The following is a 57671-nucleotide window of genomic DNA, read 5'->3' on the forward strand; positions in this document are numbered from 1 at the left end:
GAAGTGCTTCTGCATCCGCTTTCGCTTTAGCATCTGCTGCTAATTTCGCCTGACGTGCTTCTTCTGCTTGTTTTACTTTTAAGGCTTCCGCATCTGCTTTCGCTTTGGCTTCTGCAGCCAGTCTTGCCTGAAGTGCTTCTGCATCCGCTTTCGCTTTAGCATCTGCTGCTAATTTCGCCTGACGGTCCTCTTCTTCAGCTTTCACTTTAGCCTCTTCAGCCTGTTTAACTTTAAGGGCCTCAGCATCCGCCTTCGCTTTAGCATCAGCAGCTAATTTCGCCTGAAGTGCTTCTGCATCCGCTTTTGCTTTAGCTTCAGCATCTAATTTCGCCTGAGCCTCTGCTGCAGCTTTGGCTTTAGCTTCTTCGGCTTGTTTTATTTTTAATGCTTCCGCATCTGCTTTCGCTTTCGCTTCGGCCGCAATAATTGCTTGTCTTGCTTCAGCATCCGCTTTCGCTTTGGCATCTGCGGCTAATTTTTCTTTTAATGCAGCCTCAGCAGCCAATTTTTCTTTTAATGCCGCTGCCGCTTTTGCTTTATTAGCAGCGTCAATAGCCGCTTTAGTTTTGGCTTCAGATGCCGCTTTGGCTTTGGCTTCTGCTGCCAGTCGTGCCTGAAGTGCATCAGAATCAGCTTTGGCTTTAGCATCAGCCGCCAATATAGATTCCATATCTGCTGCTTCGGCTTTGGCTTTAGCATCGGCTTTACGTTTAGCCTCAGCTGCATCTGCTTTGGCTTTGGCATCTGCCACTAATTTTAATCTTGCCGCTTCTGCGTCAGCTTTCGCTTTTTCTGCAGCCGCCAATCTTGCCTGTCTTGCGGCTTCTGCATCGGCTTTTACTTTATCTGCAGCAGCAAGTCTTGCTTTTTCAGCAGCCTCAGCGTCTGCTTTTGCTTTCTCTGCTGCTAACTGAGCTTGTGTTTTTTGCGGAGCTGGTGCCGGTACTGCAGCAGCTTCCTGTTTCGCTTTTGCTTCTGCGTCGGCTTTGGCTTTGGCATCAGCTGCCAATTGTATTCTTAACGCTTCTGCATCTGCTTTTGCTTTGGCATCGGCCGCTAATTGCGCTTGTGTTTTTTGTGCTGCAGATGCTGCTGGTTTGTTTGCAGCTGCCTGAGCTCTGGCCGCTGCTGCTGCATCTACTCTGGCTTTGTTGTCTGCCGCTAGTTTTATTCTGCGTGCTTCTGCATCAGCTCTTGCTTTATCAGCGGCTAATTGAGCCTGCGTTTTTTTCTGTTCTGCAACTGCACGGTTGGCAGTAGCTGTTTGTGCTCTCACAGCAGCTGCGGCATCGGCTTTCGCTTTGGCTTCCGCTGCTAATTTTATTTTAAGGGCCTCGGCATCTGCTTTAGCTTTATTGTCTGCTTCCAGTTTTGCTTTCGCTGCAGCTTCTGCATCGGCTTTCGTTTTTTCTGCTGCTGCCAATCTTGCCTGTTTTGCTTCAGCATCGGCTTTTGCTTTTGCTTCGGCTGCCAGTCTCGCCTTTTCAGTTCCGTCAACTCTCGTAACTTGTGTTGCCGCTGATTTTGGCTTTGCCGGTACAGGTTTTGGTTTTGACGGATCAATTAATGATCCTTCCTCTTCATCTCCGTAATAATAATTTCTATTTTTAAACTTATAGGCAATTGCAAATTCATGAGAACCTCCCATGTTCGTAAAATTGCCCATCCCTCTTTCATAATTGTATTCAATGGCAATACTTGGTGAAATATTTACACCTAAACCTGCCGAAATTCCATATAAAGTATTGTATCCGGCCTGTGCCCACACTCCCTGCTGTAAAGCCAGCATAGCAAGTCCTGAAATAACTGTTTTATCTTTTTTTACTTCTGTTTTAACAATTCCCGAAAATTTACTTCTGTCAAAGAAACCATAGGTATCAATATACCCGGTATACATAGCATGCAGTTCAATAGCTCTTTCCGGATCTTCTTTTACCATTCCCGAACCAAAATTGTAAAGCACCAAATTGTTAATCGATAATCCAAAATCAAGAAAAGCAGTACCGTAATTAATTCCCGGATTTACCGTAAGCAGTGTATTGGAAGGATAATCCCCGTTTAAAATTGAAGGATCATCAGAGATTATTTTTCCTTTGTCCAGTCCGCTTTGATAAGCTCCTACATTCAAACCAAAAGTTAAATTACTGTCTTCCTGCAGTACAATGTTATGAGCAAAATTAACCACTCCGCCAAATACAGTCATTAGACCATAATTTTGTTGAAATAAGCCTACTGCGAAAGCTTCATTCTCTCTGAATCGGCCTGAATATCCGGCTAAATAAGTCTGTGGTGCATTATCAAACTGAATCCATTGTCTTTTGTTATAAAAACTGGCATAAGGATTTGATTCACGAACAAAACTAAAAGTCGGGTTAATTAAGTATCTGTTAAACTTTAACGAATTTCTGATAGGTAATGAAAACGAAACAACTCCATTCTCATTTTGATCCTGAGAATAGAGTACACTTGAAAAACCGTAAAATAAAGTTATGAATAGTAAAATTTTCTTCATATTATTTAATCACAGTTATTGATCCTTTTTTTTCACCTGTGTCGGATTGAATGACATAGTAATAAACTGGATTTACATTTTTAAAATCTTTGATAAAAGAATTAAGTTCAGGATCATAATTACTGCCCACATCATCAAACATAACGTCTCCGTTTGAACTTAAAATTATCAGTTTGGTTGATGCCGTTTTATAGGCATCCGGAATATTCCAATAAGGGTAATTACCGCTTAATTTTACAATATTCGGTATAACTGTGGTTACTGCATCGGTTTCTGATGTTACTCTGAAAGTAAACTCTTTAGAAGCAACACAACCAGATTCCTGAGAAACGATTACTTTATAAAGTCCTCTTACAGCAACTTCGTAAGTGTCGCCATTTGCACCTTGTATAGCTATGTTATTTAAAAACCATTCGAATTTTGGTGCTCCGGCATCTGTTGTAACTGATACACTTAGTTTTTCACCTTCTTTAAGTTCATAGCTGTCCGGTGCGTCAATACTTGCGTTAAAACTATTGGCTTTTAAATCTATTGATCCTGAAGCTGTACAACCTCCAAAATCAACCTCAACACTATAAACTCCGGACTCCGCTGCAGTAATACTGCGGGTTGAAGCCCCTGCAATTACTTCACCGTCTTTTTTCCAGATATAACTGTTTCCTGCCGTTGCTGTTAAAACAGTTCCGGCTGCATCGCTGGCACAAAACGGATTTCCTAAACTTGAAGAAACTGAAACAGCCGAACCGCCGCTTACAGAAGAAACCGTTACACGGTTAGAACTAAAGTTTTCATCTAAACATCCTCCGTAATCAATTTGTACATAATAAACCCCTGCAGCATTAGCCGTTAACGTTGTACCGCTTTGTCCTGCAACGACAACATCATCTTTGAACCATTTGTATTTCAAATTTGGATAATTTGCCGGTGATGACGGATGATCTGCCGGAGTAGGATTGTCTATAGAAAGTGTGAAATTCCCTCCTGCACAAAAAGTAGCTGTACCATTTCTGTTATTGATATAAAAAGACTCCACAAAAGTTCTGTAATATACCGGAAAACTGGTTACGTTTTGAGAATTTCTAAACTTTGTACTGTAGACTGGAGTAGCGGTAACACTCTTAATACGCAGACTATGCGTATCAGATCCTGTTATGTTCGTTGGAATAGCAAACTTAATCGTCTGCTGCTGTAAAGCTGCATTATCGGTTACCGAAATTTTTGTAGTAGCTACCGGAGATGTAAAGTTTCCTGCATCATCTGAAAGTTCTACTTCGAAAGATGTACCTGCAGGAAAATCTACATAACTAAAGGTTGCATTGTATTCATTAAAAGGCTGCCCATCAACAATAAGTCCGGCGCAAATTCTAGGAAAACCTAATTGCTGGGGAACAATTGTCTGGGCATAGGTATTCGATTTAGTACCCAATAAAATACTAAACAAAATAAAAACTTTAAAAAAAGATAAAGTAGTTTTTTGAATCATATAGTGCGGGTTCTTGCTAAGTCGATACGCTCAAAAAACAAGATATCAATGAATGTTTCTGAAAAATCATATTTATAGTTCTCAATAATATCTTTTGCAAGAATAGAGGTTGAACCAATTAATACGTTTTCTTCACAATCTGATGACTGATTATCCTTCTCAGCGGCCATAGTAAGGCTGTCCTTGGGGGTGGACAGCCCTACTATTAACTGATTAGAATTATCTAATTTGCCGATGTTGTCAGCTGATTCGTTCTTTTGATTTGTCTCAATTACAGAAGCCGGTTTACACTCAGACACAACAGAAACAGTAGGTGTTTCTGAAGCCGATTGTGCATAAAGACTTAACGAAATAGGAGAAACCAAAAATATTATATATACAAAATATTTTTTCGTTGCTAGAGCCATTATTTTGATCTTTATTTAGTCCTTTAAAGACGAAACATAAATTGTGTCTGGGGACTTTATTAATAAAATTTACGCTAAAATAAAAATCGAAATTATTTATCTATTACCGCTTGAAGCTGTGATTTTTCCTAACTGTAATCTGTAGTCTGGTTTTTTAGGGTTAAAAATATCAATGAATGTTTCTTTGTTATCACTTTGTGAGTAAACGTTAAAGAAAACACTGTTTCCATACCAGCTCTCTAAATCTTCGTTGTTTGAATTGTATTCAGTAAAGATGTTTCCTTTACATAAGTTGAAATACATTTCCTCAAATTTGATTTTTTTAAGGTTGGCATCATTGATTTCTGTTTTGCTGTCCAACAATACCGCAGGGTTAAATCCTGAGATCACACTTCTTTTCATTTCAAGTGAAGCGTTTTCAGCAATGTATACGGCTTCTTTTACTAAACCAGCCTGAATATCTGCATTGATATTTTCACTGTCGTTAAGCATTGTAATATTGGAAGCCACAACTAAAGTTTGTTTTTTAGTAAAGTCTGTTTCGCTCTTTTTCTCGTATGATTTCACTTCCATACAACGAGATCCGTCTTTTGTACTGGAGAAATAAGAAGATCTTACTGCTAAAGAGTTATAGAAACGACATTGTACACCTTGTGTAAATTTGTAGTCATCATTGATTGATTTATAAGAAACAAATTTTGTAGCGTTTACATCGCCTCCTAAGAAACCAAATGAATCACCACCAGCGTAGCTTACCATGATATTCTCAAGGATGGTTTTGTTTCCAACACCAGCCAGTGTTAAACCGTTGAAAGTATCAACTCCTTTTACTTTTTTACCGGCAAACTCGATTCTAACGAATCTTAAGATACCAGAATTTGAAGCAACATTGTCACCTCCGTAAGTAGTTAATGACGGGTCAAGGTCCATGTTGTAAGAACCAACATTTCCGAACTTGTTAATTGGGGCATCTCCAAGAACTACAATTCCACCCCAGTCTCCAGCTTTTTTCTGACTGCGGTTTGAAGTAAACACAATTGGATCCGTTTCTAAACCGTCTGCAATAAGCTGTGCTCCTTTTGTAATTACCAATGCTCCTTTTGTTTCAAAATCACCAATAATCAAAGTTCCCGGCTCAATTGTTAAAACTGCATTGTTAGTAACATAAACGTTACCTTGCAAAACATAAATATTCCTTTTAAGCAATTTGGTATTAACAGAAATGTTTCCTGCTAAAATTTGATTTGCTTCTCCATACTCTACTTTGTTAGGCTTGAATTCGGTCCAGTTATTCAACCAGTTTGTATAGCCCATAATTCCTTTCTCTTGTTGAGCACTCATACTTGTTACTGTCAAAAGAACGCAGATCATTTGAGTAATTTTTTTCATGATAAAGGTGTGTATTAGGTTAATAATAAATTTGGGTATGCGTAAATGCAAAAACTCATCTCGAATTTTCTAATAAAATTTCAGAATAAACGAGAACGAGTTGTTGTTGTTTTCTTTTTAAAAATGTTTACCTGCTTTCGCATTTACGTAAACACCTCTAAAAAGGTTTTAAAATATTTTTCTAAATATTACATTTCATTCAATTCATTGAACTCATGTAATGATTTTAATGTGTTTTCGTAAAATAAAATAGCGGCAATCAAATTCCCTTTATCAGAGTAAGGCATCATTTTTCTCTGAAACTCTACTGTAGTATCCAGGAAAGTAGAGGTACCAACTGCCTGAGCATCTAAGATTTTTTTGTGATCACTATCGTCCGGAATACCTAAGTCCGCCATCGTAACACCCGGTTTAGTAACCAAAGCAATGTAAGGAAGAGTTTTTACTAATACTTTAATTCGTTCGATGTACAATTCCAAAAGTTCCCCTTTCTGCATACCACTCAATTCTTTTTGATCGTGATATTTACGAATAAGAGCTGTTGTACTAATAATACTTCTTGGAGCGTTTTTTGCCTGAGCAGAAACTGCTGCAGTTGTCATGATAAAAAATGCACTAAATAAAATAATTTTCCCTTTCATAAATTCTGAATTATATAATTGGTTGTTGATGAAAACAAAAATATAGAAATTAACTTAAATTGCAACTTTATTGATTTTTTTTTTCAAAAAAAAAGCTTAAAAAAACCTTAAAAACCAGTGTTATGTCGAGAAAATGTGCGTTTTAACGAGCTTTTTGTTAAATTTGTTAAAGCAGGAACCGTAGGATATTCGCCATAAAAAAAGAGCTTTTTTTGACAGTAAATAGCCAAAAAAAACGTACGTTTATCGTTTTCAGCAAAAAAATATTAACAAAAAAGTCTTGATATATGCTGAGACGGAATAATTTATTAACAAAATCCGGTTAATAGAGATCATTATTTTTTAGCAAAAATCAATCATCTTCCTTTAAATAAAATGCTGCAGATAATCTTTTAATCTAAAGTTTTTGACTCGCCCATTTTCTTCTATCTTTGTCTCATGCAATTTTCTCAAATTTTAGGTCAGGATTATATCAAGAGCCATTTAATAAAAAGTGCTTCTTCCGGTCGAATTCCGCATGCACAATTATTCATCGGACCCGAAGGAAGCGGTACATTAATTACAGCAATTGCCTATGCGCAATATATCCTGTGCAGTAATACCGGTAATGAAAATGAAAACGGAAATGATTCCTGTAATTTGAAATTTCAGAATATATCACATCCGGATCTGCATTTTATTTATCCTACCGTAACCACCGAAGACGTAAAAACCAAACCCAAAAGTTTAGACTTTATTCAGGACTGGCGAACCTTTATCCAGGAAATGCCTTACGGAGGTTTGTTTGACTGGTACAAAATACTGGGTGTTCAGAACAAACAGGGAGAAATAAGAGTTGAAGATGCACAGGAAGTTTTAAAGTCGCTTTCGCTCAAGTCTTACGAAGGAGGTTATAAAATCATGATTATCTGGATGGCAGATAAAATGAACATTGCCGCTTCGAATAAACTTTTAAAACTGCTTGAAGAACCTTCAGATAAAACCATTTTTATACTAATTTCTGAAAATGAAGAAGACATTATCCAAACCATCCGTTCGCGCTGTCAGGTAATCCATTTCAACGGACTTCCCGAAAAAGTAATTGCCGAAGCTTTGGTTTCAAGAGAAAATATTGATTCTAATTCTGCCAAAAAATTAGCCCATCAGGCCCAGGGTAATTTTAATAAAGCCCTGCATTTGTTAAAAGAAGACGACTCCGAATATCCTTTTGAACAATGGTTTGTTAATTGGGTCCGGGCCGCTTTTCGGGCAAAAGGAAACGCAGCCGCTATTCAGGATTTAATTGCCTGGAGCGAAGAAATTGCAGGACTTGGACGTGAAAGCCAGAAGAAATTTATTCAGTTTTGTATCGAAATGTTCAGACAGGCCCTTATGCTAAATTATCAGGCACCAGATCTGGTTTATATCGAACCTAAAGTGGATAAATTTAAACTCGAAAATTTTGCTCCTTTTGTAAACGGTAATAACATACATGAAATTTTCAAAGAACTTTCAGATGCGATGTATCATATTGAAAGAAATGGTAATGCCAAAATAATCCTGACTGATTTGTCTATCAAACTAACTCGTTTAATTCATAAAAAATAGTCTTCAAAATGAATAATATAGCTTCTGTTTTACTGCTTGCTTTTTTAGCTTTAACATTTTTACAATCAGGTTACGAGAAAATATTTTACTGGAAAGACAATGTTACCTGGCTTAAAGAACATTTTGCCAAAACACCATTAAAAAACCAGGTACCGCTGGCTTTACTGCATTTATTAATTTTAGAATTAATTTCGGGAATTTTAAGTGTTGTGGGAGCCATACAATTGCTAACCAACAGCGGTCGTGAATATGGTTTTTATGCCGGAATTTTTTCCTGTATCTCTTTGTTAATGATGCTTTTTGGCCAGCGATTAGCCAAAGATTACGATGGGGCGAGAACCATCGTTATTTACTTTATACCTGCTGTAATGGCAGTTTACTGGTTGAACTAAAACAACCGCAATTATTTAAATTTTCACATTAAAAAAATGAATCCAAAACATCCATCAGAATCCCTGACAATATTAACTGACTTAGTTTTACCGAGCGAAACTAATCCTTTAAACAATCTCTTCGGCGGTGAATTACTGGCCCGAATGGATCGTGCAGCAAGTATTGCGGCACGCAGACATTCACGCCGGATTGTAGTGACAGCTTCTGTAAATCATGTTGCTTTTAACAGAGCCATTTCGCTGGGAAGCGTAGTTACTGTTGAAGCAAAAGTTTCACGATCTTTCAAAAGTTCTATGGAAGTTTTCATAGATGTCTGGGTAGAAGACCGTGAATCCGGAAACCGAACCAAAGCCAACGAGGCTATTTACACTTTTGTTGCCGTAGATGATACCGGAAGACCTGTTGAAGTCCCGCCGATTGTACCGGAAACCGAACTTGAAATTCAGCGTTTCGACGCTGCTTTACGCCGTAAACAGCTAAGTTTACTACTGGCCGGGAAAATAAAACCCGCTGATGCCACAGAATTAAAGGCGTTGTTTTTGTAAACACATTTTGTGACAATTTGGAACAATTGGAAACAATGAAACTTCAAAAAAAGAAGTAATTTTACAAATTACAAAACTGACCTGTAGATTTAAGAAAGAATTTTCTTAATTTTATCCGGAAAGACCAAATAAAAATTTAGATAATTTAAGAAAAATATGAGTTCAGACAAAGAAGCCAAATTAAAAGCGTTACAGTTAACACTGGATAAACTTGACAAAACCTACGGAAAAGGAACCGTAATGAAAATGGGCGACAGAGCCATTGTGGAGGTAGAAACCATTTCTTCAGGTTCACTTGGCGTTGATTTAGCTCTTGGAGTAAACGGATATCCAAAAGGAAGAATTATTGAAATATACGGACCTGAATCATCTGGTAAGACGACATTAACTTTACATGCCATTGCTGAAGCTCAAAAAGCCGGCGGAATTGCAGCCTTTATTGATGCCGAACATGCTTTTGACAGAAACTATGCCGAAAAATTAAACGTTGATATTGAAAACCTGATTATCTCACAGCCGGATAATGGGGAACAGGCACTGGAAATTGCCGAGAACCTGATTCGCTCAGGAGCTATCGATATTGTGGTTATTGACTCGGTAGCCGCTTTAACGCCAAAAAGCGAAATTGAAGGCGAAATGGGAGATTCAAAAATGGGTCTTCATGCACGTTTAATGTCTCAGGCTTTAAGAAAATTAACCGGAACTATTAGTAAAACAAACTGTACGGTATTCTTTATCAACCAGCTGCGTGAAAAAATTGGTGTTATGTTTGGTAATCCTGAAACTACTACCGGTGGTAATGCATTAAAATTCTATGCTTCTGTACGTTTGGATATTCGCCGTTCTGCACAAATTAAAGATGGTGAAAATGTAATTGGAAACAGAACCAAAGTTAAAATTGTTAAAAACAAAGTGGCACCTCCTTTTAAAACGGCCGAATTTGACATCATGTATGGAGAAGGAGTTTCTAAAACAGGTGAAATTCTGGATCTTGCTGTTGAATTTGATATCGTTAAAAAAGCCGGATCATGGTTCAGCTACGGCGATACCAAATTAGGTCAGGGACGTGATGCCGTTAAAGCTTTAATCAAAGATAATCCTGAATTAGCAGAAGAGCTGGAAGAAAAAATTAAAGCTCATATGAAAGAATTAGCTGATGCTTAGAATTAATTAAAAATATCAAAATCAGCACTTTATATATAAAACCGGAAGCCTTTTTCTTCCGGTTTTTTTATTTTAAAAAAAATATTTTTTTTAACGCAACCTTTTTAAAACTATTGCATCTATATAAATGACATAATGTTTTATTTAGTATTAGCCATAAATACTAGGCAGCATTTTTTTATAATAAATTTGGTTGGTTGATTCGATAAAAGTCCGTTAGTTTCCTGAGATACTAACGGGTTTTTATGATTCTTTTTTAAAATTTTAATGATCTGATATAACCTTTTATGTTTTTTCTGATCTAAGCTCTTATGTTGTTAACCTGAGTTTCTATAAACTCTTCATTATCAAAACATAATAGAAAGAATGAAACAAAAGAAAGAAGTACTGCCCATTAAAAACCGAAAAAAAGTGCGCCTGAAATTTAAAAAAATAATACGCTTTATATCAGAGAAAATCATTCACAGATAAGCTTTTGGAATATAAACGGGGGTTTTTAGTTCAAAAGGAAAACCCGGCGAAATTTAAAAATCGCCGGGTTTGTTATTTTAAGTCAGTTCTTTACCTTCTCTTCTGAAAATCCAGTAAACCAGTATAAATTAGATGTCTGACTTTATCTTTAAGTTCCTTTCTATGATCCGGTGTCAGTCCTTCAGTTGCTACAAAAGGCAGAATTTTTCCACGCATTTTACCCGGGCTTCCGCTTAAAAAAGTATACGAAAAACGTTCTTTATTATCAGCAAAAACAACAGGAACAATTGGAATCTGATGATCAATTGCCAGCCTGAAAGCGCCGTCCTTAAACTCATCCAGTAAAATAGATTCATCGTCCGGAACACCTCCTTCGGGAAAAATACAAATGCTTAATCCCTGATTTAAGCGATTCTGCGCTCTTTTAAAAACTTCATTTTTACTTTTAGATGAATTTCTGTCAACCAAAATACAGGTTCTTTTATAGAAAAAACCAAAGAGCGGAATTTTAACCAGTTCTTTTTTACCTACAAAAACAAAAGGATTTTTAATAATGGCCAGCATCAGCATGATATCGGTCATTGAAGTATGATTGGCCACAATCATATAACTTTTGCCCTTAATAAGCTTTTGTTCCTTCTTTATTTTATAATAAAAACCCATTCCAAAAAGGATAAATTTAGCCCAGATACGAGCCATTTTAAAGAAATATGGATATCCTTTCTCTGAGATAATAGAAATAAGCAGTAAGGGCAGCATAATTAATATTGGAACCGCCATTAAAACGTAAAACCAAATGCGCCAGATAATCCAAAAAGCAATTTTTAATAGTTTCATAGATTCAAATGTAAGAAAACCGAAATGAATTTTATAAAAGAATTTATATTCTAACAAACTTTGCGAACTTTGCGGTTAAATTAAAAATAAACTTTGCGAACTTTGCGGTTACAATTAAACCTGCAATATTTGCGGCTACGAAAAAAAACAGAATGGCAAAAATACTTACTGGTGTTCAGAGTACTGGAACGCCGCATTTAGGAAATCTATTGGGAGCTATCATTCCTGCAATTGAGTTATCGAATAATCCGGAAAACGAATCCTTTTTGTTTATTGCTGATTTACATTCGATTACGCAAATTAAAGATGGTAAAACATTAAGAGAAAATACCTTTAGTGTGGCAGCAGCGTGGCTGGCTTTTGGACTCGATATTGACCGTGTTACTTTTTACAGACAGTCAGATGTAGTTCAAACTACTCAACTAACCTGGTATTTAAGCTGTTTTTTTCCGTTTCAGCGTTTAACTTTAGCACATTCTTTTAAAGATAAAGCAGATCGTTTAGATGATGTAAACGCCGGACTTTTTACTTATCCGATGTTAATGGCTGCTGATATTCTGCTTTATGATGCCGAATTTGTTCCGGTAGGAAAAGACCAGTTACAGCACCTGGAAATTACCCGTGATGTAGCGTCAAGGTTTAATCATCAAATGGGGGAAACTTTTGTCCTTCCCGAAGCTAAAATTCAGGAAGACAGCATGCTGATCCCGGGAACAAATGGCGGTAAAATGAGTAAATCTGCCAATAATTATATCAATATTTTCCTGGATGATAAAGCTTTACGCAAACAAATCATGAGTATTGAAACCGACAGTACGCCTCTTGAAGCTCCAAAAAATCCGGACACCTGCAACGCTTTTGCAATCTATTCGCTGTTAGCTGATGAAATACAAACTGCCGAAATGAGAGCAAATTATCTCGCAGGTAATTATGGTTACGGCCATGCGAAACAGGCTATATTTGAATTAATTACAGAAAAATTTAAAACACAGCGGGAAAAATACAACTACTATATCAACAATCTTGATGAAGTAGATACTTTGTTGAAAAAAGGTGCTGCAAAAGCTTCTATCGTTGCGGACGGAGTACTGGAAAGAGTTCGTGAAAAACTGGGTTTTGGTAAGTAAATCATGTTATTAATTGCGGTTTATGACTGTTGAAGAGGCTATAGAAGAACTTTTATATCAGAGCAGCGGACATCAGGACATTTACAATAAAAGGTGGGAGAATGGCTTTCTGGGTCAGTTAAGGCCTTTCAAAAGTGTTTTGCATGAGGAGAATTATCATTTGATTATGAAGGCTTTAAAAACACTTGCTCCGGAAATGGAAAAAGATTTTATCGACCGAAGAATCATTAGTTCAGTTTGGGCAATATGTCATTTAGCCCGGGCATGGGCTGTATATCCTGAAGGTATGCTGCAGAGTAATAAACTCATCAAACAGGAACAGATCACCCAAATTGAGGAATGGATAGACGATATCTCTTATGCCGCCTTATGCCTTCTTGACGGTGCCGGTGCAGAAGAAGCATTTTGGAATTATACAGAAGAATAAGCATTCCATTTGAAAATACTATTTTAAAAGGCCTTCTTAACGAAGGTCTTTTTTTTAGATAACTAATTTATAATTTAATATAAGATTTTACTCGTTAAAATTATAAATATAAAATTTGATTCTCTCTATAAATACTCAGCTTATACGGAGAATCTATCTTTATATTTTTCATAATTGCTTTTATAGCTTCTGCCAATCGGTAAAGAATACGTATCAATAATCAATTCATTTGTTCCATAAGCAGTTACGGCCTTTAAATTAACCAAAAATGATCTGTGAATACGTACGAAATCAAATGAGCTTAAATCCTCTTCCAGGTCACTTATTCTAAACTTACCAATTACTGACTTTCCTTCTTTTAAAACAGCTTTAATATCATTTCCCTGGCTTTCTATAAACAAAATGTTACTAAGAGCAATTTTATACTGGAATCCGCCAGATTTTAAAATAATAAATTCCTCTTCACTACTAAGTTTTTCATTTCTCAAGATTCTCTCAACTGCCTTAAAAAAACGTTCAAAAGTAATGGGCTTCAAAATATAATCAACCGCTTCAAGTTCAAATCCTTCTACAGCAAATTCTCTGTAAGCTGTTGTAAAAATTGTTTTAGGTCGTATATTGAGTGATTTTAAAAAATCAATTCCATTCAAACTAGGCATCTCGATATCCAGAAAAATCAAATCGACCTTCAGCTGTTTTATGAGTTTATAAGCTTCTAAAGCATTCGCTGCTTTTCCAGCCAGGACTAAATCATCAATTTTAGAAATATGACTTTCTAAAAGCTGGACTGCCAATGGTTCATCATCGACTATGATACAATTTACCTTCATCTGCCGGCAGTATTAATTGAACTTTAAACTGATTGTCTTTATTTGTTACTAAAAATGTGCTTTTGTTTCCGTAAATAAGCCTTAACTGTTCCTGAATTAAGGGTAATCCCAAACCTGTTTTGACGTTTTCCCGTGGAACAAAAGAATTCTCGACCCTGAAAACCGTCTTTTCTGAATCTGTTTTTACAAAAATAGAAATGAAAACTTTACCTACATTGTTCTCACCGGCATGTTTAAACGCATTCTCTGTCAAAGTCAAAAACAAAAGAGGCGGAACCACATTGCAAGTATTTACTTCCTCAAGTATTTCAAGTTCCAAACGTGAGTCATACCTCAGCTTCTCAAGCTCCGCATAATCGTTTATAACTTTCATTTCTTCTTTTACTGAAATCAATCTATGCGCGGTTTTATATAAAATATAATCCAGAATGTTTGAAAGCCGGCTTATGGATTCTGAAGTTTTCTCAGAATCAAAAACAGACAATGCGTAAATGTTATTGAGTGTATTGAATAAGAAATGAGGATTCAGCTGCGTTTTAAGCGATTTTAATTCGAGTTCTGCCTTTTCTTTGAGTAATTGTACCGAAAATTGTTTTTCGTTTCTTAAATCGAACATAAATGCTACGGAAACAAAAACAAAAGAGGCTGTCACAATTGGAATCACATAATAACAGAACAAATAATCCAAATCTGTCAGAATACTTAACAAATCGTCCTGAGGTTCATCGCTAAAAAAAGGCTCGGCTCCGTAAATTGCAAACACTCTGTTTAAAACAGAAAACAAATAAATACCAGCAGTTAAAGAAACAACAAATAGAAAATAGTGCTTTTTATAAAATATCTTTTTTATTAAAATGAAATAAATGAAATTGGCACATAAGACCTGAAAAATCAAATGACACAAATCATACGGGAAATTCATCGAAAAAAGCGGCTGTCTGTATTCAGCATAGATTTTGGCTTCTCCGATTAAGAAAAACAAAAGCCAAAAATAAAACTGAAAAACAACATTCTGCCTCAAGTCATTGTTTAAGTTACTTTTTATCATAATCCAAAAATAAAAATTCAGACAGTACATTTCCCATTTTACTGACCAACAACCTAAATTGATGATGAACGACATAAAGTGCATTTTAAACACGCTGCTAAGTCATTCATAAATAAAAAACAGCTGTCTGAACACTTCATAAAAACGATCAAAAAAAGGTTTTACTTTCGCTGAAAAATATCTAAATGCATAACTCCTCACAAAAATTTGACGGTCTCGACCATTTACGAACTCTTGCTATTCTAATGGTTTTGCTTTACCACTATCGCATGTTTGGCCATCCTGAATGGATAGACACTTATGCCCGTTTTGGCTGGACTGGTGTTGATTTGTTTTTTGTGCTAAGCGGATTTCTCATTTCAAGAACGCTTTTTCAACAAATTAAATCAAACCACAAAATTGAAATACGGGAGTTTTATATAAAACGGTTTTTCAGGATTATACCTCCCTACACTTTAACACTGGTTCTATATTTTACTTTACCATTCTTCAGAGAAAAAGAAGCCTTACCCCCGCTATGGAAATTCATCACTTTTACTCAGAATATCGAACTTGATTTACTTAATTTCGGTACGTTTTCTCATGCCTGGTCACTCTGTATAGAAGAACAGTTTTATCTTGTTTTTCCTTTAATTCTCCTGGTTATTCTGAAATTTTACCGATTAAAAACTTTAAAATACTTTCTTCTGTTTCTGCTTTTTTCTACAATCATAGCAAAAATAATTTCATGGCAGGTATTTCTGGTTCCGAATTTAGAAACAGATACATTCTGGAAAATATGGTACACGAAAATTTATTATCCAACCTACACCAGACTAGATGGTTTAGTAATTGGAATCCTGATTGCTTACTTCTACGAATACTCTCCAAATTTTAAACGCTTTCTCAATAACTATGGTAATTTGATGCTGGTTCCCGGAATTTTAATACTTGCCTTTTCCTTTTGGATTTGTAACGAACAGACTTCCAAAACGGCATCGATATTGGGCTTTACACTTGTAGCAGCTGGTTTCGGTTTCATTGTAATGTCGGCCATTTCAGAATCTTCTTTTCTATACCGTACAAAATCCTTCTGGTCTGCTCAGCTTGCCTCAATTTCGTATTCGGTTTACCTCACCCATAAAGGTATAATACACATAACCCAAAATATTCTTGAAAGGGTAAATATTGAAAAAGACAGTCATATAAGTTTGATTATTAGCCTTGTATGCTGTATCATAACAGGTATTATTATAAAATACCTGATTGAAAAACCATCATCAGAAATTAAAAATAACTTTTTAGCAGCTAAAATCCAAAAATCATGAAAAAACTAAGTTTAATACTGTTTTTAGTAATCAATCTAAGTACTGTCCAGGCACAAAAAGAAACCAAAGACCAGCAGCAGATACACCTACTACTGAACACTTTTATGCAGAGTATTGTTAAGAAAGATTCTGCCGCCTTTAATAATTTGTTTTTCAAAGGGAATGTAAACTGGATAGGAGTCCTAAATGAAAAGAGTCATGCAGAGCGTCTTAAAAAAGAACCGCTTAATACAAAAAACTATTTTACAGATACTTATAGATCTTTTATAGCTTCCATTCTAAAAGATAAAAAAAGCGAAGAAAAATTTGAAAACATAAACATTCAAAATGACGATGCTATTGCGAGTTTAACTTTTGACTACAGCTTTTGGTCAGAAGATGTGATGACAAACTGGGGAAAAGAATACTGGCAGCTGGTAAAAGTTAATGGGGAATGGAAAATTTCCAGTGTTCTGTTTTCTGTTGAAATTTCAAAATACGATCCTAAAAGCTGAACTTAAATTTAAATAAAAGTACAGAATATCAATATTTTAAATAGCCTCAAACATTTTTCCAGGTAAGGGTCTTATAACACCTTTTAATTCCATATTCAACAGTATTCCCGAGATTCTAAAAACAGGGAAATCACATTCGATTGCAATAATATCCAGAAGTTCTTTTCCTTTTCTTAGCAAAAAATCGTAAACCTTTTGTTCATCCGGTTCCAATTCTATAAACAATTGTTTCTGAACTGTTTTGGGTTCTTTCTTAATATCCCAGTTTAAAACATAAATCAGGTCAGCTGCATTGCTGAGCAGACTGGCCTTCTGGGTTTTAATCAAATTATTACAGCCCTGACTGTATTTATCGGTAACTCTGCCGGGAACAGCAAAAACATCCCGATTGTAATCATTCGCTAAATTGGCTGTTATTAATGAACCACCTTTCTCTGCAGATTCTATTACAATCGTAGCTTCACTTATTCCGGCCACAATACGATTTCGGCGTACAAAATTCTCTTTATCAGGACTGGATGTACTCCAAAATTCCGTAATGAAACCGCCATTCTCTTCCATTTTTACCATATATTTTTTATGCGATCTCGGATACACCTGATTCAGACCATGTGCTAAAACACCAATGGTCTGCAGATTATGTTCCATGGCCAGCTGATGGGCCACAATATCTACTCCATAAGCAAAACCACTAACTATAACCGGATCCAGCGGCGCTATATCTTCAATAAGTTTCCGGCAGAAATCTGTGCCGTAAGAAGTAATCTGCCGTGTGCCGACAATACTGATCACTTTCCGGTCCTGTAAATTGATATTGCCTCCTGAAAAAAGCAAAACAGGTGCATCAAAGCAATGTTTTAAACGTTCGGGATAACTTTTGTCCTGAAAAAAGGAAACAGCAACCCTGTTCTTTCTTATAAAATCAAGCTCTGCTTCTGCTTTATTAAAAACTGTTTTGTCCTTCAGATTCTTTAATAAAACGGTACCAATTCCGTCAATTCCTGCCAGCTGATTCACTTTTGAATTAAAAACGGATTCGGCTGTTCCGCAATGATTCAGGAGTTTCTTAGCTATAACATCACCTACTCCTTCCACTTTCATTAAGGCTAATAAATAAAACAAATCCTGATCTGATCTCATATTAAAAAATATTATGTAAAATAGAAAGAAAAAGCAATTCGAAAACAGTCTGCAAATATGCTAAAAACAATGTAAATTCCTAATAAAAAATTACATTTTTAGCAAAATACATTTATCTAAGATGATAACTTAAAGCTTAAACACCTGTATTTTAACTATATGTAAAATTTTATGAATTGTTAATAAAAATTGTGAATAAAATTTTGATAACTATATGCATTACCTAACTTTGCTGATATGAAAATTGAAACTTACATAGCACAGTTATTATATCGTTATCAGTGTGTAACGGTTCCAGGGTTTGGAGCATTTTTAACCGAAATTCAGTCAGCTCAGCTGAATGAAAGCAGTAATTCGTTTTTTCCGCCCAAAAAGACAGTTTTTTTTAACAGCCGCCTGAAAAACAATGACGGACTGCTGGCAAACCATATTGCCCAGTCTGAAAACATTTCATACGGTACTGCCGTAAATGCGATTGCTTTTGAAGTACAGAACTGGAGACAAACACTGGAAGAAAATGGTGCTATAAGTCTCAAAAATATTGGAGATCTTCGTCTTAACTACGAAAACAACATTGTTTTTACTCCAAATGATCAGATTAATTATCTAACGACTTCTTTCGGATTGAGTCCGTTTGTTTCGCCATTAGTTAAAAAGGAAATCTTTGAGAAAACCATCGAAAAACTTTCAGAAAAAGAACCAGTTTCCTTATATGAAAAAGAAGAAAACAGATCTTCAAAACCATGGCTGAAATATGCTGCCATTTTTGTTTTGGGACTTGGCATTACAGGAAGTATAGGATATCCGTTATATCAAAATCAAATCGATGTACAGACTCTGGTAGTAGAGGGAAATGTACAGAAAAAAGTTCAGAATAAAATTCAGGAAGCCACTTTCGTTATTCAAAATCCGCTTCCTGCTGTAACCATGGATGTTGATTCTGCGAAAGTAGAAACAGCCGAAGAAAAAGTAATGCCTTATCATATTATGGCCGGTGCTTTCCGAAGCGAGGCAAATGCCAGAAAAGCTTATAACCAGTTAATCAAAGATGGTTATAAAGCCCGAATGCTGGGAGAAAATAAACATGGCCTTTTTCCTGTTTTATATGGCAGTTATGCTACTATGTCTGAAGCAGAAAAAGCACAAAAAGAAATTCAAAAAGGAGAAAACCCGGATGCCTGGATTCTCGTTGAAAACCTTTAAAAAAAAAATCCTATTCCCTGCCGAATAGGATTTTTTTTGTCTTATTCTGTTATTTTAAAATATTCTACAGGTCCTCTCTGCGGCCAGCATCAATTAATTTAGTTTTTAACTAAACTAAAACAATGATGAATACAACAAAAGCCTTATTAATTCTGTTATTCTTACTGAAGTCATCGTTCTTTTTTGCCCAGCAGACTGCTCAGGAAGAAAAAAAACAGGAATCTGAAATTAAACTGAGATTATCCGAAAATCACAGGTTTCTGGATGATAAAATTTCTGAATTAAAAAATCTTCTCAAAGAAACTGAAAGACAGAAAAAGGAGTTTGAAACCAAAAAGAAAAACCTGCTTACATCAGAACATAATCTAAAAAAGACAAAAGAGAAAATCAGTGATCTGGAGCTTGCCAATCAAAAAATTGAAAACAAAATAACGACCACTTCTGTTTCCGAAGAAGAAATTCAAAAACAAAAGCTTAAAACTAAGCAAAACGAGGTAGATATTCAAAAACTAAAAATAATGCAGATTTCGCAGCAAAAAGAGCTTGAAAAAGCACTTTCTGATATCTAATAGAAAAACAAAAAACGCTATTCAGGCTCTGATTAGCGTTTTTGTTTACCGTGGAACAATAACAGCATCCTGGAAAAGAATTTCTCTGCCCTTTTCATAAATCTTTAAAGTGGCGGGAGGTGCATCTGAGGTTCCAAGAACAATGATATAACACTCATACACATAATTTCCGTTCTTAAACTCAAATTTACTGTTGCCTCCGCTCCCTTCCGGAATCCATTTACCGTTAGAAATTATTAAATCCGGTTTTTCATTCATTGCCTTTTTCAAAGACCAGGAAGCATATCGGCAATTTTGATTTCCCAAATCATCAATCCTGATTCTAAATTTGGAGGTTTCTAACACAAAAAGCGGTTCTTTAAAATTAGCTATGCTGGAATGCAGTTTCTTTTTCTGAGAAGCGATCAGTTTTGCTTTAAGCGTATTCTCAAAAGCAGATTGGTAATTTATAGTTTTTAGCTTCCCGTCAGTATCAAGCCAAATTGTTCCGTTATTGAGCATAATACCCCGCCAGCCCATTTCTGACCAGTCCTTTGCAGGGTTTGAAGAGACAATTTCTTTCTTTAAACCGGCATCAAAAATATCAGAATATCTCTTTACAAATTCTTCTTTATTTTTAACTGAAGGAATAGGATTATCTCTTCTTAACGGATAAGAAATTATTTTTGCAACTGACTCTTTATCTTCTTTTTTAACGTTGTTGATAAAAGTTTGAATAAACTTTTGATATTCTTTTTTAAGCTCCTGCCCCCGACACATTTTTGACAGAAAGAACAGCTAATACAATGTATATGAACTTTTTCATATTTTCTATTTTACATAATGTTTTTATAACTACTTCTAAAAATTAGATTATTACAACAAGTTACAAAATCTTCTCCGCGTCGCATAAAAAAAGTCTAAAATCAGTTAATACTTGCCTTGAACATTTTCAATTCATCCCATGTAAATTCTTCTCCGTATTTTTCTTTTAACGGACTTAAGGATTCCTCATCATAAAACTCAAATGCTTCACGAAGAGCAAGAATTTTATCATAAGGCAGTACATCTGAAATGTCTATTTTTTTTGCCTGAATTAGTTTTACCAGATGCGATTCTACTGTCTGTACAGTAAGTTTTCTGATGCGTGCAATATCTTCAATTGAATTTTTGGCCAGCCAGAGTTCATGAGTTTCTTCCACAGTAGTCTTTTTTTGGCCTTTTTCGGCTGTTTTATCCACTTTTTTAGACGAATAACGTACAACAGTCTCTTCAACCTGAAACATGTCTGTATTCGCCATTTTATGTTCTTCTCTTATTTTAGAAATTTTATCTGTTTTATAATTTTTGATTGCCGGCGATGTTAAACTTTCTTTGCTGATTGTTTCACGGGAAACCACAATATCTACAAGCAGTCTGGCTTTCATCAAACGTAAAACAGCTTTGGTCTGCAAATCGTCCAGCAGAGATAACTCTTCGTAAAATTCTTTTACTTTTTTAAATTTCTGAATTTCAGCCATTTTATTTAAAATATCCAAAACCAATCTGTCCATTGGTTTAAAAAAGTAATCATAAGCCGCCGCTACTCTTTCCTGCACAAACTTTAAATCTACCGTTTCTCTGCTGAAAATTTTATTGAGCTGCTGAATAAATTTCTGCGAAGGATCTGTCAATGCTTCAATGGTATCCATACGCTTATGCGCCCAGGCTGAGTGTTTTGATTTCTCTGAACCGGCGGCATTCTCATTGTAACTAAAACGATGATTTCGCCATTCCTGTGCTAAGTCTGCCCAGTTAAAACTGTCTATCAGATACTTATGAATAAAATTCTTAGTTTCGAAATGCAGCGAATTTTTCAAATCGTTCTCTGTTGCTTTGTTTAAAGCATAATCCATTACATCCTGATCGTTAGAAAGCCCGTTCATCTGCATCTTAGAAAGTAAAATAAGCCCTTTTAAGGACGTTAAACGAGAAAGTGCTACATAGGCCTGCCCCGGAAGAAAAACCTGCGACACATCAAGCGCCGCTTTCTCAAAAGTTAAACCCTGGCTTTTATGCACGGTAATTGCCCAAGCCAGCTTAACAGGATAATGGGCAAACGTTCCCAAAACCTCCTCTTCTATTTCTTTTGTTAGTTCGTTTACTTTGTAACGGATATTTTTCCATTCATACTTTTCTACTTCAATAGTTTTGTTTTCTTCCGGAAAATGAACAAAAATTTCCTGATCTGAAAGTGATTTTACGACCCCCATTTTTCCGTTAAAATAGCGTTTCTCAAAAGACAGGTCATTCTTTACAAACATTACTTGTGCTCCTACTTTGAGTTTCAGGTTTTCTTCTACCGGAAATATTTTTTCAGGAAAATCACCCACTACAAATGGCTGATAAGCAAATTCATTTCCGGCTAAATCACTAATCGCCTGTTCATTGATTGTATCGGCTTTAGCGTTATGTGTAGTCAGGGTTATATAACCCGGATTGTTCTTTAAATCAAAATCGGGCTGTACATACTGGTTTAAAACTTCAATATCTTCCTTTGTGATCTGATTATTACGGAGATTATTTAAAACCGAAATAAAAACATCATCACTTTGACGATAAATTTTGGATAATTCAATATACAAAGGCGGATTCTGCTGAATTACATGCGAATGAAAGAAAAATTTTCCTTTGTAATAATTACGCAATACACGCCATTCCTCATCACGAATTACCGGAGGAAGCTGCAGTAAATCACCAATGAAAAGTACCTGAACACCGCCAAAAGCCTGTGTATTTCTTCGAACAGTCTGCATCATAAAATCGATAGCATCCATCAGGTCTGCCCTGAGCATACTGACTTCGTCAATAATCAGGAGTTCCATATTACGGATCACATTTCGCTTTACATTGTTCATTTTGAAATGCCTGCGCAGGGAATCTTTGTTTTCAAATTTCACTGTTTCTGTAAACTGTGAGCTTTCCTGATACGTAGGTAAAAAAGCAGAAAATGGCAGTTGAAACATAGAATGAATAGTCACCCCTCCGGCATTTAAAGCCGCAATTCCCGTAGGTGCCACCACTACCGTATTTTTATGTGTAGTAGCAATAATTTCGCGCAATAAAGTCGTTTTTCCTGTACCCGCTTTGCCAGTCAGGAAAATCGATTTTTGTGTTTGATTTATAAATTGTAAAGTATAAGCAGCTGCTTCGGAAACATTTTGCATTGGGCAGGTATTAAACGTCAAAAATATGGCCTTTTCATAAAAGAAAAAAACCTAAATCCTGGTGTGGATTTAGGTTTTTCAATTTTAGTTTTAGTTAGTTTGGTAGTTTTTATTTTTTAGCTTCTTCTGTTTTTGCAGGAGCTTTTTCTTCTTTTGGAGATGATTTATACTTCTCATTCAAAGCTTTAGTAACTTCTTTTGTAATGTCGTACTTATCTTCAGCGTATAATACAGTAGCTGCATCACCCGTTCCGTAGATATAAGAATAACCGTTTTTCTTACCGTATTCTTTGATGAATTTTTTAACTCCGCTTACAAGAGAATCCATTTCTACACCGCTCTCTTGTTGTAATTGCTGAGATAATGCCTGCTGAGCATAACCTAACTGCTGCTCTCTTTTTTGCAATTCAGCTCCTCTCTGCTGTGCCCATTGCTGGCCATTTGCCTGTGCCTGGCTTTGAAAATTAGCTGCATCCTGCTTGAAACGATTAATTTCAGCCTGTAATTGTCTTCCTTTTTCTTCTGCCTGAGCTTTGTATTTAGCCTCAAGGTCTTTTGCTTCAGTATACTCTTTCATCAAAACTGAAGTATCTATGTAAGCTGTTTTTACTTCCTTAACTTCCGTTGCTTTATTACACGAAACAACTAAAATTGAAAGTGCGATAATTGCTAATGCTTTTTTCATTTTCTAAATTTCTATTTTTTTATTGTATGAAAGACAAAAATATAAAAAAATAAATAGCACCAACATAAAGTTTAAAAAATGCTATAATTTTATGATATTACTATTCTTTATGGATAAAAATAAAATCATAAAATATCATTATTAAAAACGACTTTCACAGCGTTTGTTTAAGCCGTTTTATTAAAAAAGAGAACACAAACCCTCGTCTCTCTTAAGAAAGCGTCTTAAATGCACTTATTTTACGTTTTAGTAGTTTTTTAAAACCTAAATCTGCCCCAAAAACTTTTCTTGCGTTTTAGATTGAAATTTGATCAAAAAAAAGAGGACTTTAGCCCAAATAACTGTTCATTTTTTAAATTCAGCCTTTTTTCTTTTTTTATCCTGAAGGATTTTAAATTTTCATTTTAGTGAACAAAAACTAAAAAGCAAAAACCTGTTTTTTTTATTCGGCAGGATTTAAAATTTTAAAATCTAAAAAAATGAAGAAAAAATCCAAAAACAGCAGTAATTTCAAGGTATTAATTTTCTTTATGGATACAAAAAAAGCTATAAAATATCACTATTAAAAATGACTTTCATAGCTTAAATTAGAGCTGTTTTCTCAACAAAGACAACACAAACCCTCAACTCAGTCAAAAAAACGTCTTAAATGCGCTTATTTTGCGTTTTGGTTGTTTTTCAGCACATAAATGTGAGAGGAATACTCTTTAGTACCGGATGCTTTCAAATTTGATTTTAAACCAATAAAAAATGCGCGGATAAAATTCATTTTTCCTGTTTTATATTTTTCAGAAAGAAGACTCACATAATATGAATCAAATTTCATTGGAAGCACTTTTTCTAATTTCATATCTACTTTTTCGAAAAGTGATTTTATCGCTTTTTTCGAAAAATGCCAAAAGTGAATTGGTACGTCAAAAGCGGCCCAAAATTCCCCGTAATGTTTTGCGTCGAATGATTTGAAATTTGGAACCGCAACAATTAATGTTCCAGTTGGTTTTAAAAGACGCTTCAATTCTTGTATTTGGAATTCTAAATTTGGAACGTGTTCCAAAACATGCCACATCGTAATTACGTCAAAAGAATTATTTTCCAGCTGACTGATTTCTTCAACAAATGAAATTCCTTTTTGCTTTGCAATATTTTTTGCCCGATCACTTGGTTCAACTCCAATTACATTCCAGCCATCATTTTTTGCCGTCAATAAAAAATCACCCGTTCCGGCTCCAATGTCTAAAATTTTTCCTTTTTGGGATTGTTCCCTATTAATTAAATTCAGTTTATTTTTTAAAGCGATGCCTTTTACAAAATGATAGGCTTTTTCAAAAACAGAACGTTTGTTATCAGTATGCGAAATATAATCTTCGCTTTCGTAATATCTTCCTAAATTTTCTAAATCCGGCTGCGGAGAAGTAATCAGCATATCCAGATTTTCATCATAGTATAAATCGAAAATTTCTTTTGAAACAGAATGGTCTTTTACAGTAAGAAAATGTTTTTTGTTTAAAACGTCCATTTTTAAATTCTAGTTATTTTTTGGTTTAATTGTATAACAAATCCTAAAAACGAAAATCTTCATTTTTAGGATTTCTATTTTTAATTCTTAATTCGTCCAACTTATTATGACGGTCTGAATTATTTCACTTTCAATTCTGGTATCTGAAAAAATTTCAAAACCATTTTTGATCTAAAACAATAAAGGGGATTTGTATTTTTTGCCGTTTTGTTTTTTACCATTTTCATGATCAATACCCCATTCATTCAAAACATTAAAATTGTTATTCATTTCTTATAATAAAAAAGTTTCATAACCTTTTACTTCAAATGAATTATCCATCATAAATCAGAACATAGTTTCTTACTTTCTAAAAAAAGTAAATATCCAGCCTTTCATTTTTTTATCCCGCAATAAAGAGATGTTTTAGATATATTCAACTTTCTAAATACATTTCAAAATCCTAAAAAAAATTTCAGAACTTAATTATAACGAATATTCATTATTGCGAAGCTGCCAGATATTCTTCTTTTCAATTTCATACAAAATGCTTTTCTGTACAATCTTCATAATTTCAGAAATGGTTTCACGTGGAACATTTTTAGCATTCAGTCGCAATTTTCATTTTTCATTTACTGCATACTTTAAACTGCGACTGCATACTTTATTATCTTCCCATATAAATCAAAAGCACGGAAATATCACTCGGTGATACCCCGCTGATTCTTGATGCCTGCGAAATGGTGACCGGTCGAATTTTGCTCAATTTTTGTTTAGCTTCAATCGACATTGATTTAATTTTATTGTAATCGAAATTCTCCGGAATTTTCACTTCTTCTAAACGATTTAGTTTATCCGCATTATTTCTTTCCTTTTCGATATATCCGGAATATTTAACCTGAATTACGGCTTGCTCAACAATTTCTTCATCAAGATTGTTTTCTTTGATATACGAATCCACTTTTTCGAATTTCAGCATATCCTCCAATTCAATTTGCGGACGAGAAAAAACTTTGAACATTTTATCTCCTTGCGAAATTGGTGCCGATTCTTTTGCTTCCAAAATTGGATTTGTCTCTGCAACCGTAACACTCGTCTCTCTAAAAAACGAAACCATCTTTTCAGACTCGTTTAATTTATGTTCCATTCTTCGCATTCGATCTTCAGAAGCTAAACCAATTTCGTATGACATTGGTGTCAATCTGAAATCGGCATTATCTTGTCGCAACAATGTTCTATACTCTGCTCTTGAGGTAAACATACGATAAGGCTCTTCTGTTCCTTTCGTAATTAAGTCGTCAATCAAAACTCCAATATAAGCTTCATCACGTTTTAAAATCAACGGCGCTTTTTCGTGCACTTTTAAATGCGCATTTATTCCGGCCATCAAACCTTGCGAAGCGGCTTCTTCATATCCTGTCGTTCCATTAATCTGTCCGGCAAAATATAACCCTTCAACTAACTTTGTTTCCAAAGTATGTTTCAATTGTGTCGGCGGAAAATAGTCATATTCGATCGCATAACCTGGACGAAGAAATTTCACATTCTCAAAACCGGCAACTGTACGCAACGCTTTAAATTGAATATCCTCTGGAAGCGAAGTTGAAAATCCGTTTACATACACTTCACAAGTTTTCCATCCTTCTGGCTCAACAAAAAGCTGGTGACGCTCTTTATCTGCAAAACGATTTATTTTATCTTCAATCGACGGGCAGTATCTCGGACCTAAACTTTTTATTCTTCCATTGAACATTGGCGAACGATCAAAACCAGATCTCAAAATATCATGAACATCCAAACTTGTGTACGTCATATGACAAGAACGTTGATGCGTTAACGGAACCGTTAAATCCGAATAAGAAAACTTATCCGGTTTTGCATCTCCTTTTTCTTCGTTCATTTTCGAATAATCCAAAGAACGACCATCAACTCGCGGTGGCGTTCCTGTTTTCATTCTTCCAGCTTCGAAACCTGCTTTCACCAAATCTTCGGTAATTCCGGTCGCGGCACTTTCGCCCGCTCTTCCTCCACCGAATTGTTTTTCTCCAATATGAATCAATCCATTCAAAAAAGTTCCGTTTGTCAATACAACCGATTTGGAACGAATTTCAACTCCAAGTGAAGTTCTGATTCCTTTTATCTTTCCGTTCTCGATAATCAGACCTTTTACCATCTCCTGGTAAAAATCTAAATTTGGAGTTCCCTCCAACATCAATCTCCATTCTTCAGCAAAACGCATTCGGTCACTTTGAACTCTTGGCGACCACATTGCAGGTCCTTTTGATTTGTTCAGCATCTTGAACTGAATTGCAGTCCGATCTGAAACAATTCCCGAGTAACCTCCAAGTGCATCGATCTCACGAACAATTTGTCCTTTTGCAATTCCTCCCATTGCAGGATTGCAAGACATCTGGGCTATGTTCTGCAAACTCATTGTAACCAACAAAGTTTTGGATCCCAAATTTGCGGCCGCTGCCGCGGCTTCAGATCCAGCATGACCAGCACCCACTACAATAACATCGTATTCTTCTAAAAACATTTGTTTTACTATTCTCTGCAAACCGTTTAAGGCGGTTCTCAGAATTAACTTTTATTTTCTTTTGTTCCACGTGGAACGAATAATTTAAATTCTTAATTTTAAAAATTTCAAATTCCAAATTTGATATAACTTATGTTTCACGTGGAACACAATATATCTGTCAGGTTTCAAATCTGTATACAAACGTTTCACGTGGAACATATATATTACACCAGAAATAAATCTAAACTTTAAATCAAATCAAATCTATAATCGTTCCACGTGAAACAATTTACTTAATCAATTAATCTTTTAAAATCTCTCTTTTAAAACTTTTAAAACGTTTCACGTGGAACATAACTTTAAATTCGAAAAATTTAAAATTTTTAAATTATATATCGTTCCACGTGGAACGATATAAATAAATCTATTATTTCTCTTTTTAAATGTTTAACGTGAAACATGTTCTTTATATAGTAAAAATAAAACGTTTCACGTGGAACATAATTATATTCTTTTTAGATGTTTAATTACTGTTCCACGTGAAACATCGCAATCTTTTCATCTTCTTTCGAACGCATCAGTTCTGCATCTGCATCACTTTTATCTTTGTATCCACAGTAATGTAATATACCGTGAGCAAGTACACGTTTCAATTCTTCTTTAAAAGAAACATTAAAATCTTTCGCGTTATCCTCTACTCTTTCAACAGAAATAAAAATATCTCCGCTGATTTCGTTACCAACTGTATAATCAAAACTGATAATATCTGTTAGTGTATCGTGGTTTAAATATTCTACATTAATTTTATGAAGATATTCATCATCACAAAAAATATAATTTATTTCTCCTTCATTTTTCTTTTCAGAAACAATAACAGCACTCAGCCAATCTGAAAAAGTCTGCTCATTGTCTAAAGAAAATTCGGTTTCGTAATTAAAGTTTATCATTTTGTATTAAAATATTCTTGAACCTTTTGATTAAAATTCGAGCGCAAAGGTAGCGATTGTCTATTTAAAATTTCTACACTATTTAAATAATCAGTTAATGAGCTTGGTAGAGCATTCGAGCGATTAGAAAATTCTGTTTTGTTTGTTTCAGATTGACGCTTCGTATCCTGACCTTGTTCCTGAACAGCATTATTCAATTTTAATAATTCCTGCTGAATATTTAAAATCCTCTGCAGGTTCTCGTTCTTAAATCCTTTATTCAAAATCTGCTTTTCTGAAGCTTTCATCTGTTCAATTGCATTTCTTCCCTGAGCATCTAATCCTTTTTTGGCTAACTCTTTTTGTAAAGCTTCACGAAGTTTGACCTGCTCTTTATAAATCTCCATTATCTTTTCTGCATTTCCTTCTCCATCTTCACCATCATTTCCATCCTTGTCTTTTCCTCCTTCTTTATTTCCTTGTCCATTTTTACCCTGACCATTCTTACCATCTTTTCCATTTCCTTCTTTTCCTTTTGAACCCTGCTGACCTTCTTTTCCTTCTCCACTTTTACCTTGTTGTCCACTTCCCGGTTTATCACCCGGTTTCATTCCTTCTTTCATTTTATCTGCCAGACCTTTTTGTTTTTGAATAATATCTGGTAATTGCATTCCTTGTCCGTCTCCTGGTTTTGGTTTTCCTGATCCTGGTTTAGACATTTGCATTTGCATATTATTTAAAAGATCACTTAAAAAGTCAGCTAATTTATTTGCAGATGAAACAGCATACTGCTGATGCGAAACTCCTTTTGGAATCTGAACATCGGTTAAAACTTCAATTGCTTTATCCATATTATATTGTACGTTCCCAATTTCTTTAGTTACATCTTCAGCAATTTTTGGATTTCGAAGTGACATTGCAAAGAGACTATCATCAATATGTCTGAACTGTTGTTTTAAATTCTGTTGAATTTTGATGTTCTTTGTGAAAGCAGAAGAACCCAGTTTCATAGATCTAAACTGTTTCATAACCTCTTCTTCAGATAATGAAAATGCTAAAAGGTTATCCAGAATCTGGCGAAGCATTGCTACATCTTCTTCTAATTGATCCTGTTCGCCGCCTTCCATACTTGACTGCATCTGTTCAGCCATAGACTTCATTTTTTTTGAGGCACTTTTTTGTTTCTGCTTAGCTGAAGAAGTATTCTTTTTATTCAGTTCTTCAGAAGCTTTATTCAAATCATCTTCTACCTCTTTTTCTTTTGAAGCATCTTTCGGAATATCCATTGGAGATTTCAAACTATTGTTTTCTTCTTTCAAATCTTTAAGATCTTCCTGAATCTTATCAAATGATTTATTGATTTCGTCCTGCTTCTCTTTGGTATTTTCACTGTCTTTATTAGAAAGCTGTTCTTGTTTTTCAGCCAGCTTATTTAGTTTTTCAGCAACCTGATTCGCTTTCTTTTCTACATAGAAACGCTTGGTTAACTCAACTAATTGTTCTAAATTACGAGATTGGTTTTTACTGATTTGTTTGAATTTTTCCATCTTATCAAACAGTTCATCGCTGTTTAATTTATCGTTTAAGTTCTTTAATTCATCCATCAGTTTTTGATTCTTCTCTAAATCTTTCTCGGCATTGTCTAAACGCTTTTGTAAATCTTCAGCCGTTTTATCTTTCTTATCGGTATTGTATTTATCTAAATTCTTATTCATTTTTTCAGCAAACTGCTTCATCATTTCATCTTGTTGTTTCTGACGTTTGATAAAATCATTTACCTTCTGCTGATCTTTGAACTCCAAATTGTCTTTTTCTTTTCCGGTGTTTTTTAGTTTATCCATTTCAGAAAATTGTTTTTCCTGATTCTTTAATGATTTAGATAAACTATTAATATTAGCATTTTGCTGTTGCAATTCTGCATCCTGAATTTCATCTGTTGTAGAAACACGATCTGAAAATGTAGATGATTTTGTACTCTTAAATCCATGCAACGCATCGTTATCAAAAACTTCAAAATAGTATTCATATGATACTCCTTCTTCTACAGCAAGGTTACTCGGGAAGTTAAAAACGAACTGATCAAACACAGCCTGCTTTATCGGAATAGTTCCGCGTTTAGCAGTCTGAGGTTTGCCATGTTCGTAATACACTATCTGTAATTTTGATAAACCATAGTCATCACCAAGTCTTCCCAGAACATAATTCTTATCTAATTTTAAACTATCCGGAGCCGGAGAAACTGTGATCGTTGGATGCTGATCTTTGATAACAGACAACTGATAATCTAATTTTTCGTAGTTTTTAACTTTATTGTTAGAAGTCAAAATTTGATATTCTGTATTCTGACTGACACTCTTTACTAACTTAAATTCATCATCTGATTTATTAAATTTCAATACAGAGTTTTCATCCTTCCATACAATTTCCTGAGTAGACCTGGTAGACATCTTCCAGGTTACAGTTGTGCCTTCTGGTACGATTGCATTTCCAGTTCCCTGAATTGTTTCTGATTTCTTTCTCAAATAAGATGGGAAATTCAAAACCATTTCAAAGTTGGCAATCGACGGAACTGTAATGACTTTTAATTCATATTCATTTGATGAAACTGAATTTCCTTCAAATGAAAACTGAACATCTGAAGTTGGTTTTTCAATCTTGAATTCAAACTTTCCTGCTTGAGAAGATTCCATAAAATAGCTTTCTTCACCAATATGAATCATAACATTCTCCGGAACAATATTTCCTTCTGTTTCTACTTTTACAATAAAATCTTTATTTTGTTCTGTCTGCAGATTGTCATTCAGTACTACAAATTTGAAAGGAGCCGGTGGTAAAAATGCAGAATTAAAATGCACTACTCTATTAAAACTCTGAGAAATTATACTGCTGTTTCCTGAAATAAAAAACACCGCAAATAATAAAACCGGAATTAAAGCCAGTGGTAAATACTTTTTATTTGATTTAAAATTGATCGCATTTCCAAACGGAATCGGCTGTAATGAATTGGCTTTTTGTTCTATTGAAGCCAGCATTAATTCAGAACTTTCAGCCGAATTTTCATTTGAAGAAAGCTGCAAAAAGTTCGTTAGTTTATCACTTACCTCTGTAAAATGATTTCCAATAATTGCGGAAGCCTGATTATAATCGATTCCTTTTTGAAGCTTGAACAACTTAAAAATTGGAAATAAGATGAATCGAAACAGCAGGAAAACTTCTACTGCAATAAATAACCAGAATAAAAGTGTTCTTCCTAAGGGTTTCAGCCAAAGAAAATATTCAATAAAAAGTGTAAATAAAAAATACAAAAGTCCAAAACCAATAAAAAGAAGTCCTCCTTTTATCAATTCGTTCATGTAATATTTCTTTATAAATCCTTCTAATTTCTGATATATTGCAGATGATGTTTTCAAAATAAAATCTCTTTTAATTATAACCCATAAAAGTAGTAATTATAAAGATTCAAATTCTAAAAAATTAAATTTCAAATTCCAATTATTCACTGCTGTTGGAATTTGGAATTTTAAAAAATTGGGATTTATCTAAAGTTGTATCTTTGCAGCAAAATTTTAAACAAATGTCAAAGCAAGTTCGGGTGCGTTTTGCACCAAGTCCAACAGGACCATTACATATTGGCGGCGTTCGTACTGCCTTATTTAATTATTTATTTGCAAAAAAACATAACGGTGTTTTTTATCTTAGAATTGAAGATACAGATCAAACGCGTTTTGTTCCTGGTGCAGAGGCTTACATCATGGAAGCTCTAGAATGGTTAGGAATTGCTCCTGAGGAAACAGTTGGAAAAAATGAAAAATTTGGTCCGTACAGACAAAGCGAACGTAAAGATTTGTACCAGCAATATGCAGATCAACTGATCAATTCTGGCTGGGCCTATTATGCTTTTGATACTCCTGAAGCTTTGGATGCACATAGAAAACAACACGAAGCTGAAGGAAAAACATTTATTTACAATCACCATAATCGTGAAAAGTTAGATACTTCTTTAGTAATTTCTGCTGAAGAAACTGCTAAAAGAATTGGTAATGGAGAACATTATGTAATTCGTTTTAAAACTCCCGTTGATGAAACTTTACATTTAAAAGATATTATTCGAGGTGATGTAAGATTTGAAACTAACCTGCTTGATGATAAAGTTTTATTTAAAAGTGACGGAATGCCAACGTATCATTTAGCTAATATTGTAGATGATCATTTAATGGAAACTTCACATGTAATTCGTGGTGAAGAATGGCTGCCATCGATGCCTCTTCACGTTTTATTATACAAAGCATTTGGCTGGGAAGCTCCGGAATTTGCTCACTTACCTTTGATTTTGAAACCAGTTGGAAATGGTAAATTATCAAAAAGAGATGGAGACAAAATGGGATTCCCGGTATTTCCATTAGAATGGAAAGCTGAAACTGGAATTTCATCCGGTTACAGAGAGAAAGGATTTTTCCCGGAAGCAGTTGTAAACTTCCTTGCTTTACTAGGATGGAATGATGGAACTGATAAAGAATTGTTTTCTTTAGAAGAACTAGCAGAAGCTTTTGACTTAAACCGAGTTCATAAAGCCGGAGCTAAATTTGATCCCGAGAAAAACAAATGGTTCAATCACCAATATTTAGTAAAACAAAATGATGCAGATTTAGCCAAAATCTTCTCTCCTATTTTAACAGAAAAAGGTATTGAGGTTTCTAAATATGATCTTACGAGAATCGTTTCTTCGATTAAAGAAAGAGCAAACTTTGTTTCTGAATTTTGGGATTTAACAGATTTCTTTTTTCAGGCTCCAGCAGCTTATGATGAAAAAGCAAGTAAAAACTGGAAGGAAGAAACTCCGGCTTTAATGCAGCAACTGAGTTCAGTTTTAGAAAGTATCGAAGATTTTACTTCTGCAAACATAGAAGCAATCGTGAAAGATTGGCTGACTAAAAATGAAATTGGAATGGGTAAAGTGATGCAGCCATTCCGCTTAAGTTTGGTTGGAGCTTTGAAAGGTCCTCACCTATTTGACATTGTTGAAATCATTGGAAAAGAGGAAACTATTTCGAGAATTGAAAAAGCAATTTCTACTTTATAAAAATATTTTACCATAAAGATATTTAAGGTAATTAAGCTTTACTAAATGGTAAAAAGTAAAACTTAAAAGTACATAAAGCTAAACTTAATTCTCTTGACAAGGTTTGACTTAATTAACTTAATACCTAAATGGTTCAAAAAATCAAACGCTAAGCAACATCTCTAAAATGTTCTTAGCGTTTTTTTAATATCTAATAATTTAAATTTAGAAGAATTTTCGTAATTTACCAAAATAATAAATATAAACTATATAACCATGAACGCAGCATTAATTATCATTTTAGTATTGGCATTCTTCATTTTCATGTCGTCTTTCTTTACTGTAAAACAACAGACTTCTGTCGTTATCGAAAGATTTGGAAAATTTCAGAGTGTGAGAAATTCAGGATTACAACTTAAAATTCCATTGGTCGACAGATTGGCCGGACGAGTAAATCTTAAAATCCAGCAGCTAGATGTTATCATTGAAACTAAAACAAGAGACAACGTTTTTATCAAAATGAAAGTTTCGGTTCAGTTTAAAGTAATCCAGGATAAAGTATACGAAGCTTTTTACAAACTGGAATATCCACACGATCAGATTACTTCTTATGTATTTGATGTGGTTCGTGCCGAGGTTCCAAAACTAAAACTGGATGACGTTTTTGAAAGAAAAGATGATATTGCCGTTGCTGTAAAACGTGAATTGAACGAAGCAATGTCAACTTACGGATATGATATCATCAATACTTTGGTTACTGATATTGATCCGGACATTCAGGTAAAAAATGCGATGAACAGAATCAACGCTGCTGACAGAGAAAAAACAGCTGCTGAATTTGAAGCAGAAAGTTCAAGAATTAGAATTGTTGCCAAAGCAAAAGCGGAAGCTGAAAGTAAACGTTTACAAGGACAAGGTATTGCAGATCAGCGTCGTGAAATTGCTAGAGGTCTTGTAGAAAGTGTTGAAGTCTTAAATAATGTGGGTATTAATTCTCAGGAAGCTTCTGCCCTGATTGTAGTTACACAGCATTATGATACTTTACAGGCAATTGGAGCTGATGCTAATTCTAATTTAATTTTATTACCTAATTCTCCACAAGCCGGAAGTGATATGCTGAATAATATGGTGGCTTCGTTTTCAGCATCCAACCAGGTTGGTGAAATGATGAAAAAACATAATAAAAAAGTTGAGAAACCTAAACCAATACAACCACAGTCTGGTTACGAAGATGACATTCAACCAGATGTTCAATAACAATTCTAAAATAAAAAAGAGGCTTAACTGCCTCTTTTTTTATTTATAAACCACCCAATTACATAAGGTAAAATGGATTGTAAAATACTAGTATAAGAATTTGAAAAGTAATCTGTATAAGATGAAACGAATCCGTTTACAATATTTTGTGGTGTTATACTTTCTTTAGTTCTCTGAAAACTCAAAACTAATTTCTGATAATTAATATCTTTTTCAAGTTTTAATATTTCTAAATCTCTGTCGATTTCAGCATAAGAGGAGTATTTTTTCTTTTCCATAATTCTTAATCATTAAAAAAAATATCTGAAAATTTTTCTAAAATAGGACCTTCGACAACCTTATCTTTTACAAAGAAAAGTAAAATAGTAAAGAAAAGATAGATCCCTCCTACTGCCAAAAATCCAAGAGCTGTACTTTCAAACAAAGATCCAAAAGCATAAGCTGCAGCAAAAGATCCAAAAAGTAAAACCATCGAAAAACATAATAAAATCAAAGTAAACTTAAAAATCAAAGTCGTTGATTTCATTGCTACTTTAAATCCCCAAAGTTTATAATAGGCTAAATGGCTATCAATATAAACCTTAGTTTGTTCCTGAATTTTTTCAGTGTTTTCTTTTAACTCTTCAAAAGCCATAATTAAAATGTTTAAATAAAAAAAGCACAAAACTGCTTTATAAAGATAAGCAGGTTATGTGCTTTTTACAATTCTTATTTTTGAAGTTTAGCGTTCTGAGCTTTTAAATCAGCTAATTTAGATTCTAAAAAAGTAATCACTTCTTCTGTTTTATAACTCATATTCGAAAGTAATTCATCATAGGTCCCATCCAAATTTTGCTTAGCATTTTTAAATTTCTCACGAAGAACTTCTGAACTTGCTTCGAAAGAATCCTGCAGATTATGTTTGGCATCATCGATTCCTTCTTTTATTTTAGCTCTTGTTTTTGATCCTTTATCGGGAGCAAATAAAATTCCCAGAGCTGCTCCTACTGCCGCACCGGCTAAGATCGCCGCAATTGTATTTGAATTATTTGACATAATATTCTTATTTAAGTGATTAATAAAGATACGTTTTTCTAGCAACTAAATAACTGATTAAAAATTATTTACCTAAAATTAATAGGTATAAGAAACTGCTTCATACTTACCATCCCCTTTTTCAACAATGCTTACAAAAGGATAACCATTTGAAGCTGATTTAGATTTGATTCTCATAGCAGTTTGTTTTTGATTGGCAATTGGCGGTTCCCCTTTTGTCCTTGTCGAGACACCTGTAAAACTAGCTGCCTGCTTCAGTCCTATTGTCTTTTCCTGAGGCAGAACAGTTACCATTTTGAAATCGTCTTTTGAATCTACTACTATTTTATCAGAAATTTTCTGAGTTGTTTTTGTTTGTTTGTTTGTAACCGATGAAACAGCATGTTTGCTAATTTTTACTTCTTCAGAACTTCCAACTGTCGAATAATAAATTAAACCATTTTCGTTTTTTATGAAATTAACATCAAGTTGTTCACCATTGTGTTTTGTAATTTGATGTGTTTGAGAAATTGCAACATTTGCAAATAACATCGCTAGCGTAAAATATAAAATTTTCATGATTATTAGATTTAAATTAAAAATGATCAGATCTGAAATTTTAAACTAAAGCTTCACACAAATTCAATGTTATGGAATTTTGTACATTATGATACAATTTGAAAAATACCTTTTACGCGAAATATTATCAAAATTACATCACAATAAAAATGAGAACATAAAATTGTCTTTTCAGGAAAACAATTTTGAAAATCTACTGTTATAAAAATTACGAGTTTTTAAAAACAGTAAAATCCAGTTTAGTTTCCATCACGGCAAATTTTAATTTTTCTTAAATCATCTCTGATTTCTGGTATTGAGTTAAAAATAGCAACTTTATAAACAATTGTGTGTTAACAAGCCGTTAAACTGACAAAAATAACAGCAAAAAGTTAAATAAAAGCTCCAAATAAACAATTATTTAAAAAATGAGTTATCTATCAACTAACTTTAAAAAATGCCTTAAAATCGATTTATGAAGGTTAAAATAAATCTATAAAAACTATTATTTTATAAATTACTATCAATTTTATAAATAATAATTAAAAACTTAGTTTTAAAAAATAGCAATCATGAATTTTTATATAATAAAAAGGTCAAAAATTGGAATGGAAAATACTTCAAATAAGAAAAAATACATTTTGAAACTTTAGTAGATAAAAAACAAAAATTGAGTAAAGATTTCTAGCGAACAAAAAATCATAAAAAAATTTTTTGACCATTTTCAAACATAATTTGATTCTTCTAATGGTAATTTTTTAATATATATATAAATGATATAATTAAAATAAAATATAAGTTTTACAAATAATAATTAAAAACAATTTTAAAAATAAAAAACATCATTATACTTTATATTAATACTTTATAATTTAAAAAAAGAGCTTAAAAAACAAAATAATTCAAATAAAGAGATTTAAAGAACTAATAATAAAAAAACGAATTAGTTATTCAGTAAATTTAAATTATTCCTTAAAATCAAAATATGAAAGTCACTTTTAATCTAATAAATTTATAACATTGTAAAAAACAATAATTTTTACAAATAATAAGAAAAATTAAATTAAATAATAAAAACTATTATTAAAATTTATATTATTAAGTTCCGATTAAAAAAATCTGTCTAAAAAAATACAAAAACTAAAATAAGTCGATTTAAAGAATAAAAAATAAAAATACGAAATAGTTATCCAATAATTTTAAATTATTACTTACAATCAAAATATGAAAGTCATTTACAATCTACTAAAATTATAATCTTAAAAATATAATAGATTTTATATATAATAAAAAAGCGCTTTTAAAAAGCGCTTTTCAATAGATTATAATGATTTTTTACTTTTTTACCATTTCAGATAAAATTTCAATTTCTCTCTCCGATGCATTTTTTGGAGGATTTGAATATAATTTCAAAATTTCATCATCAAATTGATTTTTGAAACTTTCACTTTCAATATCTCTTAAATTTAAAAGTGCTTTTGATCTTACATAAGTCGATTCACTTTTTAAAGACATTGAATATAATTTTTTAATATCATCTTCTTCAAAATCAGTTGATTTCCAGTTTGAATATTTCAAAATAAACTGAGAAAACAACAACGAAGCCTTATTATTGTTGATATTTTTCTTTAAAGAATTCTGTAATAAAGAGAAACTAGAAATATTTTTGATGTTCTCCCCTATTGCACTTTCAATTGCAATTCTTTCTGGTTTAGTCTCTACTTTAAAATATTTGTTGATATCTTTCAAAGAATTATTGATGCTGTTTTCTTCTTTTTTACCCTTTTCTTCCCAGGCATCTTTCAATCCAACTGTTTTGTTAAATACTAATTTTGAAGCAGTTGAGTCTTTATCAACAGTAAAATATCCTAAACGTTGAAACTGAAATTTATCTTCATTTTGAGCTGTTGCTAAACTTGGTTCAACATATCCAGTAACAATTTCTAATGAATTTGGATTTACAAAATCTAAGAAGTTTTTCTCTTTATAACTGTCCGGTGCCTCATCTGTAAACAAACGATCATACAAACGAACTTCTGCTTCCAACGCATGTTTGATAGAAACCCAATGTAATGTTCCAGATACTTTTCTTTGGCTTGCTTCTGTTCCGCTTCCACTTAAAGAATCGGTATCATAAGTTACATGAATTTCCGTAATATTTCCGTTTTCATCTTTTATAACCGATTCACCTTTAATGATATAAGCATTTTTAAGACGAACTTCTTTTCCTAAAGTTAAACGGAAAAATTTAGCTGGAGCTTCTTCTAAAAAGTCTTCTCTTTCAATGTATAATTCACGTGAAAAAGGCACTTTTCTGAAACCAGCACTTTCATCTTCCTGATTGTTTTCGGCTTCCAACCATTCTTCTTTTCCTTCTGGATAATTAGTAATAACCAGTTTTACAGGATCTAAAACAGCCATTACACGAGGTGCAATTTTGTTCAAATCTTCACGAATACAAAATTCCAAAACCGATACATTGATCAAATTATCACGTTTTGCAATACCAATTGTATTAGCAAAATTACGTAAAGAAGCAGCGGTATAACCACGTCTTCTTAACCCGGAAATTGTCGACATTCTAGGATCATCCCAACCGTTAACATGCTTTTCTTTAACTAGTTGCTGTAATTTTCTCTTACTAACAACAGTATGTGATAAGTTACGTCTGGCAAATTCTCTTTGTTTTGGACGCAGTTTATTATCATCAAAAATCTGATCTAAAAACCAATCGTATAATTCACGGTGAGGCAAGAATTCCAGTGTACAAAATGAGTGTGAAATTTGCTCTAAATAATCACTTTGTCCGTGTGCCCAATCGTACATTGGATATATTTTCCAGGCATCTCCGGTTCTATGGTGATGTTTGTGTAAAATTCTGTACATGATAGGATCACGCATCAACATGTTTGTTGATTTCATGTCAATTTTTGCACGAAGAATATGTGTACCAGCCTCAAATTCACCGTTTTTCATTCTTTCGAATAAATCTAAGTTTTCTTCAACAGAACGATTTCTGTAAGGACTGTCAGTTCCCGGAGTTGTTGGAGTTCCTTTTTGGATCGCCATTTCTTCAGAAGATTGACTGTCAACATAGGCTTTATCTTTTTTAATTAATAAAACGGCCCAATCGTATAATTGTTGGAAATAATCGGATGCATAACATTCTTCAGCCCAAGTATAACCAAGCCATTCCACATCTTTTTTAATAGCATCAACAAATTCCTGTTCTTCTTTTTCAGGGTTTGTATCATCAAAACGTAAATTCACAGGAGATTGATAATCAATTCCTAAACCAAAATTTAACGCAATAGAACTCGCGTGTCCAATGTGTAAATAACCATTTGGTTCTGGTGGAAAACGAAAGCGAAGTTTAGTATTTGAAAGACCTGATTTTACGTCTTCCTCTATGATTTGTTCAATAAAATTGAGTGATTTCTCTTCTGATGCCATTATTTTATAGTAATTTTAGCAAAGATAAAAAAGTTTATAGTTTATAGTTTATGGTTTATGGTTTTCTTTGGAAACTTACTGAAAACATGAAACGTTAAACTCAAAACCTTCAATTAATTTATTTAGTATTTTTGTAAAAATATTCAGAATTATGAGACAATTAACTGTTACAATTCCAGACGATTTCTACGAAACTTTTATTAGTTTTTTCAAACATGTTCCAGACGTTTCTATAGATGAAAATGTTGAGAATGAAATTCCATTGTGGCAGCAAGAAATGGTTTTGGAGCGTATGAAAAATGCTAAACCAGAGGATTTTATTGATGCAAATGCTGCTCTAGAAAATTTGAAAAAGAAATATGGTTTTTAAAGTTTTAATAGTAAAAAGAGCTGATTTAGAAATTGAAGAGGCTTTTGTATACTATGAAAATATTAGAAAAGGTTTGGGAGAAAAATTTATTGCAGACTACCAAGACCATTTGAAAACACTTTACAAATTTCCTCTTTTTGAGGAAAAATACAATGTTGTGCGTACTTTACCACTAAAGAAATTTCCTTATACTATTCACTTTACAGTTGATGAATTGGAAAAAACTGTTTCTATTCTAGCCGTAACCTGCAATTACCAAGATCCAAACACTACAAGAATAAAATTATAAAAATGGGAGTTATAAAACTGAAAAATATCCGCACTTTTTCTTACCACGGATGTTTAATTGAAGAAGGGAAAATTGGATCTGATTACACGGTAGATCTAAAGATTAAAACCAATTTACAGAAATCAGCAGAAACAGATCATCTTTTAGACACTGTTGACTACGTACATTTGAACAAAATTGTGACGGAAGAAATGGCAATTCGTTCCCATTTATTGGAACATGTAGCTAAAAGAATCAATATTCGAGTGCTTGAAGAAATCCAAACGGTAGAAAAAACGACAGTTTGGGTTTCTAAAATTAATCCGCCTATTGGTGGTGATGTTGAGTCAGTTACTATCAAAATGACGGAAATTAGGAAGTAATGTTTAAAATTAAAATCCTAAAATTTTAAAATAGTTAGTGTGAAACTTTTGAAATTTAAAGATTTTAGTTACTTTTGCCAACCGTTCAAGTAATGGCGTCGTGGCCGAGCGGCTAGGCTGGGCTCTGCAAAAGCTCCTACTCCGGTTCGAATCCGGACGATGCCTCTAAAAGAGATACAGAAATGTGTCTCTTTTTTTTATATCTAATTTTTATAAAAAATTAATTAAAATATATTAGTTCGAATCCGAACGATGCCTCAAAACTCTCACAACTATTTGAAGTTTTTTTATGTTTAATTTTTAGTAAAAATTAATTAAAAATATATCGGTTCGAATCCGGACGATGCCTCAAAACCTCTAAAGCAATTTAGAGTTTTTTTTTATGTTTAATTTTTAGTAAAAACTAGTTAAAAATATATTGGTTCGAATCTGGAAGATGCTTCAAAAAGAGATACAGAAATGTGTCTCTTTGTTTTATGTTTAATTTTTAGATTTAAGTAAAGAATTAAGCACAATATTGTCATTTCGAGGAACGAGAAATCTTCGCGAGAAGCTCTACAAAGATTGGATTATTGCAGCGGAGTTACTTGTGGAGATTTCTCGTTCCTCGAAATGACAAACTGTTGGTAACTTTGTCAAAGTTCTAAACGAACATTATCAACACAAAAAAACCTCTGAAATTCAGAGGTTTAATTTTATATTCTTGAGTTATTAACAACTACTTTTCTATCTTCTCAAAAGCATTTTTAACCATTTCCTTTTCTTTTGGAAACCATCCCTGAACCATTAAGGCAATTCCGAAAACCATTAGAACAATACTGATACCTTTTTTAATTTTTAGGATATTAGTTGGTGTCATTCTGGATTTTAATTGTTTGGCTAATACTATTTTAAGACAATCAACTAATAAGTAAGTAATAATTACAGCTGTAAAAAAAGTCATCATTCTTGGCGTTTTCATTTGTAATTTGGGTCCCACAGAAATAATAACTGCCAGCCAGAATCCTAAAACGCCAATGTTGATAACGTTCAATAAAAAGCCTTTTACAAATAAACTTCCGTAGTTTCTTTTGATAATGTCTCGGTCAATTTCTTCATCATTAATTTTTGCTTCTTTTTTTAATCTCACAAAGGAAATTATACCATAAGCCAGCATTATAATACCGCCAAAAATAAAGAGAGCGGGTTTGTCTTTCAAACTGGAAATCAGTCTGTAACTCCCTAAATAGGCAATGGCTATAAAGAATATATCTCCTAAAACTACTCCTAAATCAAAAACTATTGCAGCTCTGAATCCTTTTGTAATACTGGTTTCTAATAGTATAAAAAATACCGGACCTACCATAAAGCTTAGAAAAAGTCCCCATGGCAGTCCAGCCAGAATATCATTTATCATCAAAATACGACTTGTTATTTTACTTCTTCAATTTTACCTCCAAAAACTGTTTTCTGATTGATCTGCTTTGGTTTTCCATAAATGTAAATAGAGCCTCCTGCGCTCACTTTTGCATCGACAAGGGTCGAAGCATTAACATCTGCTTTTCCACCCGCAGAAACGCTTACTTTGGTCTGAGAAGTGGCTAATTTACTTCCAAGGAAGTAACCGCCGGCTCCTAAACTCGCATCAAGGTTATCAGCTTTACCTGTTGCCGTGATTTCTCCACCAGAAACTGAACTTACTTTGAGCTTATCAACATTCAAATCTACATTAATTTTTCCACCTTCTTGCGCACTCACCTTAAAAGAAGTCGCTTTCAGAGTTTCATTGCTGTTAACAGCAGCGCCTTCATTAACATCAATTAGTTCAATATGTTTATAATACAAAGTAACTTCAAGATCATTTCCGGAAAGAAGTTTTGGAAAGGGCATTCTTAGTTTTAAAACACCATTTTTATTAACAGCTTCCAGTTCTGCTTCTCTTGTTCCTTTTATAACAACCTTATTCTCTGACGACTGAACTAATTTTACACTTAATTTATCGTAAACTTTTACGGTATCAAAATCGCCTAATTCTTTGGTAACCTGACCAAAAGACATTTGTACAAATAAAATTGCTGCTCCAATAATTAGCTTTTTCATACTTTTATTTTTTTAATTAACACTTTATTCAGCTCTTCGTAAAAAATGAAAATCAAGTTGTTTTTTAACCAGATCCGCATTTTTTACTTTAACATATATTTCGTCTCCCAATTGCAAAATGCTGTTTGAAGTAGCTCCTACCAAAGCATATTGCTTTTCATCGAAAGTATAGTAATCCTCTTTTATTTCTCTGATTCTTACCATTCCTTCACATTTATTGGAAACGATTTCAACATAAATTCCCCATTCTGTGACACCGGAAATAACACCAAGAAACTCTTCATCCTGATGATCCTGCATGTATTTAATCTGCATGTACTTAATACTGTCACGTTCAGCATTAGTAGCTAAATTTTCCATATTAGAACAGTGCAGGCATTTTGTTTCATATTCTTCTTCATCTACAGAAGCTCCGCCATCCAGGTAATACTGCAGTAATCTATGCACCATAACATCCGGATAACGACGAATTGGCGACGTAAAATGACTGTAATAATCAAAAGCTAAACCATAATGACCAATATTCTCTGTTGAATACTTAGCTTTACTCATACTTCTGATGGCAAGTGTATCAATAAGATTCTGTTCTTTTTTTCCACTTACTTCTTCCATCAGAGTATTTATTGATTTAGCAATATCTCCTTTTGACCTGAAATCAATCTTATAACCAAATTTAGCAATTACAGTCTGCATCGCAATTAATTTGTCCTCATTTGGTTCATCGTGAATACGGTACACAAAGGTTTTCTTTTGTTTTCCAATATACTCTGCTACTTTTCTATTGGCCAGAAGCATAAATTCTTCAATCAAATGATTCGCATCTTTTGATATTTTGAAATATACTCCTTCTGGTTCTCCTTCAGCATCGAGATTGAATTTCACCTCCACTTTATCAAAAGAAATAGCACCTTGCTGCATTCTTTTCTTTCTTAAAATTTTTGCCAGCTCATCTAATTTTAAAGTTGCTTCTCTAATTTCATCTGAAACCACATACGATTCTCCGGTAATAGAAACATCAACGGGAATCGTATTATCTTTTGTTTCAATGATATATTGTGCTTCTTCGTAAGCAAAACGCTGATCAGAATAAATTACTGTTCTTCCAAACCATTGGTTAATAACCTGCGCTGTTGGAGAAACTTCAAATACGGCTGAAAAGGTAAATTTTTCTTCATTTGGACGAAGCGAACAGGCAAAGTTAGATAACACTTCAGGAAGCATTGGTACTACCCTGTCTACCAGATAAACCGAAGTAGCTCTTTGATACGCTTCATCATCCAGAATTGTTCCTTCTTCTAAATAATACGAAACATCCGCAATATGAACACCAATCTCATAATTTCCGTTTTCTAACTTTTTGAAAGACAATGCATCATCAAAATCCTTGGCATCTTTTGGATCTATCGTAAAAGTCAGTGTATTACGCATATCACGGCGTTTTGCAATCTCAGATTCCTGAATCGAAGTATCCAGCTTTTGTGCAAATACCTCTACTTCTATCGGAAACTCTGACGGCAGACCGTATTCAGCTAAAATAGCATGAATCTCAGTGTTATGTTCTCCGGGTTTTCCAAGTACGCGAATTACAGCGCCAAAAGGGCTATCAGCTCTTTTTGGCCAGTCTTCAATCTTTACTAAAACAACATCACCATTTTCTGCTTCACCAATTTTATCCTTAGGTATAAAAATATCCGTATACATTTTAGGATTGGCAGTTGAAACAAAAGCAAAATTTGGCTGCATATCAATTACACCTACAAACTCCGTTTTATCTCTTTCAAGAACTTCAATTACTTCACCTTCAGGTCTTTTTCCTTTTCTTCTGTTATAAACATAAACCTTTACTTTGTCTTTATCTAAAGCCCTGTTCAAATTATTAGTCGGAATAAAAACATCTTCTTCAAATTCATCACAAATAAAATATGCCGTTTTTCTGCTCGTCATATCTATCGTTCCTTCGTAATAATCCTGGCTGACCGCTTTAATTAAATACTTACCAGGTTCTGTTTCTATAATCTTCTTTTGAGAGGCCAGTATTTTCAGATCTTTTATGATCTGGTTTCTGCTTTTAGTATCATCAAGTTCAAGCTTTGCTCCTATCTGTTTGTAATTAAATGTTTTATTAGCATTCTGCGATAAAATTTTCAGTATTTTTCCAGAGAAATCCTTCTCTTTTTTTATCGGCTTTCTAATTTTCTTACCCATATATCTTTTCTTATAAGGTTTAAAATTACAAATAAGAAATCAGATAATACTTTTTAACAAATAGAATTATTAAAAATATAACTTTTCGTACATTTACAAAAAGACCAAAAATGGAAAGCTTTCAAACCATTGCCGTATTCAATTATCAGCACGAAACCGTGGTTCTCAAACACTTACTGGAACAAGAAGAAATTCCTCATTTTTTCGAAAACGAAATGACGCTCTCAGTCGTTCCATTATACTCAACGGCACTGGGCGGAATCAAACTCAAAGTACATCCGGAAGATTTCGAACAGGTTCAGCAAATTCTGGACAATCTCAACAATCCGCTTAAAATCGTCTGAAACAATCTCAAAATTAAATTTTACTTTCAATCAAAAGTTCAAAATTCAAATTTTTTCATTTTCAACTTTTTTAGTTTTCAACATATATTAAATACAATAAAAAAGATTTTTAAAAATTTAAAAAAAATTTGATGGTTATTATAGCTTGTTAATATGTCGAATAATTTTTTTTCTGAAGTCATTGAAATCTCGTTTTACTTATTTATTCTGAGTTATCAACATAGTTATTTTTGGCTAAATGATTAATTTATAAGACTTTTTGTATTTTAATTAACAACGGTTGACAACCAAAAATGAATTCATTTTGTAGATAAGTTAACATGTTGATAGTTGTTGAAAATGGTATTTTTGATATTGATAACTTTTCCAAAAATTCCCGAAACTTTTCTTGCATATTTAAGATCACTTTTGGATTAAGCATTTTTCTCAAACAACCAAAAAAAACTTCTAATTTTCTTTTTTAACTTATTAACATTTTCTGTTAATTTAAAGTTAACTGAATATCAAGGAATTACGAACGTATATTAACACGTCAAAATTTTAACAAAAATTCTGTTTATTTTTTATTGATTATGAGCTAGTTACAGAGTTATCAAAATTGTTAATAACTGATAAGGTTTTGACTTTAAGATAGTTGTAAAATGAAGTGTTTTGCCGCGAATTGAACGAATGTACACGAATTTATATCAGAATGTTTATATAGTATTTAAAAAGAAAAAAATTTGTGAAAATTAGCGTAATTCGCGGCGGCCATTTATTAATTGAGTAAATTTGCATAACACAACTTAATAGTATAGAAAAAATGAAAATTTCGATAGGAAACGACCACGCAGGACCAGAATATAAAAAAGCAATTGTTGCCATGCTTGAAGCAAAAGGTTATGAGGTAACGAATTACGGTACAGATACAGATGCTTCTGTTGATTATCCTGATTTTGGTCATCCGGTTGCCAATGATGTATCTGAAGGAAAAGCCGATTTTGGAATTGTAATCTGCGGAAGTGGGAACGGAATCGCGATGACTGTTAATAAACATCCTAAAGTGAGAGCTGGCTTATGCTGGACTAAAGAAATTGCATATTTAACGCGTTTACACAACGATGCAAACATTGTGAGTATTCCGGCAAGGTTTACTTCTATTCCACAAGCGGTTGAAATTGTTGAAACATTCCTGAATACAGCTTTTGAAGGTGGAAGACACCAAAACAGAGTGAACAAAATTGCCTGCGCATAAAAAGTCAAAAAAAAATTCGGTGCTTCGCACCTATTCATAAACACACCGGGCCGATTTTTTAAATTTGTCCGGTTTTTTATTTAAATAATTACAATTCAGTGTTTTAATTCAATTTAAAATTGTTTTTTTTTGAGTTATCAACAATGTTAATATCTACTTTTTATAATTCAAAAGGGTAATTATAAATGCAGTCTGAATTGCTAAAATCACAGCGAACTTTACAATAAAAGAAGTTTTACTCGTTTTATGTCTAAATAATAACATTGCTGTTAATAACCCTGGTGATCCACCGGTTAAAGCCATGATAAAAAAGGTTTTTTCAGGAATTCGTCGGTTATTTTTTCGGGCTTGAGATTTGTCATATCCGGCGAAAATAAAAACAATAATGTTTATAAATAAAAAATATAGTAATAAAACTTCCATAGGCTTAAAATTTAAAACAAAGATATTATTTTAGCCGAATGATTTATGATTTGCAGAAATGCTTTAACAAGTAAATTATATCATTTTTAAGTAAGAAAATCATTTCATTAAACAGTATGACTAATATTCAATTCATTGCCAAGTCTGTTCAGGCGCCCGCAGTCAGTATTCAAAACACAGTAAAATTATTAGAAGAAGATTGTACGATTCCGTTTATTTCGCGATACCGAAAAGACGCAACCGGAAACCTTGATGAAACTGTAATTGAGCAGATTGCGAAACTGCAGAAAGAATACGATACGTTGATTAAACGTAAAGAAGCGGTTTTAAAATCTATTGAAGAGCAAAAAGCGCTTACGCCAGATTTGAAGAAAAAAATTGAGGACAGTTTTGATTTACAGGAAATAGAGGATTTTTATCTTCCATACAAAAAGAAGAAAAAAACAAAAGCCGATGTTGCCCGTGAATTTGGATTAGAGCCTTTGGCAAAATTAATAATGTCTGAAAGTGACGTTGATTTTGATTTTATTTCGACGCAATATTTGAATGAAAATGTTATTAATGAAGAAGCGGCCATTCAGGGTGCAAGAGATATTGTTGCCGAATGGATCAACGAAAATATCTATGTTCGTAAACAGCTTAGAAGATTATTTCAGCGTAAAGCAACTATTGCTACAAAAGTGGTGAAAAAGAAAGCAGAAGAAGAAGGTGCACAAAAATTCAATCAGTATTTTGATTGGGAAGAACCTTTAACAAAAGCTCCTGCACACCGTTTATTGGCAATGTTACGTGCAGAAAACGAAGGTTTTATCAAAATGAAAATTGATGTTGATATTGATGATGCTTATGATATTATTGACGAAATCATCATTAAAAAACAAAATAATTCAACTTCGCATTTACAGCTGGCAATTGAAGACAGTTATAAACGATTATTAAATCCTGCAATTGGAAATGAAACTTTGCAGGAAGCCAAAGCCAAAGCCGATGCCAATTCGATCCAGGTTTTTGCTAACAATTTAGGGCAGTTATTACTAGCTCCTCCTTTGGGAGAAAAACGTATTCTGGCTATAGACCCGGGATTCAGAAGCGGTTGTAAACTAGTCTGTCTGGACGAAAAGGGGGATTTATTATACAATGAAACTATTTATCCTCACGCACCTCAAAATGAGGAATCAATGGCTATAAAAAAAGTACGTTCGATGGTAAATGCGTATCAAATTGATGCGATTTCTATTGGAAACGGAACGGCTTCAAGAGAAACGGAATTTTTTATAAAAAAAATAGCATTTGATAAGCCGGTTCAGGTTTTTGTGGTTTCTGAGGCAGGAGCTTCAGTTTATTCGGCATCGAAAATTGCGCGTGAAGAATTTCCAAATTACGATGTAACCGTTCGTGGTTCAGTTTCTATCGGAAGACGGCTTTCGGATCCTTTGGCCGAGCTGGTAAAAATCGATCCAAAAGCAATTGGAGTAGGACAATATCAGCACGATGTTGATCAGACGAAATTAAAAGAAGAATTAGACAGTACGGTAATTCGCTGCGTAAACTCTGTTGGAATTAACATTAACACAGCAAGTAAACATTTATTGAGTTATGTGAGTGGAATAGGAGAGAAGCTGGCGGAAAACATCGTACAATACCGTTCTGAAAACGGCCCTTTTGAAGATAGAAAACAGCTGAAAAAAGTGCCTCGTTTAGGAGATAAAGCGTATCAGCAGGGAGCGGCGTTTATTAGAATCACAAATGCCAAGAACCCGCTGGATAATTCGGCAGTACACCCGGAGGCTTATCCGGTTGTGGAAAAAATGGCGAAGGATTTGAATATTTCTTTGAATGACTTAATTGCAAACAAAGAAAAAACAGCGCTTATTAAGCCCGAAAAGTATGTAACACCGGAAATTGGATTATTGACGCTGAAAGACATCATAAAAGAGCTTGAAAAGCCTGGATTGGATCCAAGAAAGTCGGCTAAGGTTTTTGAATTTGATGCGAATGTAAAATCAATCAAAGATCTGAAAACCGGAATGATTCTTCCCGGGATTGTGAATAACATTACCAATTTTGGCTGTTTTGTTGATATCGGAATCAAAGAAAGCGGTTTAGTACATATTTCACAGTTAAAAGCTGGATTTGTAAGCGATGTAAACGAAGTGGTAAAACTTCACCAGCATGTTGATGTGAAAGTGACTGAGGTTGATGAGGATAGAAAGAGAATTCAGTTAACAATGATACTTTAATATAAATTTCAATATTGAAATTCCAAATTCCAAAACCGGAATAAAAAAACTCCCAAATTACAATTGTAGTTTGGGAGTTTCTATATTAAGATTATTTTAAAATCACTTTTTTGGTTATGCTTTTAAAATCATCACTGGATATTTTTATTAAATAGATTCCTGATGACTGATTAGCCAGATTTATTTCGGTGTTTTCAGAATTTGTTTTCAGTTGATAAATGAGATTTCCTGAAGGAGAAATTACTGAAATAGTTGATTGCTGAGGTGCTTTAACTGTAATTCGATCAGCGCTCGGATTTGGGAAAAGCGTAACTGTAGATTTTTCAATAGTAAAAGTATCATTGGATAATGCAGCTGTTGGAGGCAGGTAAAAATTACCGGTTAATAAAAAGGAATACAATGTTTTAAGAGTGTGATTAAAATAACTGTTAGGTTCATTCAGGTTGTTTAAATCGGTATAAGAAGCATCTAAATGCGCCTGATTTTCACCTCCCATGGCCGCACAGGCAAAGGCACCTGTAAACGTAGCATTGTGCCATTGTCCGCTTAAAGACCCGTCCTGATTATAACCGTCTTTAATATTAGCAGATCCGCCTAAATTAACCCGAACAAAATCAGATGATTTTTTGACATAGGTTTTAGCTTCGGCATTTCCATACCAAACATAATCAACAGCGATTCGCCAGGGTGTTCTGGCGGCATCATAACTATAGGTTTTTCCGCCTTTGTTATATCCTCCGGCCTGAGAAGAATAAGCTCCGGAAGCTTCGCACCAGTCAGATACTAATCCGCCTGCAGCATTATTTTGTGTTAAATTGTTGTTGATAATCGTATAGGCTTTTGCAGCAACCTGATTCCAGAAAGCGGTATCATTTGTAAATACGCCAAAAACACGGTAGTAAGCAGGTGAGAAGTAGGATATGTTGGTAATCGAACTTCCGCCAAATTGATCGCCGGGTTTTAAAACATACGTATTAGCTTCAACTTCATAGTTTTTGATGGCTGTAATTAAAGCAGCTGCATCGTTTTTGTAATTAATGGTTCCGTTACTGGCCCATTGATAATCGGCAACAATAAGGGCAAAAGCAGCATCCAGTTCAGCATCGGCAGCACCATTAAAACCAATAGTTCCGGAGCAGCCGTTAATTTTCCAGTTCATGACACCATTTCCGTTTACATTGTCTTTGTAATAGAGCCACAGTCCGTCAAAAAGAGCTTTATCTGCCATATAAGCAGAAAGCAGCATTCCGTAAGCTACTCCTTCTGAAACAGTTTCCCAGGAAGCATCAAATTTAACCCTGTATCTTCCGTTTGAGCAGGCTTCTACAAAATTGGTTTTCCAGGTATTGTAATTGTTTTGGGCGTCCTGACTGTTTTTTACAGAAGCCATAAGACCGTTTTCATACGTTTTATTCGCAGGAAAAGGCTGTGTTTGTGACTGACTTTCTGCAATAAACAGAAAAGCCGCCACGAAAAGTAAGTTTTTCATATCGTAAAATTTGGGACTCTAAAAGTAAGATTTTTTAGATATAAAAAAAATCCCGGATTACATTTTGTAAAATGTAATCCGGGATTCCTGATAAGTTGAAGGTTACTATTTAGTTTCTTCCTCTTGTTTTTTAGCAGCAGGTTGATCGTCTTTAGCAGCGTTTTTAAATTCCTTAATTCCACTTCCTAAACCTTTCATTAATTCTGGAATTTTTTTACCTCCAAAAAGTAATATCACAATACCTACGATAACAAGGATTTCTGTAAGACCTAATCTTCCCATGACTATTATATTTAATGCCGAAGCAAATTGATTTTAAAATTTACCGCAAAGGTATATAGAATATACGAACAACAAGGCTTTTTCGTTTAAAATATTTGTTTTAGACAGCGTTAAATATTTTATAAAATCAGCAGATTACTAAATTTCGTCGTTTTTTAAGGTTATTAACAAAACGATTAATTATTATATTTGCTCGTAATAAAGAACCCAAATGGCTAAGAAAAAAAGGAACTTCAGGAAAAAATTATTTATTAAAAACCGACTGGTAATTTTGAACGAAGATACTTTTGAAGAGATCTTTTCATTCCGGCTTACCTTAATGAATGTTTTTGTAGTTTTTACTTTAGGAGGTATATTTCTGATTTTGGTTACTACTTTTATAATTGCTTTTACTCCTCTGCGGGAATTTATTCCGGGTTATTCTTCAACTGAATTAAAAAGAAATGCAACCGAACTGGCGATAAAATCAGATTCTTTAGAGACAGCGCTTCGAAAAAATGAAGCTTATATTAAAGGGATTCAGAAAGTTTTAAACGGTGAACTGGAGTATGCAAAATTTAATAAAGATTCTATTATGGCTGAAACCGATGAACCTTCAGACGTAAATATGAAAGCATCTGAAGAAGAAATTAAACTCAGGGAGGAAACAGCCAAAATGGAGAAAGAGCCGGCTGAGGCCAAGAAAAAGAAAAGTGACAAAAAATAATACCACTAAAAATGTCGATTAAGTCTGTTGCGGCAAAACTATTTGCCCGTAAAATATATAAGCAAACCCTTTCCTGGTCTGAAAAACCGGTTGAAACACAATTAAAGGTTTTTAAAAATCTGATTCAAAATGCCAGAGAAACACAATTTGGAAAAGAGCACTTTTTCGAGAAGATAAAAACATTTGAAGATTTTCAAAAGAATGTGCCGATTCGGGATTATGAAGATCTGAAAAGTTATATTGAAAAAGTAAAAACAGGAGAAGCAGATATTCTCTGGAAAGGAAAACCCATTTATTTTGCCAAAACATCGGGAACTACTTCCGGAGCCAAATATATTCCGCTTACCAAAGAATCAATGCCATTTCACATTACTGCGGCACGTAACGCTATTCTGCACTATATTCATGAAACCGGAAAGGCTGATTTTGTGGATGGCAAAATGATTTTTTTACAGGGAAGCCCTATTCTGACGGAAAAACACGGGATTAAATTTGGAAGGCTTTCGGGAATTGTGGCGCATTTTGTTCCAAAATACCTGCAGAAAAACAGAATGCCTTCGTGGGAAACCAATTGTATTGAGGACTGGGACACAAAAGTAAATGCAATTGTTGACGAAACCATAAAGGAAAATATGGCTGTAATTTCGGGAATTCCGTCCTGGGTACAGATGTATTTTGAACGTTTACAGGAAAAAAGCGGTGGGAAAAAGATCAGCGAGATATTTAAAAACTTCAATTTGTTTATTTACGGAGGGGTTAATTATGAACCATATCGCGCCAGGTTTGAGCAAATGATGGGAAAGAAAGTGGACAGTATTGAATTGTTTCCGGCTTCTGAAGGTTTTTTTGCCTATCAGGATTCGCAAAAAGAAAAGGGAATGCTTTTACTGCTGAATTCCGGGATTTTCTATGAATTCATTAAAGCGGATGAATTTTTTACCGATCCCGACGGCTCGGGACCAAAACGATACACTATTGGCGAAGTTGAGCTGGGTGTTAACTATGCTTTGATTGTTTCTACTAATGCCGGGCTTTGGGGCTATAATATTGGCGATACTGTTCAGTTTACTTCTCTGGCGCCTTATCGTGTTATAGTTTCAGGACGAATTAAACATTATATTTCGGCTTTTGGAGAGCATGTGATTGCGAACGAAGTGGAGAATGCGATGAAAGAAGCAACAGCAGGAACTGGTATTGTAATAAATGAATTTACCGTGGCACCTCAAATAACACCAGCCAGTGGATTACCGTATCATGAATGGCTGATAGAATTTGAAAAAGAACCGGAAAATATGGATGTTTTTGCTGAAGCAATTGATGACTCGATGCGAAAACAAAACATTTATTACGATGATTTAATTACCGGAAATGTTTTAAGAAAAGTGGTTGTAACCAAAGTGTCGAAAAACGGATTTAAGGAGTATATGAAATCACAGGGAAAACTGGGCGGACAGAATAAGATTCCGAGATTGTCAAATAACAGGGATATTGCGGATAATTTAAGGTAAAAAGCAACAGTCTAAAATCTTGATATTAAATAAATTTTAAATTAAAAAGGCAATTTTGAAAGCATACCAATTATTGGTATATTTGATAAAAATTTAAAGATTATGGCAAAGAATACATCAATATTATTAGGAGATTATTTTGATAATTTTATTAATTCGCAAGTAAAAACAGGTCGATTTGCATCTGCAAGCGAAGTCATTCGAGCCGCATTGAGAATGTTTGAACAAGAACAAACTAAAAGTGAAGAGTTAATAAAAGAATTAACAAAAGGAGAAAAATCTGGATTTGTAAAAGATTTTGATGGTGAATCTTTTATAAAAAACCTTCACGAAAAACATATTAAAAAATGAATTATAAGATTAGTATAGAAGCATCTTATGATTTAGAAAAAATTTGGCTTTATACTTTTGATACCTGGTCTGTAGAACAAGCAGACAGATACTTAAAGTTGATATTGGATGAAATAGAATATTTATGTTTAAAACCTAATTCAGGAAAAGATTTCAGCCATATCAGAAAAGGTTATTTTAGAACCAAAGTAAAGTCCCATTTAATATTTTATAAAATAAACATCAAACAAAACGAAATAGAAATTATTAGAGTTTTGCACCAAATGATGGACATTGAAAATCACCTTAAATGATAGATTATAAAAGAATTATATTTTGATAAAAATTTTCTTTAAAGAAGATTTTAAAATAAAAAATACATGAAAGAAACCAAACATATATCAAGATCGAGAGCGCAGGAATCATCTGCAGCGATAGAAAAAATGTACATTACCATGCGCCATTTATTCAACCGTGGTTTTTATAAACCAATGGGAGTTTCCGGCGACAGCTTACGCGAATCATTACTAGCATTACGCCCGGAAATCTATGGAAATATTGCCGAGGAAAAAGTAGAATTAAACGGACTTTTGTACGTTATAGAACGTCTGCCAATTGGAATTGAGCAATGCCGTTTTATCAATTTAACTTCAGACGAAGGATATTCTAAATCACATTTTCAGGCAATTGTTCCTCCAAAAAGAAGAAGAAACTGCTACCGAATTGACGAAGAACAAATGAACGTTGAAATCACTCGCGGTCGTTCGGATATTTATGATATTCTGACTCATTTGACTTTTATTTTCATTGAATCTCATAAAATTAAAAACAGGGTTTTAATTGATGACGGAGGAGAGGTTTCGCGCGACTGGCAGAAACTGGAGCAGGCGGTTATGCAGACCAAAAAACTTCCCTTGACTGAAAAGGAAAAAGCGATTTCGCATGCAGCCAATATTCTGGGCAGAACCTTTGAAGAGGTGTTGGATATTTACGATGCTTTTGGTTCTGAAAATGCCCCGGATCGTTTTCTGCACGTGATTTATTGGTTAGGGAAATTAGCTATCGAAGAAATTGTAGAAAACAATAAACGTACGATTACTTTTAGTCCGGTTTTACGTGAGCGTTTAGGACATCATATTCACGGAGAAATCTGGGCAACAAATATTAAGGAAGTTTTAAAAACAAATAACCTGCTGAAAAGACCGATTCATGTAATAAGTGCCAATATGCACAGTGTAATGAATTCTATTTTTGCAACTCCTTTATTAACTTCAAAATACAAAGGAAAAAGCGATTTCTTTATTTACGAAGAGTTAAGTAATTCAGGTTCCAAAGAAATCAGAAGTCAGGTAGAAGAGCTGGCTCTGAAAAGCGGAATGATTTCGCTTCCGGATTGTTCAGGAACCAATATCGATGTTCAGATTTTTGATACTGCTAAAATTGACTGGTCGAAAACTGCATTTTCACATGCGAATGTGGGCGAAGAAAAACCGGTTATCATCGTCATGGATTATGCTTTTGGAGAACAGGCTTATGAAACCATCGATGAACTTTTGAAACCTTATAAAAAAGAAACGTTGCTGAATGTAAAATCGGTTTCGATTATGGGTAAGGCCGGAATTCTGGAAGGTGGAAAAGGAGATATTATGATTCCGTCAGCACACATTAACGAAGGGACGGCGGATAATTATTTCTTTGAAAATGAGCTTACAGGTGCTATGTTTGAAGGAAATGACATAGATATTTATGAAGGTGCCATGGTTACTGTTTTAGGAACATCGCTACAAAACAGGGATTTATTGAAATTTTTCCACGAATCGACCTGGGGCGTAATTGGTCTTGAAATGGAAGGATCTTATTACCAGAAAGCCATCCAGTCGGCATCAAAAATCCGGAAAAGTGTACCGCAGGATATCAAAGTGAGGTATGCTTATTATGCTTCAGATAATCCTCTGGAAACCGGAAGTACATTAGCATCAGGCGGATTAGGAACAACAGGTGTAAAGCCGACTTACCTGATTACGATTAAAATTTTGGAACAGATCTTTAATATCAAATAAGCGCTAAAAATGAGTACACCAGTACCAAATAATAATACACAGCAGGAGATTGATATTTTTCAGCTTTCAAAAACTATAGGCAGTTTTTTTGACAGAATAAATGCAGCCCTTTTTCGATCGATCCGGTTTTTTATCAGAAACTGGATAATCGTACTGATCTTAGTCATTTTGGGGTTTGGATTAGGATGGTTTTTGGATTCCAGTAAGAAATCTTTTCAAAATCAGGTTATTGTAACGCCTAATTTTGGCAGTGTTGATTATTTATATTCTAAAATAGAGCTGATTGAATCTAAAATTATTTCCGGAGATACCGTTTTCCTGAAACAGGTAGTGGGAATCCCAAACCCAAAACTGATTAAGAAAATTGAAATCAAACCAGTTGTCGATGTTTACAAGTTTATCGAAGACAAAGAGCAGAATTTTGAACTGATAAAATTAATGGCTGAGGTAGGAGAGGTAAAAAAGGTTTTAGAAGATAATGTAACCAGCAAGAATTATACTTTTCATACTATTTCTTTTGTAACCAATAAAATAACTTCAGAAAAAGACATTGCTGAGCCACTGTTGAAATATTTAAACAGTTCGGAATATTTTAATGCACTTCAAAAAATAGGCTATAAAAATCTGGAACAGCAGATTGTTCAAAATGATACTATTATTTCTCAGATTGATCAGGTTTTAAATGGTTTTTCGGGTTCGGTAAAAAACGGGGCTAAAAATGATAAGCTAGTGTATTACAATGAGAATACGCAGTTAAACGATATTATTAAAACAAAACAGTATTTAATTATTGATCAGGGAAAAAACAAACTAAAACTGGTTAATTACGATAAAGCCGTAAAAGACATTAATGCTACTCTTAATATCAATAACACAAAAATTACAAATGGAAATTTTAAGTTATTTTTTCCCGTATTTTTCCTTTTTCTGTTTGTTTTGATTCATCTGTTCCAAAAGTTTTATCGTAAACAGCTTTTGAAATCTCAGGTTAAATAATATTGATTTGATGGTTAATAAAATTATTCAGAGAATCTCAAAAAATTCTTTTTTAAAACAAAGTTTCAGTACCTTGTTTTTAAGGATATTTGGAGTTTTGATGTTGTTTGGTTTCACCGTTTTTTTAACCAAAAATTATAGCCCGAAAATTGTAGGCCAATATGATTTCGTACGTTCCTTTTTATTAGCCGCCGGGAGTATCTGCCTTTTAGGTTTTGACCAGTCGATACTTTATTTTAAAGGACGTTTGGCAAGTCAGAACGCACAGGGACAGTTAAAAAAAATCTATCTTAAAATGGCAGGCATGCTTTTTTTAACTTCGGTTTTGGTATTGATTATTATACTATGTATTGATAAAGATAGAATAAATCATTATTTTCAGGATGATGAGGTATATACGATTCTTTTAAAAGGTACTGCAGTATTGTTTTTTCATAGTTTATCACTTTTGAACATTGAAGTTTTCAGAGCCTTGGACAGATTATATACGGCCGAATTGTTTCGGAATATTATCAAATATATTCCATTGATAATAGGTTCTGTTGTTTTATTTTACTGGCATAAAGAAACATATCTGGTTGATATTTTTGTGATTGGTTTTGTTTTTTTAGCGTTGTTTTCTTCGATTTTTGTTTTCTTTTATTTTAGAAAAAATGTTAAAGTCTTATCCAAAGAGATTTTTAACACCGGAGAGATTTTTAAAAAATCATTTCCTATAGCAATCAGTGGAATGGCTCTGTTTTTATTGATGTGTTTTGACATCATGTTTCTAAAGAAATACCGAAACGATGAAACCGTTGCTTTTTATTCGGTTGGAGTTAAAATAATGACGATAGTTTCAGTAATTATTCTCACGGTAAACATTACCGTTTCAGCCAAAATTGCAGAACTTTTTTCCAGTCAGAATGTACAGGAATTAAAGAAAACATTAAGGAATAGTTCCCGTCTTATTTTCTGTATTACATTTCCTGTGATTGTTTTAATAAGTGTTTTTTCAGACCATGTACTGTCTTTTTTCGGGCCTCAA

Annotated in this window: 52 protein-coding genes and 1 tRNA gene (1 of these 53 running past the window's edge); 26 read left to right on the forward strand and 27 right to left on the reverse strand. The window is 33.8% G+C overall.

Annotated elements, in window-relative coordinates; genetic code table 11:
- From ACODST_RS23630 to ACODST_RS23650, 5 genes are all read right to left on the reverse strand, one after another.
- A partial coding sequence (locus ACODST_RS23630) for a PorP/SprF family type IX secretion system membrane protein (RefSeq protein ID WP_488934557.1) occupies positions 1–2512 on the reverse strand: 2512 nt, incomplete at its 3' end.
- A gap of 1 nt (position 2513) precedes the next feature.
- Positions 2514–3995 carry a gliding motility protein SprC gene (sprC, locus tag ACODST_RS23635; RefSeq protein WP_488934558.1) on the reverse strand — a complete coding sequence of 494 codons (1482 nt, stop codon included), beginning with the start codon at positions 3993–3995 and terminating at the stop codon, positions 2514–2516.
- On the reverse strand, positions 3992–4402 hold the full coding sequence (locus ACODST_RS23640; RefSeq protein WP_488934559.1) for a hypothetical protein: 411 nt from the start codon (positions 4400–4402) through the stop codon (positions 3992–3994). The genes sprC and ACODST_RS23640 overlap by 4 nt, the downstream gene beginning before the upstream one ends.
- 96 nt (positions 4403–4498) lie before the next feature.
- Positions 4499–5791 carry a hypothetical protein gene (locus tag ACODST_RS23645; protein ID WP_488934560.1) on the reverse strand — a complete coding sequence of 431 codons (1293 nt, stop codon included), beginning with the start codon at positions 5789–5791 and terminating at the stop codon, positions 4499–4501.
- Between the two features lie 188 nt (positions 5792–5979).
- A complete protein-coding gene (locus tag ACODST_RS23650; RefSeq protein WP_488934561.1) occupies positions 5980–6432 on the reverse strand; it encodes a hypothetical protein in 453 nt (150 codons plus the stop codon).
- Positions 6433–6870: 438 nt separating this feature from the next.
- Between ACODST_RS23650 and ACODST_RS23655 the strand changes: the two genes are divergently transcribed.
- The 4 genes from ACODST_RS23655 to recA all read left to right on the forward strand — a co-directional run bounded on the left by ACODST_RS23655 (position 6871) and on the right by recA (position 10121).
- Complete coding sequence (locus ACODST_RS23655) at positions 6871–8019, forward strand: DNA polymerase III subunit (protein ID WP_488934562.1); 1149 nt, start codon at positions 6871–6873, stop codon at positions 8017–8019.
- Between the two features lie 8 nt (positions 8020–8027).
- A complete protein-coding gene (locus ACODST_RS23660; protein ID WP_488934563.1) occupies positions 8028–8411 on the forward strand; it encodes a DoxX family protein in 384 nt (127 codons plus the stop codon).
- Between the two features lie 36 nt (positions 8412–8447).
- Positions 8448–8957, forward strand: a complete 510-nt coding sequence (locus ACODST_RS23665) for an acyl-CoA thioesterase (RefSeq protein ID WP_109194728.1) — start codon at positions 8448–8450, stop codon at positions 8955–8957.
- Between the two features lie 156 nt (positions 8958–9113).
- Complete coding sequence (gene recA, locus ACODST_RS23670) at positions 9114–10121, forward strand: recombinase RecA (protein ID WP_073415200.1); 1008 nt, start codon at positions 9114–9116, stop codon at positions 10119–10121.
- 561 nt (positions 10122–10682) lie between these two features.
- Here recA and ACODST_RS23675 read toward each other — a convergent pair.
- The gene (locus ACODST_RS23675) at positions 10683–11429 is read right to left on the reverse strand and encodes a lysophospholipid acyltransferase family protein (RefSeq protein WP_488934564.1); all 747 of its coding nucleotides are present in this window, start codon (positions 11427–11429) and stop codon (positions 10683–10685) included.
- Between the two features lie 152 nt (positions 11430–11581).
- Here ACODST_RS23675 and trpS point away from each other — a divergent pair, with 152 nt between their 5' ends.
- The gene (trpS, locus tag ACODST_RS23680; protein ID WP_488934565.1) at positions 11582–12556 is read left to right on the forward strand and encodes a tryptophan--tRNA ligase; all 975 of its coding nucleotides are present in this window, start codon (positions 11582–11584) and stop codon (positions 12554–12556) included.
- Between the two features lie 22 nt (positions 12557–12578).
- Positions 12579–12983, forward strand: a complete 405-nt coding sequence (locus ACODST_RS23685; protein WP_488934566.1) for a hypothetical protein — start codon at positions 12579–12581, stop codon at positions 12981–12983.
- A 140-nt stretch (positions 12984–13123) separates the two neighbouring features.
- Here ACODST_RS23685 and ACODST_RS23690 read toward each other — a convergent pair whose 3' ends face one another.
- Together ACODST_RS23690 and ACODST_RS23695 are read right to left on the reverse strand one after the other, a co-directional pair.
- Positions 13124–13813 (reverse strand): LytR/AlgR family response regulator transcription factor, encoded by a 690-nt coding sequence (locus ACODST_RS23690; protein WP_488934567.1) that lies wholly within the window; start codon positions 13811–13813, stop codon positions 13124–13126.
- Complete coding sequence (locus ACODST_RS23695; RefSeq protein WP_488934568.1) at positions 13785–14861, reverse strand: sensor histidine kinase; 1077 nt, start codon at positions 14859–14861, stop codon at positions 13785–13787. Before ACODST_RS23695 ends, ACODST_RS23690 begins: the two co-directional genes overlap by 29 nt.
- A 185-nt stretch (positions 14862–15046) precedes the next feature.
- Here ACODST_RS23695 and ACODST_RS23700 point away from each other — a divergent pair, with 185 nt between their 5' ends.
- The gene (locus ACODST_RS23700; RefSeq protein ID WP_488934569.1) at positions 15047–16168 is read left to right on the forward strand and encodes an acyltransferase family protein; all 1122 of its coding nucleotides are present in this window, start codon (positions 15047–15049) and stop codon (positions 16166–16168) included.
- Positions 16165–16662: a nuclear transport factor 2 family protein gene (locus ACODST_RS23705; RefSeq protein WP_488934570.1), complete on the forward strand. Its 498-nt coding sequence runs from the start codon at positions 16165–16167 to the stop codon at positions 16660–16662. Before ACODST_RS23700 ends, ACODST_RS23705 begins: the two co-directional genes overlap by 4 nt.
- 36 nt (positions 16663–16698) lie before the next feature.
- On the opposite strand, the gene dprA is transcribed toward ACODST_RS23705, so the two are convergent.
- Positions 16699–17802: a DNA-processing protein DprA gene (gene dprA / locus ACODST_RS23710; protein ID WP_488934571.1), complete on the reverse strand. Its 1104-nt coding sequence runs from the start codon at positions 17800–17802 to the stop codon at positions 16699–16701.
- Between the two features lie 237 nt (positions 17803–18039).
- Here dprA and ACODST_RS23715 point away from each other — a divergent pair, with 237 nt between their 5' ends.
- Together ACODST_RS23715 and ACODST_RS23720 are read left to right on the forward strand one after the other, a co-directional pair.
- Positions 18040–19005 carry an HU domain-containing protein gene (locus ACODST_RS23715; protein ID WP_488934572.1) on the forward strand — a complete coding sequence of 322 codons (966 nt, stop codon included), beginning with the start codon at positions 18040–18042 and terminating at the stop codon, positions 19003–19005.
- Positions 19006–19127: 122 nt separating this feature from the next.
- Positions 19128–19574 carry a hypothetical protein gene (locus ACODST_RS23720; protein ID WP_488934573.1) on the forward strand — a complete coding sequence of 149 codons (447 nt, stop codon included), beginning with the start codon at positions 19128–19130 and terminating at the stop codon, positions 19572–19574.
- A gap of 45 nt (positions 19575–19619) precedes the next feature.
- Here the strand turns inward: ACODST_RS23720 and ACODST_RS23725 are convergent, their stop codons facing one another.
- From ACODST_RS23725 to ACODST_RS23755, 7 genes are all read right to left on the reverse strand, one after another.
- Positions 19620–20333, reverse strand: coding sequence for a hypothetical protein (locus tag ACODST_RS23725; protein WP_488934574.1), 714 nt, complete (start codon positions 20331–20333; stop codon positions 19620–19622).
- Between the two features lie 146 nt (positions 20334–20479).
- Positions 20480–22759 carry a helix-turn-helix domain-containing protein gene (locus tag ACODST_RS23730; protein ID WP_488934575.1) on the reverse strand — a complete coding sequence of 760 codons (2280 nt, stop codon included), beginning with the start codon at positions 22757–22759 and terminating at the stop codon, positions 20480–20482.
- Between the two features lie 109 nt (positions 22760–22868).
- Positions 22869–23444: an OmpH/Skp family outer membrane protein gene (locus ACODST_RS23735; RefSeq protein ID WP_488934576.1), complete on the reverse strand. Its 576-nt coding sequence runs from the start codon at positions 23442–23444 to the stop codon at positions 22869–22871.
- 655 nt (positions 23445–24099) lie between these two features.
- A complete protein-coding gene (locus tag ACODST_RS23740; RefSeq protein WP_488934577.1) occupies positions 24100–24960 on the reverse strand; it encodes a class I SAM-dependent methyltransferase in 861 nt (286 codons plus the stop codon).
- A 646-nt stretch (positions 24961–25606) separates the two neighbouring features.
- Positions 25607–27478 (reverse strand): tRNA uridine-5-carboxymethylaminomethyl(34) synthesis enzyme MnmG, encoded by a 1872-nt coding sequence (mnmG, locus tag ACODST_RS23745; RefSeq protein WP_488934578.1) that lies wholly within the window; start codon positions 27476–27478, stop codon positions 25607–25609.
- A gap of 509 nt (positions 27479–27987) precedes the next feature.
- Complete coding sequence (ybeY, locus tag ACODST_RS23750) at positions 27988–28407, reverse strand: rRNA maturation RNase YbeY (RefSeq protein ID WP_488934579.1); 420 nt, start codon at positions 28405–28407, stop codon at positions 27988–27990.
- Positions 28404–31796, reverse strand: coding sequence for a coiled-coil domain-containing protein (locus ACODST_RS23755; RefSeq protein ID WP_488934580.1), 3393 nt, complete (start codon positions 31794–31796; stop codon positions 28404–28406). Before ACODST_RS23755 ends, ybeY begins: the two co-directional genes overlap by 4 nt.
- A 164-nt stretch (positions 31797–31960) precedes the next feature.
- On the opposite strand from ACODST_RS23755, the gene gltX reads away from it, so the two are divergent.
- Both gltX and ACODST_RS23765 read left to right on the forward strand, forming a co-directional pair.
- Complete coding sequence (gltX, locus tag ACODST_RS23760; RefSeq protein WP_488934581.1) at positions 31961–33466, forward strand: glutamate--tRNA ligase; 1506 nt, start codon at positions 31961–31963, stop codon at positions 33464–33466.
- Between the two features lie 255 nt (positions 33467–33721).
- Positions 33722–34702: an SPFH domain-containing protein gene (locus tag ACODST_RS23765; protein ID WP_488934582.1), complete on the forward strand. Its 981-nt coding sequence runs from the start codon at positions 33722–33724 to the stop codon at positions 34700–34702.
- A 23-nt stretch (positions 34703–34725) separates the two neighbouring features.
- On the opposite strand, the gene ACODST_RS23770 is transcribed toward ACODST_RS23765, so the two are convergent.
- From ACODST_RS23770 to ACODST_RS23790, 5 genes are all read right to left on the reverse strand, one after another.
- On the reverse strand, positions 34726–34980 hold the full coding sequence (locus ACODST_RS23770; protein ID WP_488934583.1) for a DUF6327 family protein: 255 nt from the start codon (positions 34978–34980) through the stop codon (positions 34726–34728).
- Positions 34981–34985: 5 nt separating this feature from the next.
- Positions 34986–35336: a competence protein gene (locus ACODST_RS23775; protein ID WP_488934584.1), complete on the reverse strand. Its 351-nt coding sequence runs from the start codon at positions 35334–35336 to the stop codon at positions 34986–34988.
- 74 nt (positions 35337–35410) lie between these two features.
- Positions 35411–35737 (reverse strand): YtxH domain-containing protein, encoded by a 327-nt coding sequence (locus ACODST_RS23780; RefSeq protein ID WP_488934585.1) that lies wholly within the window; start codon positions 35735–35737, stop codon positions 35411–35413.
- A gap of 78 nt (positions 35738–35815) precedes the next feature.
- Positions 35816–36295, reverse strand: coding sequence for a hypothetical protein (locus ACODST_RS23785; RefSeq protein WP_488934586.1), 480 nt, complete (start codon positions 36293–36295; stop codon positions 35816–35818).
- Positions 36296–37609: 1314 nt separating this feature from the next.
- A complete protein-coding gene (locus ACODST_RS23790) occupies positions 37610–39727 on the reverse strand; it encodes a glutamine--tRNA ligase/YqeY domain fusion protein (protein ID WP_488934587.1) in 2118 nt (705 codons plus the stop codon).
- Positions 39728–39878: 151 nt separating this feature from the next.
- Between ACODST_RS23790 and ACODST_RS23795 the strand changes: the two genes are divergently transcribed.
- The 4 genes from ACODST_RS23795 (at position 39879) to ACODST_RS23810 (ending at position 40913) form a co-directional block, all read left to right on the forward strand.
- Positions 39879–40097 carry a hypothetical protein gene (locus tag ACODST_RS23795; RefSeq protein WP_488934588.1) on the forward strand — a complete coding sequence of 73 codons (219 nt, stop codon included), beginning with the start codon at positions 39879–39881 and terminating at the stop codon, positions 40095–40097.
- Positions 40087–40386 carry a type II toxin-antitoxin system RelE/ParE family toxin gene (locus ACODST_RS23800; RefSeq protein ID WP_488934589.1) on the forward strand — a complete coding sequence of 100 codons (300 nt, stop codon included), beginning with the start codon at positions 40087–40089 and terminating at the stop codon, positions 40384–40386. Before ACODST_RS23795 ends, ACODST_RS23800 begins: the two co-directional genes overlap by 11 nt.
- 2 nt (positions 40387–40388) lie before the next feature.
- Positions 40389–40748, forward strand: a complete 360-nt coding sequence (gene folB / locus ACODST_RS23805; RefSeq protein ID WP_488934590.1) for a dihydroneopterin aldolase — start codon at positions 40389–40391, stop codon at positions 40746–40748.
- A 94-nt stretch (positions 40749–40842) separates the two neighbouring features.
- Positions 40843–40913 (forward strand) — tRNA-Cys (locus ACODST_RS23810).
- Positions 40914–41466: 553 nt separating this feature from the next.
- On the opposite strand, the gene ACODST_RS23815 is transcribed toward ACODST_RS23810, so the two are convergent.
- Genes ACODST_RS23815 through rnr form a run of 3 tightly spaced genes read right to left on the reverse strand, consistent with a single transcriptional unit; the run spans position 41467 to position 45032 of the window.
- Positions 41467–42144 (reverse strand): LysE family translocator, encoded by a 678-nt coding sequence (locus ACODST_RS23815; protein WP_488934591.1) that lies wholly within the window; start codon positions 42142–42144, stop codon positions 41467–41469.
- Between the two features lie 14 nt (positions 42145–42158).
- Positions 42159–42827 (reverse strand): head GIN domain-containing protein, encoded by a 669-nt coding sequence (locus ACODST_RS23820; protein ID WP_488934592.1) that lies wholly within the window; start codon positions 42825–42827, stop codon positions 42159–42161.
- 24 nt (positions 42828–42851) lie between these two features.
- Entirely contained in the window at positions 42852–45032 is a 2181-nt protein-coding gene (gene rnr / locus ACODST_RS23825; protein ID WP_488934593.1) for a ribonuclease R, read from the reverse strand.
- Between the two features lie 110 nt (positions 45033–45142).
- Here rnr and ACODST_RS23830 point away from each other — a divergent pair, with 110 nt between their 5' ends.
- Both ACODST_RS23830 and rpiB read left to right on the forward strand, forming a co-directional pair.
- Positions 45143–45376 carry a putative signal transducing protein gene (locus tag ACODST_RS23830; RefSeq protein ID WP_488934594.1) on the forward strand — a complete coding sequence of 78 codons (234 nt, stop codon included), beginning with the start codon at positions 45143–45145 and terminating at the stop codon, positions 45374–45376.
- 802 nt (positions 45377–46178) lie between these two features.
- Positions 46179–46610 carry a ribose 5-phosphate isomerase B gene (gene rpiB, locus ACODST_RS23835; protein WP_488934595.1) on the forward strand — a complete coding sequence of 144 codons (432 nt, stop codon included), beginning with the start codon at positions 46179–46181 and terminating at the stop codon, positions 46608–46610.
- A 153-nt stretch (positions 46611–46763) separates the two neighbouring features.
- Here the strand turns inward: rpiB and ACODST_RS23840 are convergent, their stop codons facing one another.
- A complete protein-coding gene (locus tag ACODST_RS23840; RefSeq protein WP_488934596.1) occupies positions 46764–47033 on the reverse strand; it encodes a DUF1294 domain-containing protein in 270 nt (89 codons plus the stop codon).
- A gap of 116 nt (positions 47034–47149) precedes the next feature.
- Between ACODST_RS23840 and ACODST_RS23845 the strand changes: the two genes are divergently transcribed.
- A complete protein-coding gene (locus ACODST_RS23845; RefSeq protein ID WP_488934597.1) occupies positions 47150–49273 on the forward strand; it encodes a Tex family protein in 2124 nt (707 codons plus the stop codon).
- A gap of 91 nt (positions 49274–49364) precedes the next feature.
- Here ACODST_RS23845 and ACODST_RS23850 read toward each other — a convergent pair whose 3' ends face one another.
- Both ACODST_RS23850 and ACODST_RS23855 read right to left on the reverse strand, forming a co-directional pair.
- Positions 49365–50762, reverse strand: a complete 1398-nt coding sequence (locus ACODST_RS23850) for a glycosyl hydrolase family 8 (RefSeq protein WP_488934598.1) — start codon at positions 50760–50762, stop codon at positions 49365–49367.
- 105 nt (positions 50763–50867) lie between these two features.
- Positions 50868–51044: a Sec-independent protein translocase subunit TatA/TatB gene (locus tag ACODST_RS23855; protein WP_057115473.1), complete on the reverse strand. Its 177-nt coding sequence runs from the start codon at positions 51042–51044 to the stop codon at positions 50868–50870.
- A gap of 211 nt (positions 51045–51255) precedes the next feature.
- On the opposite strand from ACODST_RS23855, the gene ACODST_RS23860 reads away from it, so the two are divergent.
- The 7 genes from ACODST_RS23860 to ACODST_RS23890 form a co-directional block, all read left to right on the forward strand.
- On the forward strand, positions 51256–51750 hold the full coding sequence (locus ACODST_RS23860) for a peptidase (RefSeq protein ID WP_488934599.1): 495 nt from the start codon (positions 51256–51258) through the stop codon (positions 51748–51750).
- Positions 51751–51761: 11 nt separating this feature from the next.
- Positions 51762–53258, forward strand: coding sequence for a GH3 auxin-responsive promoter family protein (locus tag ACODST_RS23865; protein WP_488934600.1), 1497 nt, complete (start codon positions 51762–51764; stop codon positions 53256–53258).
- A gap of 102 nt (positions 53259–53360) precedes the next feature.
- Positions 53361–53609: a type II toxin-antitoxin system ParD family antitoxin gene (locus ACODST_RS23870; protein ID WP_488934601.1), complete on the forward strand. Its 249-nt coding sequence runs from the start codon at positions 53361–53363 to the stop codon at positions 53607–53609.
- Entirely contained in the window at positions 53606–53902 is a 297-nt protein-coding gene (locus ACODST_RS23875) for a type II toxin-antitoxin system RelE/ParE family toxin (RefSeq protein ID WP_488934602.1), read from the forward strand. The genes ACODST_RS23870 and ACODST_RS23875 overlap by 4 nt, the downstream gene beginning before the upstream one ends.
- Positions 53903–53968: 66 nt before the next feature.
- Positions 53969–55648, forward strand: coding sequence for a DUF6909 family protein (locus tag ACODST_RS23880; RefSeq protein WP_488934603.1), 1680 nt, complete (start codon positions 53969–53971; stop codon positions 55646–55648).
- Between the two features lie 9 nt (positions 55649–55657).
- Positions 55658–56644 (forward strand): hypothetical protein, encoded by a 987-nt coding sequence (locus ACODST_RS23885; RefSeq protein ID WP_488934604.1) that lies wholly within the window; start codon positions 55658–55660, stop codon positions 56642–56644.
- A gap of 10 nt (positions 56645–56654) precedes the next feature.
- A protein-coding gene (locus ACODST_RS23890; protein ID WP_488934605.1) for an MATE family efflux transporter crosses the window boundary here: on the forward strand, positions 56655–57671 show its 5' portion. Its footprint extends 285 nt past the window's final position; 1017 of the gene's 1302 nt are visible here — the first part of the coding sequence; it begins with the start codon at positions 56655–56657; the stop codon falls past the right edge of the window.

The sequence above is a fragment of the Flavobacterium sp. FG19 genome (assembly GCF_057809475.1).

Coding starts and splice junctions, on each gene's coding strand:
- sprC (WP_488934558.1), bottom strand. CDS start 3,995: ATGATTCAAAAAACTACTTTATCTTTTTTTAAAGTTTTTATTTTGTTT.
- ACODST_RS23640 (WP_488934559.1), bottom strand. CDS start 4,402: ATGGCTCTAGCAACGAAAAAATATTTTGTATATATAATATTTTTGGTT.
- ACODST_RS23645 (WP_488934560.1), bottom strand. CDS start 5,791: ATGAAAAAAATTACTCAAATGATCTGCGTTCTTTTGACAGTAACAAGT.
- ACODST_RS23650 (WP_488934561.1), bottom strand. CDS start 6,432: ATGAAAGGGAAAATTATTTTATTTAGTGCATTTTTTATCATGACAACT.
- ACODST_RS23655 (WP_488934562.1), top strand. CDS start 6,871: ATGCAATTTTCTCAAATTTTAGGTCAGGATTATATCAAGAGCCATTTA.
- ACODST_RS23660 (WP_488934563.1), top strand. CDS start 8,028: ATGAATAATATAGCTTCTGTTTTACTGCTTGCTTTTTTAGCTTTAACA.
- ACODST_RS23665 (WP_109194728.1), top strand. CDS start 8,448: ATGAATCCAAAACATCCATCAGAATCCCTGACAATATTAACTGACTTA.
- recA (WP_073415200.1), top strand. CDS start 9,114: ATGAGTTCAGACAAAGAAGCCAAATTAAAAGCGTTACAGTTAACACTG.
- ACODST_RS23675 (WP_488934564.1), bottom strand. CDS start 11,429: ATGAAACTATTAAAAATTGCTTTTTGGATTATCTGGCGCATTTGGTTT.
- trpS (WP_488934565.1), top strand. CDS start 11,582: ATGGCAAAAATACTTACTGGTGTTCAGAGTACTGGAACGCCGCATTTA.
- ACODST_RS23685 (WP_488934566.1), top strand. CDS start 12,579: ATGACTGTTGAAGAGGCTATAGAAGAACTTTTATATCAGAGCAGCGGA.
- ACODST_RS23690 (WP_488934567.1), bottom strand. CDS start 13,813: ATGAAGGTAAATTGTATCATAGTCGATGATGAACCATTGGCAGTCCAG.
- ACODST_RS23695 (WP_488934568.1), bottom strand. CDS start 14,861: ATGATAAAAAGTAACTTAAACAATGACTTGAGGCAGAATGTTGTTTTT.
- ACODST_RS23700 (WP_488934569.1), top strand. CDS start 15,047: ATGCATAACTCCTCACAAAAATTTGACGGTCTCGACCATTTACGAACT.
- ACODST_RS23705 (WP_488934570.1), top strand. CDS start 16,165: ATGAAAAAACTAAGTTTAATACTGTTTTTAGTAATCAATCTAAGTACT.
- dprA (WP_488934571.1), bottom strand. CDS start 17,802: ATGAGATCAGATCAGGATTTGTTTTATTTATTAGCCTTAATGAAAGTG.
- ACODST_RS23715 (WP_488934572.1), top strand. CDS start 18,040: ATGAAAATTGAAACTTACATAGCACAGTTATTATATCGTTATCAGTGT.
- ACODST_RS23720 (WP_488934573.1), top strand. CDS start 19,128: ATGATGAATACAACAAAAGCCTTATTAATTCTGTTATTCTTACTGAAG.
- ACODST_RS23725 (WP_488934574.1), bottom strand. CDS start 20,333: ATGTGTCGGGGGCAGGAGCTTAAAAAAGAATATCAAAAGTTTATTCAA.
- ACODST_RS23730 (WP_488934575.1), bottom strand. CDS start 22,759: ATGCAAAATGTTTCCGAAGCAGCTGCTTATACTTTACAATTTATAAAT.
- ACODST_RS23735 (WP_488934576.1), bottom strand. CDS start 23,444: ATGAAAAAAGCATTAGCAATTATCGCACTTTCAATTTTAGTTGTTTCG.
- ACODST_RS23740 (WP_488934577.1), bottom strand. CDS start 24,960: ATGGACGTTTTAAACAAAAAACATTTTCTTACTGTAAAAGACCATTCT.
- mnmG (WP_488934578.1), bottom strand. CDS start 27,478: ATGTTTTTAGAAGAATACGATGTTATTGTAGTGGGTGCTGGTCATGCT.
- ybeY (WP_488934579.1), bottom strand. CDS start 28,407: ATGATAAACTTTAATTACGAAACCGAATTTTCTTTAGACAATGAGCAG.
- gltX (WP_488934581.1), top strand. CDS start 31,961: ATGTCAAAGCAAGTTCGGGTGCGTTTTGCACCAAGTCCAACAGGACCA.
- ACODST_RS23765 (WP_488934582.1), top strand. CDS start 33,722: ATGAACGCAGCATTAATTATCATTTTAGTATTGGCATTCTTCATTTTC.
- ACODST_RS23770 (WP_488934583.1), bottom strand. CDS start 34,980: ATGGAAAAGAAAAAATACTCCTCTTATGCTGAAATCGACAGAGATTTA.
- ACODST_RS23775 (WP_488934584.1), bottom strand. CDS start 35,336: ATGGCTTTTGAAGAGTTAAAAGAAAACACTGAAAAAATTCAGGAACAA.
- ACODST_RS23780 (WP_488934585.1), bottom strand. CDS start 35,737: ATGTCAAATAATTCAAATACAATTGCGGCGATCTTAGCCGGTGCGGCA.
- ACODST_RS23785 (WP_488934586.1), bottom strand. CDS start 36,295: ATGAAAATTTTATATTTTACGCTAGCGATGTTATTTGCAAATGTTGCA.
- ACODST_RS23790 (WP_488934587.1), bottom strand. CDS start 39,727: ATGGCATCAGAAGAGAAATCACTCAATTTTATTGAACAAATCATAGAG.
- ACODST_RS23795 (WP_488934588.1), top strand. CDS start 39,879: ATGAGACAATTAACTGTTACAATTCCAGACGATTTCTACGAAACTTTT.
- ACODST_RS23800 (WP_488934589.1), top strand. CDS start 40,087: ATGGTTTTTAAAGTTTTAATAGTAAAAAGAGCTGATTTAGAAATTGAA.
- folB (WP_488934590.1), top strand. CDS start 40,389: ATGGGAGTTATAAAACTGAAAAATATCCGCACTTTTTCTTACCACGGA.
- ACODST_RS23815 (WP_488934591.1), bottom strand. CDS start 42,144: ATGATAAATGATATTCTGGCTGGACTGCCATGGGGACTTTTTCTAAGC.
- ACODST_RS23820 (WP_488934592.1), bottom strand. CDS start 42,827: ATGAAAAAGCTAATTATTGGAGCAGCAATTTTATTTGTACAAATGTCT.
- rnr (WP_488934593.1), bottom strand. CDS start 45,032: ATGGGTAAGAAAATTAGAAAGCCGATAAAAAAAGAGAAGGATTTCTCT.
- ACODST_RS23830 (WP_488934594.1), top strand. CDS start 45,143: ATGGAAAGCTTTCAAACCATTGCCGTATTCAATTATCAGCACGAAACC.
- rpiB (WP_488934595.1), top strand. CDS start 46,179: ATGAAAATTTCGATAGGAAACGACCACGCAGGACCAGAATATAAAAAA.
- ACODST_RS23840 (WP_488934596.1), bottom strand. CDS start 47,033: ATGGAAGTTTTATTACTATATTTTTTATTTATAAACATTATTGTTTTT.
- ACODST_RS23845 (WP_488934597.1), top strand. CDS start 47,150: ATGACTAATATTCAATTCATTGCCAAGTCTGTTCAGGCGCCCGCAGTC.
- ACODST_RS23850 (WP_488934598.1), bottom strand. CDS start 50,762: ATGAAAAACTTACTTTTCGTGGCGGCTTTTCTGTTTATTGCAGAAAGT.
- ACODST_RS23855 (WP_057115473.1), bottom strand. CDS start 51,044: ATGGGAAGATTAGGTCTTACAGAAATCCTTGTTATCGTAGGTATTGTG.
- ACODST_RS23860 (WP_488934599.1), top strand. CDS start 51,256: ATGGCTAAGAAAAAAAGGAACTTCAGGAAAAAATTATTTATTAAAAAC.
- ACODST_RS23865 (WP_488934600.1), top strand. CDS start 51,762: ATGTCGATTAAGTCTGTTGCGGCAAAACTATTTGCCCGTAAAATATAT.
- ACODST_RS23870 (WP_488934601.1), top strand. CDS start 53,361: ATGGCAAAGAATACATCAATATTATTAGGAGATTATTTTGATAATTTT.
- ACODST_RS23875 (WP_488934602.1), top strand. CDS start 53,606: ATGAATTATAAGATTAGTATAGAAGCATCTTATGATTTAGAAAAAATT.
- ACODST_RS23880 (WP_488934603.1), top strand. CDS start 53,969: ATGAAAGAAACCAAACATATATCAAGATCGAGAGCGCAGGAATCATCT.
- ACODST_RS23885 (WP_488934604.1), top strand. CDS start 55,658: ATGAGTACACCAGTACCAAATAATAATACACAGCAGGAGATTGATATT.